Annotated in this window: 52 protein-coding genes, 5 tRNA genes and 1 other RNA gene (2 of these 58 only partly in view); 34 read left to right on the plus strand and 24 right to left on the minus strand. The window is 71.9% G+C overall.

Annotation, left to right across the window (positions count from 1 at the left end; genetic code table 11):
* Together ACZ7EC_RS13655 and ffs are read right to left on the minus strand one after the other, a co-directional pair.
* A protein-coding gene (locus tag ACZ7EC_RS13655; RefSeq protein WP_471062198.1) for a DNA polymerase III subunit gamma and tau crosses the window boundary here: on the minus strand, positions 1-1452 show its 5' portion. Its footprint begins 891 nt before the window's first position; 1452 of the gene's 2343 nt are visible here — the first part of the coding sequence; its start codon is at positions 1450-1452; its stop codon lies beyond the left edge, outside the window.
* A 55-nt stretch (positions 1453-1507) separates the two neighbouring features.
* An RNA gene (gene ffs, locus ACZ7EC_RS13660) (signal recognition particle sRNA small type) lies at positions 1508-1602 on the minus strand.
* Between the two features lie 73 nt (positions 1603-1675).
* Here ffs and ACZ7EC_RS13665 point away from each other — a divergent pair.
* Positions 1676-1763, plus strand: a tRNA-Ser gene (locus ACZ7EC_RS13665).
* A gap of 400 nt (positions 1764-2163) precedes the next feature.
* Positions 2164-3585, plus strand: a complete 1422-nt coding sequence (locus tag ACZ7EC_RS13670; protein WP_471062201.1) for an ATP-binding protein — start codon at positions 2164-2166, stop codon at positions 3583-3585.
* Positions 3586-3633: 48 nt separating this feature from the next.
* Here the strand turns inward: ACZ7EC_RS13670 and ACZ7EC_RS13675 are convergent, their stop codons facing one another.
* The 5 genes from ACZ7EC_RS13675 to ACZ7EC_RS13695 form a co-directional block, all read right to left on the minus strand.
* Positions 3634-4095 carry a GNAT family N-acetyltransferase gene (locus ACZ7EC_RS13675; protein ID WP_471062204.1) on the minus strand — a complete coding sequence of 154 codons (462 nt, stop codon included), beginning with the start codon at positions 4093-4095 and terminating at the stop codon, positions 3634-3636.
* A gap of 81 nt (positions 4096-4176) precedes the next feature.
* The gene (locus ACZ7EC_RS13680) at positions 4177-4938 is read right to left on the minus strand and encodes an SDR family NAD(P)-dependent oxidoreductase (RefSeq protein ID WP_471062206.1); all 762 of its coding nucleotides are present in this window, start codon (positions 4936-4938) and stop codon (positions 4177-4179) included.
* On the minus strand, positions 4935-5411 hold the full coding sequence (locus ACZ7EC_RS13685) for a cupin domain-containing protein (protein ID WP_471062208.1): 477 nt from the start codon (positions 5409-5411) through the stop codon (positions 4935-4937). The genes ACZ7EC_RS13680 and ACZ7EC_RS13685 overlap by 4 nt, the downstream gene beginning before the upstream one ends.
* A gap of 21 nt (positions 5412-5432) precedes the next feature.
* A complete protein-coding gene (locus ACZ7EC_RS13690) occupies positions 5433-6020 on the minus strand; it encodes a GNAT family N-acetyltransferase (protein WP_471062210.1) in 588 nt (195 codons plus the stop codon).
* The gene (locus ACZ7EC_RS13695; RefSeq protein WP_471062212.1) at positions 6010-8190 is read right to left on the minus strand and encodes a penicillin acylase family protein; all 2181 of its coding nucleotides are present in this window, start codon (positions 8188-8190) and stop codon (positions 6010-6012) included. Before ACZ7EC_RS13695 ends, ACZ7EC_RS13690 begins: the two co-directional genes overlap by 11 nt.
* Positions 8191-8283: 93 nt before the next feature.
* On the opposite strand from ACZ7EC_RS13695, the gene ACZ7EC_RS13700 reads away from it, so the two are divergent.
* Positions 8284-8877, plus strand: coding sequence for an HhH-GPD-type base excision DNA repair protein (locus tag ACZ7EC_RS13700; protein WP_471062214.1), 594 nt, complete (start codon positions 8284-8286; stop codon positions 8875-8877).
* A 77-nt stretch (positions 8878-8954) separates the two neighbouring features.
* A complete protein-coding gene (locus ACZ7EC_RS13705) occupies positions 8955-9650 on the plus strand; it encodes an HdeD family acid-resistance protein (protein ID WP_471062216.1) in 696 nt (231 codons plus the stop codon).
* A 68-nt stretch (positions 9651-9718) separates the two neighbouring features.
* On the opposite strand, the gene ACZ7EC_RS13710 is transcribed toward ACZ7EC_RS13705, so the two are convergent.
* The gene (locus tag ACZ7EC_RS13710) at positions 9719-11104 is read right to left on the minus strand and encodes a helicase HerA-like domain-containing protein (RefSeq protein ID WP_471062218.1); all 1386 of its coding nucleotides are present in this window, start codon (positions 11102-11104) and stop codon (positions 9719-9721) included.
* Positions 11105-11237: 133 nt separating this feature from the next.
* On the opposite strand from ACZ7EC_RS13710, the gene ACZ7EC_RS13715 reads away from it, so the two are divergent.
* On the plus strand, positions 11238-11534 hold the full coding sequence (locus ACZ7EC_RS13715) for a type II toxin-antitoxin system VapB family antitoxin (RefSeq protein ID WP_003986294.1): 297 nt from the start codon (positions 11238-11240) through the stop codon (positions 11532-11534).
* Positions 11535-11732: 198 nt separating this feature from the next.
* Positions 11733-12386 (plus strand): LytR C-terminal domain-containing protein, encoded by a 654-nt coding sequence (locus ACZ7EC_RS13720; RefSeq protein ID WP_471062220.1) that lies wholly within the window; start codon positions 11733-11735, stop codon positions 12384-12386.
* Between the two features lie 100 nt (positions 12387-12486).
* Here the strand turns inward: ACZ7EC_RS13720 and upp are convergent, their stop codons facing one another.
* The gene (upp, locus tag ACZ7EC_RS13725) at positions 12487-13122 is read right to left on the minus strand and encodes a uracil phosphoribosyltransferase (RefSeq protein WP_471062221.1); all 636 of its coding nucleotides are present in this window, start codon (positions 13120-13122) and stop codon (positions 12487-12489) included.
* 104 nt (positions 13123-13226) lie between these two features.
* Here upp and ACZ7EC_RS13730 point away from each other — a divergent pair, with 104 nt between their 5' ends.
* The 8 genes from ACZ7EC_RS13730 (at position 13227) to ACZ7EC_RS13765 (ending at position 17873) form a co-directional block, all read left to right on the plus strand.
* The gene (locus ACZ7EC_RS13730; protein WP_471062863.1) at positions 13227-13421 is read left to right on the plus strand and encodes a hypothetical protein; all 195 of its coding nucleotides are present in this window, start codon (positions 13227-13229) and stop codon (positions 13419-13421) included.
* A gap of 321 nt (positions 13422-13742) precedes the next feature.
* Positions 13743-14285, plus strand: coding sequence for a tRNA adenosine deaminase-associated protein (locus ACZ7EC_RS13735; RefSeq protein ID WP_471062865.1), 543 nt, complete (start codon positions 13743-13745; stop codon positions 14283-14285).
* 68 nt (positions 14286-14353) lie between these two features.
* Positions 14354-14785: a tRNA adenosine(34) deaminase TadA gene (tadA, locus tag ACZ7EC_RS13740; protein WP_471062867.1), complete on the plus strand. Its 432-nt coding sequence runs from the start codon at positions 14354-14356 to the stop codon at positions 14783-14785.
* A gap of 45 nt (positions 14786-14830) precedes the next feature.
* Positions 14831-14915 (plus strand) — tRNA-Ser (locus ACZ7EC_RS13745).
* Positions 14916-15070: 155 nt separating this feature from the next.
* Entirely contained in the window at positions 15071-15250 is a 180-nt protein-coding gene (locus ACZ7EC_RS13750) for a hypothetical protein (protein ID WP_037650636.1), read from the plus strand.
* A gap of 10 nt (positions 15251-15260) precedes the next feature.
* Entirely contained in the window at positions 15261-15554 is a 294-nt protein-coding gene (locus ACZ7EC_RS13755; RefSeq protein ID WP_471062223.1) for a Dabb family protein, read from the plus strand.
* A gap of 164 nt (positions 15555-15718) precedes the next feature.
* Entirely contained in the window at positions 15719-16573 is an 855-nt protein-coding gene (locus ACZ7EC_RS13760) for an RNA polymerase sigma factor SigF (protein ID WP_471062225.1), read from the plus strand.
* A gap of 385 nt (positions 16574-16958) precedes the next feature.
* Entirely contained in the window at positions 16959-17873 is a 915-nt protein-coding gene (locus ACZ7EC_RS13765; RefSeq protein ID WP_471062227.1) for an RNA polymerase sigma factor SigF, read from the plus strand.
* A 394-nt stretch (positions 17874-18267) separates the two neighbouring features.
* On the opposite strand, the gene ACZ7EC_RS13770 is transcribed toward ACZ7EC_RS13765, so the two are convergent.
* A complete protein-coding gene (locus tag ACZ7EC_RS13770; RefSeq protein WP_079175287.1) occupies positions 18268-18471 on the minus strand; it encodes a hypothetical protein in 204 nt (67 codons plus the stop codon).
* Between the two features lie 207 nt (positions 18472-18678).
* Here ACZ7EC_RS13770 and ACZ7EC_RS13775 point away from each other — a divergent pair, with 207 nt between their 5' ends.
* From ACZ7EC_RS13775 to ACZ7EC_RS13785, 3 genes are all read left to right on the plus strand, one after another.
* Complete coding sequence (locus ACZ7EC_RS13775) at positions 18679-19173, plus strand: MarR family winged helix-turn-helix transcriptional regulator (RefSeq protein ID WP_471062229.1); 495 nt, start codon at positions 18679-18681, stop codon at positions 19171-19173.
* 88 nt (positions 19174-19261) lie between these two features.
* Complete coding sequence (locus ACZ7EC_RS13780; protein ID WP_471062869.1) at positions 19262-21751, plus strand: MFS transporter; 2490 nt, start codon at positions 19262-19264, stop codon at positions 21749-21751.
* Positions 21752-21854: 103 nt separating this feature from the next.
* Positions 21855-22676, plus strand: coding sequence for a YceI family protein (locus tag ACZ7EC_RS13785; protein WP_471062231.1), 822 nt, complete (start codon positions 21855-21857; stop codon positions 22674-22676).
* Positions 22677-22729: 53 nt separating this feature from the next.
* Here ACZ7EC_RS13785 and ACZ7EC_RS13790 read toward each other — a convergent pair whose 3' ends face one another.
* Entirely contained in the window at positions 22730-23467 is a 738-nt protein-coding gene (locus ACZ7EC_RS13790; RefSeq protein WP_471062233.1) for a GAF and ANTAR domain-containing protein, read from the minus strand.
* 193 nt (positions 23468-23660) lie between these two features.
* Between ACZ7EC_RS13790 and ACZ7EC_RS13795 the strand changes: the two genes are divergently transcribed.
* Positions 23661-24131 (plus strand): PPOX class F420-dependent oxidoreductase, encoded by a 471-nt coding sequence (locus ACZ7EC_RS13795; protein WP_471062235.1) that lies wholly within the window; start codon positions 23661-23663, stop codon positions 24129-24131.
* Positions 24132-24282: 151 nt separating this feature from the next.
* On the opposite strand, the gene ACZ7EC_RS13800 is transcribed toward ACZ7EC_RS13795, so the two are convergent.
* A complete protein-coding gene (locus ACZ7EC_RS13800; protein WP_471062237.1) occupies positions 24283-25020 on the minus strand; it encodes a response regulator transcription factor in 738 nt (245 codons plus the stop codon).
* 101 nt (positions 25021-25121) lie between these two features.
* Positions 25122-25994 (minus strand): DUF2797 domain-containing protein, encoded by an 873-nt coding sequence (locus ACZ7EC_RS13805; protein ID WP_471062239.1) that lies wholly within the window; start codon positions 25992-25994, stop codon positions 25122-25124.
* Positions 25995-26331: 337 nt separating this feature from the next.
* Here ACZ7EC_RS13805 and ACZ7EC_RS13810 point away from each other — a divergent pair, with 337 nt between their 5' ends.
* The gene (locus tag ACZ7EC_RS13810) at positions 26332-26631 is read left to right on the plus strand and encodes a hypothetical protein (protein WP_471062241.1); all 300 of its coding nucleotides are present in this window, start codon (positions 26332-26334) and stop codon (positions 26629-26631) included.
* 97 nt (positions 26632-26728) lie between these two features.
* Here the strand turns inward: ACZ7EC_RS13810 and ACZ7EC_RS13815 are convergent, their stop codons facing one another.
* The gene (locus ACZ7EC_RS13815; protein ID WP_471062243.1) at positions 26729-27352 is read right to left on the minus strand and encodes a hypothetical protein; all 624 of its coding nucleotides are present in this window, start codon (positions 27350-27352) and stop codon (positions 26729-26731) included.
* Positions 27353-27698: 346 nt separating this feature from the next.
* Here ACZ7EC_RS13815 and ACZ7EC_RS13820 point away from each other — a divergent pair, with 346 nt between their 5' ends.
* The gene (locus ACZ7EC_RS13820; protein ID WP_471062245.1) at positions 27699-30287 is read left to right on the plus strand and encodes an ATP-binding protein; all 2589 of its coding nucleotides are present in this window, start codon (positions 27699-27701) and stop codon (positions 30285-30287) included.
* 474 nt (positions 30288-30761) lie between these two features.
* On the opposite strand, the gene ACZ7EC_RS13825 is transcribed toward ACZ7EC_RS13820, so the two are convergent.
* Positions 30762-30834: transfer RNA gene (locus ACZ7EC_RS13825), tRNA-Arg, on the minus strand.
* A gap of 204 nt (positions 30835-31038) precedes the next feature.
* Positions 31039-31129: transfer RNA gene (locus ACZ7EC_RS13830), tRNA-Ser, on the minus strand.
* A gap of 186 nt (positions 31130-31315) precedes the next feature.
* Between ACZ7EC_RS13830 and ACZ7EC_RS13835 the strand changes: the two genes are divergently transcribed.
* Both ACZ7EC_RS13835 and ACZ7EC_RS13840 read left to right on the plus strand, forming a co-directional pair.
* Positions 31316-31765 (plus strand): SSI family serine proteinase inhibitor, encoded by a 450-nt coding sequence (locus tag ACZ7EC_RS13835; RefSeq protein WP_471062247.1) that lies wholly within the window; start codon positions 31316-31318, stop codon positions 31763-31765.
* Between the two features lie 189 nt (positions 31766-31954).
* The gene (locus ACZ7EC_RS13840) at positions 31955-36292 is read left to right on the plus strand and encodes a PAS domain-containing protein (protein WP_471062249.1); all 4338 of its coding nucleotides are present in this window, start codon (positions 31955-31957) and stop codon (positions 36290-36292) included.
* A 58-nt stretch (positions 36293-36350) separates the two neighbouring features.
* Here ACZ7EC_RS13840 and ACZ7EC_RS13845 read toward each other — a convergent pair whose 3' ends face one another.
* The 3 genes from ACZ7EC_RS13845 to ACZ7EC_RS13855 all read right to left on the minus strand — a co-directional run bounded on the left by ACZ7EC_RS13845 (position 36351) and on the right by ACZ7EC_RS13855 (position 39592).
* Entirely contained in the window at positions 36351-38006 is a 1656-nt protein-coding gene (locus ACZ7EC_RS13845) for a long-chain fatty acid--CoA ligase (RefSeq protein WP_471062250.1), read from the minus strand.
* Positions 38007-38173: 167 nt separating this feature from the next.
* A complete protein-coding gene (locus ACZ7EC_RS13850; protein WP_471062251.1) occupies positions 38174-38716 on the minus strand; it encodes a SigE family RNA polymerase sigma factor in 543 nt (180 codons plus the stop codon).
* A 198-nt stretch (positions 38717-38914) separates the two neighbouring features.
* Positions 38915-39592, minus strand: coding sequence for a GAP family protein (locus ACZ7EC_RS13855; protein ID WP_471062253.1), 678 nt, complete (start codon positions 39590-39592; stop codon positions 38915-38917).
* A 338-nt stretch (positions 39593-39930) separates the two neighbouring features.
* On the opposite strand from ACZ7EC_RS13855, the gene ACZ7EC_RS13860 reads away from it, so the two are divergent.
* The 3 genes from ACZ7EC_RS13860 to ACZ7EC_RS13870 are packed head-to-tail and all read left to right on the plus strand — an operon-like array spanning position 39931 to position 41613.
* Positions 39931-40449: a hypothetical protein gene (locus ACZ7EC_RS13860; protein ID WP_471062255.1), complete on the plus strand. Its 519-nt coding sequence runs from the start codon at positions 39931-39933 to the stop codon at positions 40447-40449.
* Complete coding sequence (locus ACZ7EC_RS13865; protein WP_471062257.1) at positions 40407-41030, plus strand: hypothetical protein; 624 nt, start codon at positions 40407-40409, stop codon at positions 41028-41030. The genes ACZ7EC_RS13860 and ACZ7EC_RS13865 overlap by 43 nt, the downstream gene beginning before the upstream one ends.
* A gap of 13 nt (positions 41031-41043) precedes the next feature.
* A complete protein-coding gene (locus tag ACZ7EC_RS13870) occupies positions 41044-41613 on the plus strand; it encodes a hypothetical protein (protein WP_471062259.1) in 570 nt (189 codons plus the stop codon).
* Between the two features lie 90 nt (positions 41614-41703).
* Here ACZ7EC_RS13870 and ACZ7EC_RS13875 read toward each other — a convergent pair.
* Both ACZ7EC_RS13875 and ACZ7EC_RS13880 read right to left on the minus strand, forming a co-directional pair.
* A tRNA-Ser gene (locus tag ACZ7EC_RS13875) sits at positions 41704-41790 on the minus strand.
* 94 nt (positions 41791-41884) lie between these two features.
* Positions 41885-43444, minus strand: coding sequence for a S1C family serine protease (locus ACZ7EC_RS13880; protein WP_471062260.1), 1560 nt, complete (start codon positions 43442-43444; stop codon positions 41885-41887).
* A 322-nt stretch (positions 43445-43766) separates the two neighbouring features.
* Here ACZ7EC_RS13880 and ACZ7EC_RS13885 point away from each other — a divergent pair, with 322 nt between their 5' ends.
* The 3 genes from ACZ7EC_RS13885 (at position 43767) to ACZ7EC_RS13895 (ending at position 46841) form a co-directional block, all read left to right on the plus strand.
* Positions 43767-44597 carry a glycerophosphodiester phosphodiesterase gene (locus ACZ7EC_RS13885; RefSeq protein WP_471062262.1) on the plus strand — a complete coding sequence of 277 codons (831 nt, stop codon included), beginning with the start codon at positions 43767-43769 and terminating at the stop codon, positions 44595-44597.
* A 97-nt stretch (positions 44598-44694) separates the two neighbouring features.
* A complete protein-coding gene (locus tag ACZ7EC_RS13890; RefSeq protein ID WP_471062263.1) occupies positions 44695-45351 on the plus strand; it encodes an ATP-binding protein in 657 nt (218 codons plus the stop codon).
* Positions 45352-45866: 515 nt separating this feature from the next.
* Entirely contained in the window at positions 45867-46841 is a 975-nt protein-coding gene (locus tag ACZ7EC_RS13895) for a DUF5926 family protein (protein WP_471062265.1), read from the plus strand.
* Between the two features lie 246 nt (positions 46842-47087).
* Here ACZ7EC_RS13895 and ACZ7EC_RS13900 read toward each other — a convergent pair whose 3' ends face one another.
* Both ACZ7EC_RS13900 and ACZ7EC_RS13905 read right to left on the minus strand, forming a co-directional pair.
* Positions 47088-47618 (minus strand): hypothetical protein, encoded by a 531-nt coding sequence (locus ACZ7EC_RS13900; protein ID WP_471062871.1) that lies wholly within the window; start codon positions 47616-47618, stop codon positions 47088-47090.
* A 457-nt stretch (positions 47619-48075) separates the two neighbouring features.
* Entirely contained in the window at positions 48076-48744 is a 669-nt protein-coding gene (locus ACZ7EC_RS13905; protein WP_471062267.1) for a bifunctional DNA primase/polymerase, read from the minus strand.
* A gap of 608 nt (positions 48745-49352) precedes the next feature.
* Here ACZ7EC_RS13905 and ACZ7EC_RS13910 point away from each other — a divergent pair.
* Together ACZ7EC_RS13910 and ACZ7EC_RS13915 are read left to right on the plus strand one after the other, a co-directional pair.
* Positions 49353-50765, plus strand: a complete 1413-nt coding sequence (locus ACZ7EC_RS13910) for a PP2C family protein-serine/threonine phosphatase (protein ID WP_471062269.1) — start codon at positions 49353-49355, stop codon at positions 50763-50765.
* Between the two features lie 202 nt (positions 50766-50967).
* On the plus strand, positions 50968-52428 hold the full coding sequence (locus ACZ7EC_RS13915; protein ID WP_471062271.1) for an aminopeptidase P family protein: 1461 nt from the start codon (positions 50968-50970) through the stop codon (positions 52426-52428).
* Between the two features lie 85 nt (positions 52429-52513).
* Here ACZ7EC_RS13915 and ACZ7EC_RS13920 read toward each other — a convergent pair whose 3' ends face one another.
* Entirely contained in the window at positions 52514-52951 is a 438-nt protein-coding gene (locus ACZ7EC_RS13920; protein ID WP_471062272.1) for an ATP-binding protein, read from the minus strand.
* 213 nt (positions 52952-53164) lie between these two features.
* Between ACZ7EC_RS13920 and ACZ7EC_RS13925 the strand changes: the two genes are divergently transcribed.
* The 4 genes from ACZ7EC_RS13925 to ACZ7EC_RS13940 all read left to right on the plus strand — a co-directional run.
* Positions 53165-54022, plus strand: a complete 858-nt coding sequence (locus ACZ7EC_RS13925; protein ID WP_471062274.1) for a hypothetical protein — start codon at positions 53165-53167, stop codon at positions 54020-54022.
* 127 nt (positions 54023-54149) lie between these two features.
* On the plus strand, positions 54150-54920 hold the full coding sequence (locus ACZ7EC_RS13930; RefSeq protein ID WP_471062276.1) for a YcnI family copper-binding membrane protein: 771 nt from the start codon (positions 54150-54152) through the stop codon (positions 54918-54920).
* A 96-nt stretch (positions 54921-55016) separates the two neighbouring features.
* Entirely contained in the window at positions 55017-55676 is a 660-nt protein-coding gene (locus tag ACZ7EC_RS13935; protein WP_471062277.1) for an SCO family protein, read from the plus strand.
* Positions 55673-55925, plus strand: the 5' portion of a protein-coding gene (locus ACZ7EC_RS13940; protein WP_471062279.1) for a copper chaperone PCu(A)C. 206 nt of this gene lie beyond the right edge of the window; the window shows 253 of its 459 coding nt (coding positions 1-253); its start codon is at positions 55673-55675; the stop codon falls past the right edge of the window. Before ACZ7EC_RS13935 ends, ACZ7EC_RS13940 begins: the two co-directional genes overlap by 4 nt.

The following is a 55925-nucleotide window of genomic DNA, read 5'->3' on the forward strand; positions in this document are numbered from 1 at the left end:
GGGCGCCACCGGAGCGGCAGGCGCGGGGGCGGGCGTGGGCGCAGGTGTGGGTGCGGGGGCAGGCGTGGGTGCGGGCGCAGCCGGAGCCGTACCACCGCTCCCCGGACCAGCCCCCGGACCGGAAGCGGGACCGGAGCCGGGACCGGCTCCCCCCGGCCCGCCGGACCCCCGCACCGCCGCCCGTGCCGCCGCGGGGCCGCCGCCGGGCGGGACCGCCGGGGCCGGGGCGCCGCCGTGGGCCTCGGGACCGGGGACGTAGCCCATGGCGGGCGCGCCGGTACCCGCGCTGAAGTGGACGCCGCGCTCGATGCGGTCGAGGCGGGCCATGAGGGAGCGCTCGTCGCCGTAGGCGGCGGGGAGCAGGACGCGGGCGCAGATGAGTTCGAGTTGGAGGCGGGGCGAGGTGGCGCCGCGCATCTCGGTCAGACCCTCGTTGACCAGGTCGGCGGCGCGGCTCAGCTCGGCGGCACCGAAGATCGATGCCTGGGCCTGCATACGCTCCAGGACGTCGGCCGGGGCGTCGATGAGCCCCTTGTCGACGGCGTCCGGCACGGCCGCGAGGATCACCAGGTCCCGGAGGCGTTCGAGCAGGTCGGCGACGAAGCGGCGCGGGTCGTTGCCGCCCTCGATGACGCGGTCGACGACCTCGAAGGCGGCCGCGCCGTCACCGGTGGCGAAGGCCTCGACAACGGAATCGAGGAGGGAGCCGTCGGTGTAGCCGAGGAGGGCGGTGGCCATGGCGTACGTCACACCGTCCGCGCCCGCGCCGGCGAGGAGCTGGTCCATGACGGACATGGAGTCACGGACGGAGCCGGCGCCCGCGCGCACGACGAGCGGCAGCACGCCTTCCTCGACGGGGATGTCCTCCCGCTGGCACACCTCGCCGAGGTAGTCCCGCAGGGTGCCGGGCGGCACGAGCCGGAACGGGTAGTGGTGGGTCCGCGAGCGGATGGTGCCGATGACCTTCTCGGGCTCGGTCGTGGCGAAGATGAACTTGAGGTGCTCGGGCGGCTCCTCGACGACCTTCAGCAGGGCGTTGAAGCCGGCCGACGTGACCATGTGGGCCTCGTCGATGATGTAGATCTTGTACCGGCTGCCCGCGGGGCCGAAGAAGGCCTTCTCGCGCAGCTCGCGGGCGTCGTCCACACCGCCGTGGGAGGCGGCGTCGATCTCGATGACGTCGATCGAACCCGGCCCGTTGCGCGCGAGGTCGCGGCAGGACTGGCACTCGCCGCACGGGGTGGGGGTGGGACCCTGCTCACAGTTGAGGCAGCGGGCGAGGATGCGCGCGCTGGTGGTCTTCCCGCAGCCACGCGGTCCGCTGAACAGGTACGCGTGATTGACCCGGTTGTTCCGCAGCGCCTGCTGCAGCGGGTCGGTGACATGCTCCTGCCCGATGACCTCGGCGAAAGTCTCGGGACGGTAGCGGCGGTACAGCGCGAGAGACGACACGCTTACGAGGTTATAGGCGCCCACTGACAACCGGTCCCGCCGAAGCCCCGGCAACGCAGACGCCCCCCACGCACCCGCCAGAGCCGACCTACCCTTGCTGCCTTCCGGCCCTGGGGGAGTTCAGTCAGATAGCGCCGCGTGAGGGGCTACGCAGAGAGTACCCGATCCGGGCCTGCGGGAACGAGTTCGCGAGCACCCTCCTCGGTCATGTAATGTTCCGACCGGAGGATTCGCCTAGAGGCCTAGGGCGCACGCTTGGAAAGCGTGTTGGGGGCAACCCCTCACGAGTTCGAATCTCGTATCCTCCGCCAGTGCCTCACCGGGCACGATGTCGATGGGCCCCGCTGCTTGCAGCGGGGCCCATCGACGTTGAGGCTCGCAGTTGCCGCGACGACTCTCTGCGCGCCACAAGAAGCCGGTCTCGTTCTGCGCCCGCTCGAGCTCTCCTGGCAAGATCCACGCATCGGGGGTCTCTGGCCCGAAAGCGCCGTCCCCCGCGCCGCGGACAAGTGCGCCCCCGCCGATGCCGGCCTCCGCCTGCCGAGAGACCCGCCGCTCAAGGCCATGCCGAAGGCGCCCATCGTCGTCGGTCGCGACCGACCTTCCCCCACTGCGACACCCACAGCGGCATGAGCCTCATTGCCGAGCGAAGGCAAGTTGGTATCGGTCGCGATAGTATCGGTAGCGATACTATCTCTGGCAGGAGACTGCATGCGCCGTTTCATTGGTCGGGAGCGCGAACTCGGCGTGCTCGGCAACGCCCTGCAGACGGTTCGCGACGCCGCCGGGTCGGCGAAACCCGGTCAGTGCATCCTCATGCGCGGGCGGAGGCGGGTCGGCAAGTCCAGTCTCGTCGAGGAATTCATCCGGCGGACCGAGACGCCGTACCTCTTCTTCACCGCGGCGGGCGGTACGGCGGAGGACGAGCTGACGGAACTGCTCGACGCCGTCGCCAGATCCACCCTGCCTCAGCGGGAACTCTTCTCCGAGGAGACCCCGAATCAGTGGAATGCGGCGCTCAGGCTGCTTGCGGAGATCCTGCCCGACGACACTCCCAGCGTCGTCGTCATCGACGAGGTTCCGTATCTGATGGACCGCATCGACGCCTTCGAGGGGATGCTCCAGCGGGCATGGGACCGGCTGCTCAGCCGCAAGCCGGTGCTTCTCCTCCTGGTCGGGTCCGACCTGTCGATGATGGAGGCGCTGAACAGCTACGACCGGCCTTTTCACCAGCGGGGCCGGGAAATGATCGTGGGGCCTTTGAACCCGGCCGACATCGGCGAAATGCTCGGCCTGTCTCCGGCGGCCGCGTTCGATGCCGCTCTGATCACGGGGGGCCTGCCCCTGATCTGTGCAGAATGGCGGGCCGGAGCGGATCTCTGGGAGTTCCTCCGCGACTCGCTGGACAACCCGATCTCGGCGCTGCTGGTCTCCGCTGAACGGTCACTGGCCGCAGAGTTTCCACCGCAGGCGATGAGCAGGGAAGTCCTGCGGGCCATCGGATCCGGGGAGCGGACCTTCACCAACATCGCGCGCGCGGCGGGCGGCATCGCCCACACCACTCTCACCCGAGCCACTGACGTCCTGACCGAGAAGAGAGTCGTGGCCGCTGAGCTGCCGCTCTCGCTCAGGCCGTCGAAGGAACGCCGCTACCGGGTGGCCGACCCCTACCTGCGCTTCTGGCTGGCATTTCTGGATCCCCACATGGCGGAGATCGAGCGGATGCGAGGGGATCTCACTCTGAGCCGGATCAAGGAGCAGTGGACGAGCTGGCGGGGCCGCGCGATCGAGCCCCTGGTCCGGGAATCCCTCGCCCGGCTCCTGCCGGACGGCCTCCTGCCCGCCGCCCCGGCGATCGGCGGGTACTGGACCCGTAGCAATGACGTGGAAATCGACGTGGTGGGCGCCGATCGGCAGCCGGTGGCCGAGCAGTTGTTCTTCCTCGGCTCGGTCAAGTGGTTGGAGAACTCGGCGTTCGACAGCCACGACCTGGCAGCACTGCAGAAGCACCGGGCGGCGGTCACCGACCAGCCGGTACCGCTCGTGGCGGTCTCCCGCAGCGGGACCAGGTGTTCCGGTCTCCAGGCGGCCTACGGACCCGACGAACTGCTCGCCGCCTGGCGCAAGGTGTGAGCGGGGCCGGGTGTCGGGCGAGCAGGAGCGACGAGGCCGCCGCCCGTCTCACCCGGTCTCGTCGAGCACCAGCATGATGTGCTCGTCCGTGCCGTGCCGGATCGTCCCGGTGCGCCGGAAGCCGTGCTTCTCCAGCAGCCGCACCGAGCCGGTGTTCCCGCCGAACGGATCGGCGTACAGGGGGCGGGTCTTCTCGCGTTCCAGGAACTGCGTCAGCGCCCGCGTGCCGACGCCCCGCCCCCAGTACTGGCTGCCGAGCCAGTACCCGATGAAGCGCCGGTCCCCGTGCCACCACGCCACCACGTTGCCCGCGAGCCGCCCGTCGACGGTGACGGCCTGCACGAAGACGGTGGGGTCGCCGAGGACCCTCGTCCTCCAGTGGGTCATGAAGGCTTCCCGCTCCCGCGGCACGAACTTCGATCTCCGGGTGGCCTCGGGGTCGTGCTCCTGCGCGAGGAACTCCTCGAGATCGGCTTCTTCGACGTCTCTCAAACGCACCTGATCGCTCATGGCCGGAGTCTGCCACCGGCCACTGACAATGCCGGGGGGCCCGGAGGGGACGGCGGCGGCACCGTCGTGGTGGTCCTCTCCTCACCAACCGGGCCGCGCCGACACACCCCCGTCCACCACCAGGTCGTGCCCGGTGATCCAGGAGGCGAGGGGGGAGGCGAGGAAGACGCAGGCGTCGGCCACGTCCTCGGGGCGGCCCAGCCGGCCGGCGGGTGCGGCGGCGAGCCAGCGGCGGACGCCGTCCGGCCAGGCATCGGCCAGACCGGGGCGGTCGATCAGGCCCGGAGAGACCGTGTTGACCCGGATGCCGTCGGGGCCGTACTCCTGGGCGGCCGCGCGGGCGTGCGCCACGACCGCCGCCTTGGCCGCGCCGTAGTGGGCGTGGCCGGGGGCGGGGCGTCCCGCCTCGATGGAGGCGATGTGGGTGATGGTGCCGCCTCCGTGGCCCCGCAAGTGGGCCGCGGCGGCCTGGGTGCACGCGAAGACGCCGGTGAGGTCGGTGTCGAGCACCCCGCGCCACTGGGCGGCGGTCATGCCGGGCAGCGGCTGGACGGGCTGTACGGCCGCGTTGTTGACCAGCGCGGTGAGCCGGCCGCCGGACCACTCCAGGGTGTCGCGGACCAGGCGGTGGCAGGCGTCCTCGTCGGTGAGGTCGGCGCGCAGGACGACCGCCGCGCCGCCCTGTGCCCGGATCCGGTCGGCCGTCTCCCCGGCCGCGGTGAGCGCCGTACGGCAGTGCAGGGCGACCGCCGCGCCCTGCTCGGCGAAGCGCAGCGCGATGGCGCGGCCGATGCCGCCGCCCGCGCCGGTCACCAGGGCGGTCTGTCCGTCGAGGAGGCTCATGGGCGGCACAGTTCCCTGATCCGGGCGGCCTCGGCGGGGTAGCGCGCCGTGAGGTCGGCCGCATCCCCGTGTTCGTAGTCCGGGTAGGTGAAGCCGGGGGCGGTCGTGCAGCCGAAGAACGTCCAGGCGCCGCCCGCGACCACCCGCGCGCCCATCCAGGTACGGGCCGGGACGGTCAGCTGGAGCTGCTGTCCGGCGCGCAGCTCGGGGCCGAGGACGGCGGTGCGGGTGGTGCCGTCGGGGGCGAGGAGCAGCAGGTCCAGCGGGTCGCCGAGGTAGAAGTGCCAGATCTCGGCGTAGGGCAGGCGGTGCAGGGCGGAGTAGTCGCCGGCCGTGAGCAGGGCCACGATGGCGGCGCCCTCGGGGCGGCCGTCCGCCCGCTCGGGCCCCGCCCAGGTACGCCGGAACAGGCCGCCCTCGCGGGGGATCGGTTCGAGTCCGTAGTGCGCGATCAGCTCGTGCTCAGTCGTCACTCCCGGAAGGCTACCCCCGCTCTACCGCGCTTCCAGGAAGGCGAGTTGGGCGTGCTTCTCGGGCAGGTACACGTCCGGGAGGTCCACCTCGGGCAGGACGACGGCGGGTCCGGGCACGAAGCCCTGGCGGACGAAGCGGGCGATCGCCTTGGTGTTGCGGACGTCCGGGTCGACCACGAGCCGGCGCCCGCCGAGTGCGGTCAGCGCGTACGTCGTCAGGACCGTGAGCAGCGCGGACGACCAGCCGGGGCGGGCTCCGGCGGCGTCGGCGGGGGCGAGGAGGACGTGTACGCCGAGGTCGCCGGGGCGGACGTCGTAGCACTCGCCGACGCGGTCGGCGGCGGGCTGGTACGTCTGGAACAGTGCGGCCGGGGCGCCGTCCTTGGTGACCAGGTGGGCGTGGTGGGTGTCCAGGGTGGCCATGTGGGCGTAGATCCCGGCCACTTGGTCGCGGGTGAGGCCGGTCATGCCCCAGAAGGCGGCGCGTTCCTCGTTCACCCAGGCGTGGATCACATCCGCGTCGGCGGCGGGGTCCAGGGGGCGTACGCGGACGGTGCCGAAGCCGTCGACGTGCTGTTCGTACGGCGTCTCGTGCGCGTCAGTGGTCATGCGGGTGCTCCAGGGTGCGGTCGGGGGTGAGCCGGTTCCAGTCGGTGACGACGGGGGCGAGTTCCCCCCGCAGCCACAGGGGGAGTTGGTCGTGGTGGTGCGGGCTGCCGGGGACGCCGTCGGCGCCGAAGGGGACCACCCAGCGGCTGGCGTCCCGGTCGGCCAGGTCCCAGACCCAGCGCGCGGCGGGCCCGCGGGCGGCGTGGTCGGTGACGCCGGGCACGGCGGAGGTGCACAGCACGCAGTCGTGGTCGCCGGCCAGTCCAGGAGCGGCTGGGCCGTCCGGCAGGGCCTGCCAGGGGGCGAGGCGGTGGGTGTCGGACCAGGTACCGGCGGGCGGATCGGCGGCCACCGCCTCGACTGCCGTACGGATCAGGTTCGTTCGGTCGATGCCGTACAACTCCTGTGCACGCAGCAGGTGTTCGAGGGCGTATCCGATGCGCGGCACGAGTGCCAGCCACGGGCGCAACGCCTGCGGGTACGCCGGGGGCCGGGTGAGCGGCTCGAACACCGGCTCCGCGGCGAGGAGTCGTACGACGGCTGTGCGCAGCGCCGCGTAGGCCGCCGCGTCGGCGCTGTCGGCGTCCATGCGGCGGTTCCACGCGAGCAGGCGGTCGCGCAGGCCGGCCGCGGCCGGGGTGAGGCCGTCGAGCGCGGCGAGGCGGCCGAGGAGGGGGGCGGCGGAGGCGAGGTGGGTGTCGGTGTGGATCGCGGCCATGTCCCCGGCGCTCCAGCGGCGGCCGGCGTCGAGGAGGGCGCGGATGCGGTCGGCGCGGTGCGGCGGGGCGAACTCCACGCCGAGCGGGGCGGCCGGCCCGCGCTGGTTGGCCATCACGGCGATGCCGTCCGGGACGGGGGCGTACGGCAGTTCGTGCCAGCCCTGCCAGTCGTGGCCGGGGCGCCAGGCGGGCACGGGGTGGAGGCGGTTGGCGCGGGCGCGCAGCGGGACGCGCCCGGCGACGCGGTGCAGGGTGCCCCCGGCGGTGTCGGCCGCCTGGACCACGTTCACCGGCTCGCACCAGGCGTCCAGGGCCCGGTCGATGTCGGCGACGCGCCGCGCGCGCAGGAGCGGGAGCAGGGCGCTGAAGCCGAGGTCCTCCGTGACGCGCGGCGGGTACCGCAGGGCGAGCGCGGTGCCGTCGGCGGCCGGGCGCGTCCCGTCCGGTTCGCCCGTGCGGCTTTCGCCGCCGGGTGCGGGTGGCTCCTGCGCGGCGCCCCCGCCGTCGGCGTCCCGCGGGTCGTACGACGCCTCCGGTCCGCCCGCGATCACCGGCCCGCGCTCCGTCTCGATCACCTCGATCCCGACCGGCGCCTCCCCCGCGACCTCCAGCGTCTCGGTGTGCGCGTGCGCCGGGTGCCAGCGCCCGTCCGGGCCCAGCGCCTCGACCGAGGGGCCCGCGCGGCGCAGGCGTTCGCGGTAGAGGTCCTGGTAGTCGGCCATGGCGTTGGTGATGCCCCAGGCGACCGCGCCCGCGTGGCCGAAGTGGGGCAGGCCGGGGATGCCGGGGACGGCGAGGCCGAGGACGTCGAACTCGGGGCAGGCCAGACGGATCTGCTGGTAGACGCCGGGGTCCTCGATGAAGCGGTGGGGGTCGCCGGCCAGCAGCGGGCGGCCGGTGGCGGTGCGGGCGCCGGAGAGCAGCCAGCCGTTGCTGCCCGCCGTGCCGGGGCCGTCCGCGGCGAACAGGCCGACCGCGTCCGGGCCGAGGTGCCCGATCGCCTGCTCACGCCAGAGCTTGGCCGGGAAGCCCGCGAACAGCAGGTGGGTGGAGAGCCAGACGGCGAGCGGGGTCCAGGGCTCCCAGCGGCCGGGGATGAGCGCGGTGCGGGCGAACTCCGGGGCGCGGCGGGCCCCGGCCGGCAGTCCCTCGTTGACGCCGTCCGTGTACGACCGTACCCAGCGCGCCGTCTCCGGGTCCCGGCGCTCCAGCGCGGCGAAGCAGCGGCGGGCGGTGTCGGCCAGGCGCGCCCGGCGGGCGAGGACGTCCCAGGGGACCTCGCCGGAGCCGAGGAAGGACGCCGACGTGCCCTGGGCGCGGTGCCGTTCGACCTCCAGTTGCCAGGCCCGGTCGAGCGCGGTGACCCGGCCCTGGGCACGGGCCAGGGCGTGGACGTCCGCCGCGCGCAGATGGGGGATGCCGAAGGCGTCGCGGTAGATCTCGGCGGTCACCCCGAGCCCTCCAAATCTTAGGTAAGCCTTGCCTAATCTCTGTCGGGAATCGTACGCGACGCGCGATCACCCGCGGCGCGGGATCATCGACCCATGGACGTCACCCTGCACCTCGCCCAGGACCCGGCGGCCGACGCACTGCTCGGCCGCTCGCCCCTCGCCGCGCTCATCGGGATGCTGCTGGACCAGCAGGTCCCGATGGAGTGGGCGTTCAAGGGGCCCCGGACCATCGCCGACCGGCTCGGCGCCGAGGACCTGGACGCCCACGAGATCGCCGCGCGGGACCCGGAGGCGTTCGCCGCCCTGCTCTCCGGAAAACCGGCCGTGCACCGCTATCCGGGCTCCATGGCCAAGCGCATCCAGCAGCTGTGCCGGTACCTGGTGGAGCACTACGACGGGGACGCCGAGGCCGTCTGGCGCGGAGTGGACAGCGGAGCCGCGCTGCTCGAACGACTGGAGGACCTGCCGGGGTTCGGGCGGCAGAAGGCGCAGATCTTCCTCGCGCTGCTGGGCAAGCGGCTCGGCGTGGCACCGGCGGGCTGGCGCGAGGCCGCCGGCGCCTACGGCGAGCCGGGCTCCTACCGGTCCGTCGCCGACATCACCGGACCGGACTCGCTCGCCAAGGTGCGGGCCCACAAGCAGGAGATGAAGGCCGCGGCCAAGGCGGCGAAGGCGGCCCGGAAGTAGCCCGCGGACGGGCCCGGAAGTACGCCTGGTGGCCCACTCGGGTGGCGGAACGCGCGAAACCGTTCCGAGCATGGAACATGACCGAGGCATCGCGACACGGCCCGGAATGGGGCCGCGAGTACGACGACCAGCACGTCCACGGCGGCCACCCGCCGGGCGCCCCGCACGATCCGCAGACGCGCCGCGAGCGCCATGAGGCCGAACCGCCGGAGGAGGGCCCGCTGCACGCCCTGGCCAAGGCCGCCTGGCAGGTGGTCCTGGTCACCGGGATCGCCTCGCTGGTCCTGGGCATCCTGGTCCTGGTGTGGCCGCGCCACTCGCTGGCCGTGGCCGGCGTCCTCTTCGGGCTCTACCTGCTGGTCAGCGGCGTCTTCCAGCTGACCGCCGCCTTCGGCACCCACCAGGCGACCTCGCTGCGGGTGCTGGCGTTCATCAGCGGCGCGCTGTCGATCCTGCTCGGCCTGCTCTGCTTCCGCGGGCCCATGCAGTCGATCCTGCTGCTCGCGCTGTGGATCGGCATCGGCTGGCTGATCCGCGGGATCACCCACACCATGGCCGCGATCTCCGATCCCCGGATGCCCGCGCGCGGCTGGCAGATCGTGCTCGGCGTCCTGACCTTCGTCGCCGGGATCGTGCTGATCGACTCGCCCTTCCGGTCGGTGGCGGTGCTGACCCTCGTCGGCGGCATCTGGCTGGTCGTGGTCGGCATCGCCGAGATCATCACGGCGTTCGGCATCCGGCACCGGGCGAAACAGGTCCCGCAGACCGTCTGAACCGGACCGGCCGGCCCGGTCCGCACCGGCTCACCGCCCCCGGCGCGCCTCCCGCGCCCTCCCGGACCTCACCGCCTCCGGCGCGCCGTCCCGAACAGGGACCGGGTGATCTCGCGGCCCAGCTGCGTGCCGACCGAGCGGGCCAGGGACGTGAACATCCCGCTGCCCACGACCTGATCGACCAGCGAGGGCTCCTCCTTCGCCGGGCGCTCGCGCGGGGCGGCGGGCGCCGGTGCCGCCGCCGGAGCGGCGCTCAGCTTCTCGTACGCCGACTCGCGGTCCACAGCCTGTGCATAACGGCCGTGGAGCGGCGAGTTCCGTACCGCGTCGTCCAATGCGGCCGGATCCAGCGGGCCCATCAGGGACTCGGGGGCGCGCAGCCGGGTGGCGGCGACCGGGGTGGGCGCGCCGCTCTCGCCGAGCACGGTCACCACCGCCTCACCGGTGCCGAGCCCGGTGAGCAGCTCCTCCAGGTCGTACGACGATCTCGGGAAGGTCCGCACGGTCGCCCGCAGCGCCTTCTGGTCGTCCGGCGTGAAGGCCCGCAGCGCGTGCTGGACGCGGTTGCCGAGCTGCCCGAGGACGTCGGCGGGCACGTCCTTCGGGGTCTGGGTGACGAAGAAGACGCCGACGCCCTTGGAGCGGATCAGCCGTACGGTCTGCGTGATCGACTCCAGGAACGCCTTGGAGGCACCGTCGAACAGCAGATGCGCCTCGTCGAAGAAGAACACCAGCCTCGGCCGGTCGGTGCCGCCGATCTCGGGCAGGTCGTGGAACAGGTCGGCGAGCAGCCGCATCAGGAAGGTGGAGAACAGCCGCGGCCTGTCCTGTACGGCGGCCAGTTCGAGGACGGAGACGACGCCCCGCCCGTCGTCCGCCGTGCGCAGGAAGTGGGCCGTGTCGAACTCCGGCTCCCCGAAGAAGTCGATCAGCTCCAGGCCCTTGGTGTCGGCGTAGTGGAAGATCAGGCCGAGGGACTGCTCCTGGGTCTGGTTGAGCCCGAGCACCTTGGACAGCAGCACCGGGCCGAAACTCGTGACGGTGGCGCGCACCGGGATGCCGTGACCGATGCCGCCGAGCGCGTAGAACTCCGCCGGGAAGCCGGCCGGGGTCCAGCTCTGGCCGACCTCGCCGGACCGCTGCCGTACCCGGTCGCTCTCCTGGCCGGGGCGCGCGATGCCGGACAGGTCGCCCTTGACGTCCGCGAGGAACACCGGCACGCCCCGCGCCGACAGCTGTTCGGCGATCAGCTGGAGGGTCTTGGTCTTGCCGGTGCCGGTGGCGCCCGCGACCAGGCCGTGCCGGTTGAGCATGGCCAGCGGGACGCGGACCGGGGCGTCCGGGAGGCAGGCGCCGTCCCACAGGAGGCCGCCGAGGTCGGGGGCGGCCCCGGAGAAGGCGTATCCGGCGGCGATCCTCCGGACCGGGTCGGGGCCCGCGTCGCGGTCGCTCATCTGCTCCCCCTGTTCCTTCGTCAGAGCTCCTGCCACCGGAAAGCGGCATTTGTTCTTTTTGCGGAACCTTTTCAAGGGTCGCACTCGGGCGCCATGGCTGCGCCCGGAACGTCTGGGCCGGTAGGCTTTCCGTGTGATCTTCAAGCGCATCGGAAACGGCCGGCCGTACCCCGATCACGGCCGGGAAAGCACCCGGCAGTGGGCGGACGTCGCGCCGCGCCCGGTCCGCCTCGATCAGCTCGTGACGACCAAGCAGCAGCTCGACCTGGAGACCCTGCTCGCGGAGGACTCGACGTTCTACGGCGACCTCTTCGCGCATGTCGTGAAGTGGCAGGGCGATCTCTACCTGGAGGACGGCCTGCACCGCGCGGTGCGCGCGGCGCTCCAGCAGCGCCAGGTGCTGCACGCGCGAGTGCTCGAACTGGGCTGACCGCGCCGGCCGGGCCGGGCCACGCCCGTACGCCCTGCGGCAGCCGCCGACTCAGCCCTGCGGCACCCGCGGGTCAGCCCCGCGACACCCACCGGGTTAGCCCTGCGGCACCCGTCGATTGACCCTTTCGGGTTCCGCTGAGCGCCCTCGACTGATCATCCGATAGGCATCACCGCCCCGGCACACTACGCTGCGTTCATGAGCATGCTGACTCCCCCCGGCATGGGCGGCAAATACCGGATCACGGGGACGAAGTACCCCCGGATGCGCCGTCCCCGGCGGCGAGGCCGGGTGGTCGCGGCCGTCCTGGCCTCCGTGTGCACACTCGGCCTGATCGGCTGGGGCACGCTGGAGCTCATCGACGTCTTCAGCGGGGGCGGATCGACCGCCGAGGCCGCGAAGCGGTGCCCGGCCAAGGGCAAGGCCGACGCGACACGGACCGCGACCGCGCACGGCGGGAAGGTGCTGCCGCCGCCCGGCAGGATCACCGTGAACGTCTACAACGCCACGGCCCGCACCGGGCTCGCCAAGGACACCGCGGACCAGCTGAAGAAGCGCGGGTTCAAGATCGGTGACGTCGGCAACGCCAGTGCGCAGTACGACAAGAAGGTGAAGGGCGCGGGCCTGGTCCTCGGGCCGACGTCCGCGGTCGACACGTCCCTGCCGGTGCTCGGCGCGCAGGTCGCCGGCGCGCAGCAGCGGCCGGACGGGCGCAAGGGGGCCACCCTCGATCTCATCCTCGGGGACGGGTTCAAGGGGCTGGTGAAGGCGGCGGACGCGGACAAGGCGGTGACCGCTCTGACCGCGCCGGCGCCCGCGAACGCCGTCGGCTCTGCGAAGAAGGGCTGCTGAGGGTCCGTCGCCGGGTGCGGGTCCGGCGCGGCTGAGCGCGCCCCCGCCGCGGAGCCGCACAGCGATGCGGCCCCGCGCCGGTCCGGCGCCCGGAAGGCCCCTACTCCGCCGCCCCGTACAGCCTGTCCCCCGCGTCGCCCAGGCCCGGAATGATGTAGCCGTGCTCGTTGAGGTGGTCGTCGACCGCGGCCGTCACCACCGTCACCGGCGTGCCCGCCAGTTCGCGCTCCATCAGCTCGACGCCCTCGGGCGCGGCCAGCAGGACCACGGCCGTGACGTCGTCCGCGCCGCGCCGGATCAGCTCGCGGATGGCGGCGACCAGCGTGCCGCCCGTGGCCAGCATCGGGTCGAGGACGTAGACCTGGCGGCCCGAGAGGTCCTCCGGCATCCGGGTGGCGTACGTGGAGGCCGCCAGGGTCTCCTCGTTGCGGATCATGCCCAGGAAGCCCACCTCGGCGGTCGGCAGCAGCCGGACCATGCCGTCGAGCATGCCGAGACCGGCGCGCAGGATCGGCACGACGAGCGGGCGGGGGCGGGCGAGCTTGACGCCGGTGGTGCGGGCGACCGGCGTGTCGATGTCGACGATCTCGGTGCGCACGTCCCGCGTGGCCTCGTAGGCGAGCAGGGTGACCAGTTCGTCGGCGAGCCGCCGGAAGGTCGCGGAGTCGGTGCGCTGGTCGCGCAGCGTGGTGAGCTTGTGAGCGACCAGGGGGTGGTCGACGACGTGGAGACGCATGTCCATAACGGTACCTGCGCCCCCGCGCCGGTCGGCGCTGGCGTCAAACCGCTCGTCGGGGGCAGGGTGACAGGGACGGACTGGGGTGGTGTGACGTGTCTGACCTGCCTGACAAGCCCGACGACGCGGACGTGACCGGGACGAGGAATCCCGAGGCCGAGGCCGAGCGGCGCCGCCGCAGGGCCAGATTCCTGCGCGAGCTGGCCGAGGCCCGCGCCCTGCGCGCGCGGGTCCAGCCGCGACGCGCCAAGGCGGCCCGGCTGCGCCACGCGATGCGGATGCGCACCTTCCGCTGGTGAGGCCGGGGCCATGAGCTGGGACCCCTGGGCAAGAAGCGGGTGAGGAAGATCGCCGGCCGCGCCGACGTTTCCGCGGTGGGCGTGCGTGAGCCCCGGCCAAAGCCGCGTACGATCCGCAGGTGGCCGCAATGAGAGCGCTGGTGACTCTGTGACGATTCACGCTCGAAACCGCCAGACACAGGGAGCCGAAGACGTCCCCTGAACGCCTTGTTTCTGCCACGATTCCGAGTGGGTGGGGCTCGGAGCCCAGCTCTCTCCGCCCAAGAACCTCCGCCGGGGGGACCCCCAACCGGCACGCCTATGACCAGTGGGAGAGTCACGGTGTACTTCGCCGCACTGCTCGCGCGCACCGAAGACGGGTGGGAAGCGAGCGACACAGAGCTCGACGATGTGGAGACCCTGTCGGATCTGGCCGATCTGGCCCGTGAATCCTCTCCCGAGGAGGACACGGTGCTCGTCCTGATCGAGCAGGAGGACGCCTGGTTCGGCGTCGTCCGCGTGGACGGGGAGGAGGACCCCCGGATCTACGTCTCCGACGCGGCCGCCGCCGCCCGCAGCGCCTACGGCGAGCTGCTGCTCACCGATGAGCTGCTGGGCCGGGAACCCGGCGCGACCGACGGGCCGGACCTGGACGAACTCGATCTCGACGGCACCGAGGACGGCGAGTCCGAGGCAGCCGACGACGACGCGGACGAGCCGGTCGGCACGGGCGACGCGGTGCCGCACAGCCCGGTCGGCGACAGCGGGATCCTCGACGACCTGGGGATCAGCGAGAAGGAACTGCGCTCCCTGGACGCCGACGACGCGCTCGGTTCCATCGCCGAGGCCCTGGGCGCCTCGGAGGTGCTGGAGACCGTCCGCTGACCGCGGGACGACCGGTGACCGGCATCCGTGAGGCACCGGACCCGGTGCGCGACCCCTGGCGGGACGCGATGCGGCTCGCCCTGGCCGAGGCCGGGGCCGCCGCACGGGGCGGGGACGTCCCGGTCGGCGCCGTCGTGCTGTCCCCGGACGGTACGACGGTGCTCGCCACCGGCCACAACGAGCGCGAGGCCACCGGCGACCCCACGGCGCACGCGGAGGTCCTCGCGATCCGGCGGGCCGCCGCGCGCCTCGGCGAGTGGCGGCTGACCGGTTGCACGCTCGTGGTCACCCTGGAGCCGTGCACCATGTGCGCGGGCGCCCTGGTGCAGTCCCGCGTGGACCGGGTCGTCTACGGCGCCCGCGACGACAAGGCAGGTGCCGCCGGCTCGCTGTGGGACGTGCTGCGCGACCGGCGGCTCAACCACCGCCCGGAGGTCGTCGAGGGCGTCCTCGCAAAGGAGTGCGCCGCGCTCCTCACGGAGTTTTTCCGGGATCGCTGAACACCGATTTCGAACCATGCCCCGCCGTGCTGTAGGGTCTCCCTCGGTAGCGTGTCCGAGCGGCCGAAGGAGCTCGCCTCGAAAGCGAGTGTGGCGCAAGTCACCGAGGGTTCAAATCCCTCCGCTACCGCTTCCGAAAGGGCCCCGTCATACGGCGGGGCCCTTTCCGCATGCGTCCAAATCGCCTTGCGCGGCGGGCCGTTGGTCCCCGATAAAGGGGTGAACGTTACACTCGCCGCCGACGAGCAGGGGCCCAGCGGGTCATGGACACAGGGGAGGGCCGCGGTGGCGGTGAACGCCAAGAAGATCGTTCTGTACGCGCTCGTGGTCTTCGTGCTGTACGTGATCATCACGGACCCGGCCAAGGCGGCCAGCTATGTCCAGATAGGCTTCGAGGGCATATCGGACGCGGCCAGGGCCATCGGGGACTTCATGACCTGGGCCGCCAACGGAGGAAAGAACTGAGGTACTCCGCATGATCCGGCACCTGGTCCTGTTCAAGCTCGACGAAGGCGTCGAACGCGACGATCCGCGGGTCGAGGCGGGCGTGGCGGCCTTCCGGGCGCTGCCCGGCCAGATCGAGGAGCTGCGCTCCTGGGAGTGCGCCTGGAACATCACCGACCGCCCGATCGCCTACGACTTCGCGATCAACTCGTCGGTCGAGGACACCGCCGCGCTCCAGCGCTACCTGGACCATCCGGCCCATCAGGCGGGCGTCGCCCTGTGGCGCGAGTTCGCCACGTGGGTGATCGCGGACTACGAGTTCTAGCACCGGTTCGCCACGAGCCTCCCCGAAGCCTCCCGCCGCGCAGGCGGGGGGCTTTCACGCGTTTCAGGCCCCAACTTGTCAATGATTGAACACAACACGGCGTTATCCGGTGCTTGCACACAGTGCACATGTCTTGTGATGCTATGACCGCTTTTGACGGATGATTGACCGAAGAGGTGGCGTTGACCGTGCCGGCCAGTACTGCGCCGCCCCAGGAGGAGGCCCCCGTCCCCGCCTCTGTGCCCCCAGGGAAGCGCCGCGGCGCGGACACCCGTGCCCTGACCCAGGTCCTCTTCGCCGAACTGAAGGAGCTGGCGCCGGGCACCGCGGAGCACAACCGCGTGCGCGGGGCGCTGATCGAGGCGAACCTCCCGCTCGTGCGCTACGCCGCCGCCCGCTTCCGCTCCCGCAACGAGCCCATGGAGGACGTGATCCAGGTCGGCACCATCGGCCTGATCAACGCCATCGACCGCTTCGACCCGGACCGGGGCGTGCAGTTCCCGACCTTCGCCATGCCGACCGTCGTCGGAGAGATCAAGCGGTACTTCCGGGACAACGTCCGCACCGTGCACGTGCCGCGCCGGCTGCACGAGCTGTGGGTGCAGGTCAACAGCGCCACCGAGGACCTGACCACGCTGCACGGCCGCTCCCCCTCCACCGCCGAGATCGCCGAGCGGCTGCGGATCAGCGAGGAGGAGGTGCTCAGCTGCATCGAGGCGGGCCGCTCGTACCACGCCACCTCCCTGGAGGCCGCACAGGAGGGCGACGGGATGCCCGGACTGCTGGACCGCATCGGCTACGAGGACCCGGCCCTGGACGGTGTGGAACACCGCGACCTGATCCGCCACCTCCTGGTCCAACTCCCCGAGCGCGAACAGCGGATCCTGCTGCTGCGCTACTACAGCAACCTCACCCAGTCGCAGATCAGCGCGGAACTCGGCGTCTCCCAGATGCACGTCTCCCGGCTGCTCGCCCGCAGCTTCCAGCGGCTGCGCTCGGCGAACCGCATCGACGCGTAACCGGCGGCCACGGCCGCCCCACGAGACGCCCGCCGTATCACAGGGCGCGGGGCGCATACCGGACGATTCGGTGGTCGCATGGTGGGCGCACCGAAGCACACACCCGAACAGCTCTGCATCGCAAACCCGATCGAGCGCTCACCGCCGCGAGCGATTCGCTCACCAGGGCTGTTGCCGCTGAAGGCGACCCGAAAGCCCGTCAGACCCCTTTTATCCAGCGGTGATTCGCATCTCCCGTGTCGACATGTCACTACAGCGTGTTGCCGACATGTGACATTCTGCGGGAGATGCGTTTGCCGGGGCTCCGGCACCGGTATTCAGGTGAAGGCTGCGTTGGTCGTCCGACGGCGCGGCCGTGACCGTCCCGCGACCCGAAGGGGGTGGCATGTCCGCAGAACAGGGCAGCTCGAAAGTGCTGACGCCCGCGAAAAGCGAGGCGGCGCCCAAGGAGCTCGACGCACTCGATGTCCTCGACGGCATCGAGGGCGTCACGTCCCTCGACGCCGTGCCTGCCCCGGCCATCCCCGCCACGGGCGAGGCCATCGACACCCGCACCCTGTCCCGCTCCCTGTTCCTGCGCCTGGCCACGCTGGACGAGAACAGCCCCGAGCGCGCCTACGTCCGGGACACCCTGATCGAGCTGAACCTGCCGCTGGTCCGCTACGCGGCGGCGCGCTTCCGCTCGCGCAACGAGCCGATGGAGGACATCGTCCAGGTCGGCACCATCGGCCTGATCAAGGCGATCGACCGCTTCGACTGCGAACGGGGCGTGGAGTTCCCGACGTTCGCGATGCCGACGGTGGTCGGCGAGATCAAGCGCTTCTTCCGCGACACCTCCTGGTCGGTGCGTGTCCCGCGCCGCCTCCAGGAGCTGCGCCTGGCCCTCACCAAGGCCAGCGACGAGCTGTCGCAGAAGCTGGACCGCTCCCCGACGGTCACCGAACTGGCCGCCGTCCTCGGCGTCTCCGAGGAGGACGTGGTCGACGGCCTCGCGGTGGGCAACGCGTACACCGCCTCCTCGCTGGACTCCCCGGCACCGGAGGACGACGGCGGCGAGGGCTCCCTGGCCGACCGGCTGGGCTACGAGGACACGGCCCTGGAGGGCGTGGAGTACCGCGAGTCCCTCAAGCCGCTGCTGGCCAAACTCCCGCCGCGGGAGCGGCGGATCATCATGCTGCGCTTCTTCGCCAACATGACCCAGTCGCAGATCGGCGAGGAGGTCGGCATCTCCCAGATGCACGTCTCCCGGCTGCTCACCCGGACCCTGTCCCAGCTGCGCGAGGGTCTGATCTCGGACTGAGGCCCTTCCTGACGGGGCGCCAGCCACCATGGCCGGGCGCTCCGTCACGGGACGCTTCGTACGACGACATGACCACCCGGCCGCCGACGCGCCCGCACGGAAGCCTCGGCGGCCGTCGTGTGTCCCGGCTCGGCCACGGGGGCGTACGCCGGCTCGGGCGGCGGGGCCACTCCCCCGGACGCCACCGGCTCCCCGGCCGGCGCCACCGGCCCCCTGGGGCACCGCTTTCGCGCACGCCGGGATCGGCGCCGTACACGACACACCCGGCCTGCCCTCTCCGACCGGGACGGGCGGCGGCGCGGGTGTGAACACGGGGCGGGTGGCGGTCGTACGACCCCCGCCCCGCCCCACCGGTCCCGTCCCGGAAAAGGGGGCTCCCCTCCGGGTGCGCGGGTTACTTCAGCGCGAGCCAGGCGACGCCGGCCACGACCACGAGGGCCACGATGACGCCGATGATCACGCCGACGCGCGGACCGGAGGAGGAGGCGGCGGCCGCCTGCTGCTGACGCCCCTGCGGAGCCTCGTCGACGAACGCGCGGAACATCTGAGTGCTGCCGGCAGGGTCGTAATTGCCCTGGGGGCCCTGGGTGTTAGCCATGGCCCGAGACCTTAGCGAAGACGGGCCGGGGCACCCAAGTGGGGGGCCACCGGGACAGACGGGGACACCCTTCGCGGACCCACCTGCGTATTCACATCCGCAACGCTATGCCTTTGCCAAGGTTTTGCACAGGTTCCCGCCCACTTATTTGCCTGTAGCAACCAATGGAGCTTATGGTTGCCCCAAGCAACGAATACGGGAGGTGTGATGGCCGAGCATGCGCAGTTTGACGAGCTTGCGCGTCAGCTCAGCGCCGTCGGCGCCGTTAAACGGGATCTCGTGCGGGTACTGCCCCCCGAGTGTCCCGGAGGCTCGGCCGCCGTGCTGACGCTGCTCGGCCGGCACGGCGCCATGCGCATGAGCAAGCTCGCGGAGCTGCTGGCCGTCGATCTGTCGGTGACCAGCCGGCATGTCGCGCACGTCGCCGCACGCGGCTGGATCGAACGGCTCCCGGACCCGGCGGACAAGCGCTCGCGCATCCTGCACCTGACCGCCGCGGGCCAGGAGCAGCTGGACGAGCTGTCCCGGCGGACCTCGCAGCTGCTCGCGGAGCGGCTCGGTGACTGGACCGACGACGAGGTCGCCCAGCTCACCCGGCTGATGACCCGCCTGCGCTCGTCGTTCGGCGACTGCCGGCCCCCCTCGGCCCGGCCGTCCGCTCCCGTGATCGAAGAGACCACCCGTACACCCGCAAGCACGTAAGAAAAGGAAGCCCATGGCAACGACCACACCAGCCGGTGTGCGGGCCCACGCCAAGCACGGGGGAGGCTCCTCGGCGGGCGACGCCCCGATGACCCACCGGCAGATCATGGAGGCGCTCTCCGGTCTGCTGCTCGGCCTGTTCGCCGCCATCCTGTCGTCCACGATCGTCACCAACGCACTGCCGACGATCATCAAGGACCTCGGCGGCGGCCAGTCCGCGTACACCTGGGTCGTCACCGCGGCCCTGCTGGCGATGACCGCCTCCGTGCCCCTGTGGGGCAAGCTGTCCGACCTGATGAGCAAGAAGGCGCTCGTCCAGATATCCCTGGTCATCTACGTGGCCGGCTCGGTCATCGCCGGTCTCGCGCCGAACCCGGCGATGCTGATCACCGCCCGTGCGATCCAGGGTCTCGGCGCCGGCGGTCTGTCCGCCCTGGTGCAGGTCATCCTGGCCGCGATGATCTCCCCGCGCGAGCGCGGCCGGTACTCCGGCTACACCGGCGCCACCTTCGCCGTGGCCACCGTCGGCGGCCCGCTGCTCGGCGGTGTCATCACCGACACCAGCTGGCTCGGCTGGCGCTACTGCCTGTTCGTCGGCATCCCCTTCGCGCTGATCGCGCTGTTCGTGCTCCAGAAGACCCTGCACCTGCCGCTGGTCAAGCGCGAGGTCAAGGTCGACTGGCTCGGCGCCTTCTTCATCACCGCGGCCGCCTCGCTGCTGCTGATCTGGGTGACCTTCGCCAACGACAAGTACGACTGGCTGTCCTGGCAGACGTACGTGATGGTGGGCGGCACGATCCTGCTCGCGCTGGCCTTCGTCTTCACCGAGACCAAGGCGTCCGAGCCGATCATCCCGCTGCGCCTGTTCCGCAACCGCACGATCTCGCTGGCCTCGGTGGCCTCGCTGTTCGTCGGTGTCGGCATGTACGCGGGCACCGTCTTCTTCTCGCAGTACTTCCAGCTGGCGCGGGACAAGACCCCGACCATGTCCGGTGTGATGACCATCCCGATGATCGGTGGTCTGTTCGTCGCCTCCATGGTCTCCGGGCGGATCATCTCCAGCACCGGACGCTGGAAGAACTGGCTGGTCGCCGGCGGTCTGTTCCTCACGGCGGGCCTGTCCCTGCTGAGCCTGATGCGCTACGACACCCCCTACTGGCAGCTCTCCATCTACATGGCGCTGCTGGGTATCGGCGTCGGCATGATGATGCAGAACCTGGTGCTCTCCACGCAGAACCAGGTCGCCCCGAAGGACCTGGGCGCCGCCTCCTCCACGGTGAGCTTCTTCCGCTCCCTCGGCGGTGCGGTCGGCGTCGGCGTGCTCGGCTCGGTCATGTCGGACCGAATCAGCCACTACGCCAAGAACAGCATCGGCGAGCTGGGCCTCAAGGAGCGGATGGCCGCGGCCAAGGCCGTGGGCGGCGGCGAGCTGCCCGACATGAACAGCCTGCCGCTGCCGATCCGTCATTGGCTGGAAAGCGCCTACGGGCACGGCATCGCCGACGTCTTCCTCTACGCGGCACCCTGCGCCCTGGTCGCCTTCATCGTGGTGATGTTCATCAAGGAGGTCCCGCTGCGGACGACCGGCGCGCTGGCCCAGGCCGCGCAGGAGAAGGCGGGGACCGTACAGAACACGCTGGAGAGCACTGTGGAGAACACCATGCAGAACGTGCCGGGTGAGCCCGTCCAGGAGAAGGTGCCCAGCCTGACCGCGCCGGCCCCGGTGGTGGGCGCCTCCGAGGCGCTGGCCACCGCGACCGCCTCCGCCGCGCCGATGACGGCCGTGGCGACCATCGCCGAGCCCGGCTCGGGCGGCGACGGCACCCCGGTGCACGGCTTCGTCCGCGGCGCCGAGAGCGCCCCGGTGCCGGGGGCCGCGATCACCCTGATCTCGCTGGCCGGCCGCCAGCTCGGCCGCTCCGTCGCCCGGACCGACGGCTCCTACGCGCTGGCCGCCCCCGGCGCCGGCAGCTACGTCCTGATCGCCTCCTCCGACGGCTACCAGCCGCAGGCCTCCACCATCGTGGTGGGCGAGGAACCGCTGTCGTACGACATCCTGCTCAGCGGCACCAGCGGGCTGACCGGTGTGGTGCGGGCCAGCGGGAGCGCGCTGCCGGTCAAGGACGCCATGGTGATCGTCACCGATGTGCGCGGTGACCTGCTGGCCACCGCCGCCACCGGGGAGCAGGGCGAGTTCGCCTTCACCGACCTGGTGCCCGGACCGGTGACCGTCGCCGTCAACGCGGGTGGTTTCCGGCCGCGCGCCCTGCCCGTCGAGGTGGCCGTCACCGGTATCACCCGGATCGACGTCGACCTGGACGCCGGCGCCCGTCTCCAGGGTGTCGTCAGGGCCCCGCACGGCCCGCTGGCCGACGCACGGGTGACCCTGGTCGACCAGGCGGGCAACGTGGTCGGCAGCGCCACCACCGGTGCGGACGGCGCGTACGCCTTCACCGACCTGGACAGCGGCGAGTACACCGTCATCGCGACCGGCTACCCGCCGGTGGCGACCGCGCTGACCGTCACCGGCACCGGTGCCGACGGTCACGACATCCAACTCGCCCACCCCGGCGAGTAGTTCGGCCCGGCCCGTGGCAGGGCACGCTCCGAGCGGAGGTGCCCGGCGCCACGGGCCGGTTCTCTTACGACCGATTTGCAAGTCCTTGCAGGGAGAAAACGGGATGGGACTGACCGCGAAGATCCGTACGCGGGACGGGTGGGCCGTGTCGCACGCGGTCGTCACGGTGACCGACATGACCGGTACGCAGGTGCTGCGGGCCGAGGCGGACGCCGAGGGGGCCGTACGCGATGCCACCGAGCTGACTCCGGGGGCGTACACGGTGATCGTGACCGCCGTCGGGTACGCCCCGGCCGCGTCCAGCGCGATCGTCACCGCCAGCGGCCGGGCCGAGATCGGCACGGTGACCCTGGCCCGGCAGGGCGGCACCGAGCTGCCGCCGCCCGGCCCCTGGACGATCGATCCGGCGCATTCGTCCGTCGCCGCGGTCGCCCAGCACCTGGGGATCTCCAGCGTGCACGGCCGGTTCACGGAGTTCGGCGGCACGATCGAGATCGCCCCGGACGACATCGCCAAGTCGCGGGTGGAGGCGGTGATCAAGGCCGGGTCCATCGACACCGGCAACGGCATGCGCGACACGCACCTGCGCTCGGGTGACTTCCTCGACATCGAGAACCACCCGGAGATCACCTACCGCTCCACCGGGCTGACCCAGGCGGGCTCCGACCGCTGGACCGTGCACGGCGAACTGGCCCTGCACGGCGTGGTCCGCCCGGTCGACCTGGACCTCGCCTACCTCGGCACCGGCGCCGACCCGTGGGGCGGCACCCGCGCCGCCTTCCGGGCCACGGCGGAACTGCACCGCGAGGACTTCGCGATGAACTACAACCAGGTCCTCCAGGCCGGCATCGCGGCCATCGGCACCACGCTGCGGGTGCAGCTGGACATCCAGGCGGTGCAGGGCGAGAGCCTGCCGTCCGCCTGATCCACCGGTGAAGGGCCCGCCGACCGGATGCCGGTCGGCGGGCCCTTCGCGGTTCAGTTGTCCGTCGCGCCCACGATGCGGCGGGCCAGGTCGCGCAGCTTGACGTTCTCCCGCTGGGAGGCGCGCACCAGGCTTTCGAAGGCGGCCTGGGCGTCGATGTCCAGGCGTTCCATCAGAATGCCGGTGGCCTGCCCGATCAGGTCGCGGGTGTGCATGGCCGCGGTCAACTGCTCGCGCACGGTCACGGAGTTCAGGGCGAGGCTCACATGCGCCGTGAACAGCCGGCCGAGCCGGGCCGCCGTCTCGTCGAAGGCGCCGGGCTCGCGGGAGTAGGCCGTCAGCACGGTCAGCCGGCGCCGGTCGGCGCGCAGCCGCATGGACAGCACCGAGCGCAGCTCCTGCCGTTCGCCGTCCGCGCCGCCGCTGTCCGCCCGCACCACCGGCGCCTCCCACAGCCGCTCCCAGTGCGGCAGGTCGGAGGTGCCGGCGGCGCGCACGATGTCGTCGCTCCAGGCGACCGTGCGCAGGCTCTCCCCGCGCTCGATCTCGCAGACCCCGGCGTGTTCGGCGCCGGGCAGCAGATGCACCGCGAGCCGGACCGCGGTTTCGAGCGCGGCGCCGGGGGAGGCGCTCTCGTGCAGCTCACGGGCCGCCGCGGTCAGCGCCTCGGCCAGATCGAGGCCGCCCGGCGCACGGGTCGCCTCGGCAACGTCGTACGAGGGGAAGTCGTACGCAAAGGAGTCGGGCACAGGAAAGTCGGATGCGGCCACCACGAACCTCTCGGATGACATGACCGTACGGCCATGCGCAGGAGAGCTCCGCAGCACATTCCCGACTGCGAGCACAGGACAGAAGAACTCTAGCTGCTCCATTGCGGTGAAGTGACCTTGGACCGGCGTCTGGACGAAGCCCGGTCGCCGACGCGCGGTGCCTGTCCCCAGCAGGGTCAGGCGGGTGCCGGGGTCCGCGGCCTAGGCTGCCGGTATGGCACCGAACATCGCGACGAACACCCGCGTCTTGCTGGACGAGTTGCTGGACTTCGTACGGCCCCGCCACCGCGCGCTGCTGATCACCCGCCGCGCCGACGGCTCCCCGCAGGCCTCGCCGCTGACCTGCGGCGTGGACGACTCGGGCCGGATCGTGGTCTCGACCTACCCGGAGCGGGCCAAGACCCGCAACGCCAGGCGGGACCCGCGGGTGAGCCTGCTCGTGCTCAGCGACGACTGGAACGGCCCCTGGGTGCAGGTCGACGGCACCGCCGAGGTCATCGACAGCCCCGACTCGGTGGAGCCTCTGGTCGAGTACTACCGCAACATCGCCGGTGAGCACCCGGACTGGGACGAGTACCGGGCGGCCATGCGCAAGCAGGGCAAATCGATCATCCGGGTGACGCCCGAGCGGTGGGGCCCGGTGGCGACGGGCGGCTTCCCGGCACGGCTGGTCGGCGGAGAGTGAGCGAGCCCCGGCCGCGTTCTGCGAGCCGATGGCCGCGGCGCCCCGGCTGCACGAGGAGGCGTTCTTCTCCGGCAGCGCCGTGGCGGCCGAGCCGGCGTCCGCGCCGTCCAGCGGGCCGTCGTACCGGACGCGGCCGGGGCCGGCCCGGTCCTCACACGGCGGGCTTGATCAGGTAACCGGCGCCGCGCCGCGTGTGGATCATGGGCTCGCGGCCGGCGTCTATCTTCCGGCGCAGGTACGAGATGTACAGCTCGACCACATTGGCCTGGCCGCCGAAGTCGTACGACCAGACGCGGTCCAGGATCTGCGCCTTGCTGAGCACGCGCCGCGGGTTGCGCATCAGGAACCGCAGCAGCTCGAACTCGGTGGCGGTGAGGTGGATGGAGTCATCGCCCCGCGTCACCTCGTGGCTGTCCTCGTCCAGGGTGAGGTCGCCGACCACGAGCACGGACTCGGAGCGCCGGTCGGCCGTGCCGGACCTGCGGATCAGCCCGCGCAGCCGAGCGACGACCTCCTCCAGGCTGAACGGCTTGGTCACGTAGTCGTCGCCGCCCGCGGTGAGCCCGGCGATCCGGTCCTCCACCGCGTCCTTGGCGGTCAGGAACAGCACGGGCACGTCCGGCAGTTCACGGCGCAGCCGACCCAGGACGGCCAGCCCGTCCATGTCCGGGAGCACCATGTCGAGGACGACGGCGTCCGGGCGGAACTCGCGCGCCGTCTGCAGGGCCCCCTGACCGTCCGTCGCGCTTCTGATCTGCCAGCCCTCGTAGCGAAGGGCCATGCTCAGCAGTTCGGTGATCGACGTCTCGTCGTCGACCACCAGCACGCGGACGGCGCTCCCGTCCGGCCTCAGCAGTTCGGTACGCCCCTGGGGCGAGGTCGTGGTCATGGCGGTCACACTGTCGGGGCCCTCTGAGAAGAGTGTTGCACCAGTCTTGGTTTTTCCTGAGAAACACACAGCCACCACTCAGGCAACGCCTGGGTGGCCCCTCAGAACAGCCCGTCCTGCGGCCGGGTGAACTCGCGGACGGGCAGGGCGAGTTCATCATCGCCCCGCAGCGAGGGCACGAGCCCCCACCCCCGCATCAGCCGGGTGTCCAGCACGACGACCCCCCGGCCGCGCACCGCCAGGTGAAGATCGGGCCCGGCGGCCGCGACCAACTCCCCGCCGATGGCTCCACCGGGGACCAGCTCGGTGACCTCGCCGAAGGCGGCGGGTACACCGTCGATCCCGAAAGCCCGCACCTGATCGACCACTTCGCAGGGCTCGGCCCGCAGGGACTCCGGCCACTGGGCGAGCGCGACGGCCCGCCGGTGCAGCGCGCGCACCTCGGCCGCCCGCTCCGGCGCCGTCCCCGGCAGCCGCGCCCGCACCGCCCGCTTCTCGGTGTACGCGATCCGGTCCGGCACACCCAGCGCGGCGCGCAGCATCTCCTCGGTACGCCGGGCGGCCATCAGGGGCCCGGTCCCGAGCCAGCTGAAACAGACCGCGCCCTGCTCCAGCAGCCGCGCCGGCCCCCGCTCGACGGCCGTGATGCCGACCTTGAGCAGGCCGGGACCGAACCAGGCGAGATACACCCGGTACGGCCGGGGGTCGTCGGCGATCGTGTCGGCGGCCACGGAGTGCGCCCGGTCGAGCCGCGCGCACTGCTCGCACCGGGCGCCGGTGCCGCGTCCCGGCACGGCCGCCCGCACCGGGCACGCGTGCCCCCGCGCCCCCACGCAGACGCGCCCGCTCCCGTCCGGCACGGCGAACCCGACCCGCTTCCCCCATCCCAGCGCGCTGCCCCGGCCGCCCTCCCAGGCGAGCACGAGTCCGTCGCCGGTCCAGCGAAGCCCGGAGCATCTCCACATCTGTGCCATCACTGGTGAGGGTAGGGGGTGGGTGTGACAGGGTCCCCAGGGGACGCGGGCCCGCGCGGGGACGGCGCCGCCGGGGAATTCTGGGGCTGTACGGGGGAAAAGAAGGGCCCCGCAGCGCGCCTAGTAATCGTTCGGCGCCTTCCGTTGGCCATCCTTGCCGGTAAAGCACGGGATTCGGCACCAGAGACGACGGAAGGTCGGTCGATTGAAGCTCGCCAAGCGATTTGCCGCGATCAGTGTCGCCGTCACGGCGGCAATTCTCTTCAGCGCCGGCGGCGCCCAGGCTCAAAGCGGTGGGGGTCTGCTGTCCCTTCTGGGTGACATTCCGCTGCTGCGGATGCCCTTCTCGATGGGGACCGCGGGACTGGGTGGCAGCACCACCGGGACTCAGACCACCAATAACAACAACAATAACAACACGGGCGGCCCGAACAACAACAACAATAACAACGGAGGCGGCACGAATAACAACAACAATAACAACAACGGCGACAGCCAGGCTCAGGCCAGCGACACGGGAATCCTCTCACTGCTGGGCAAGTCACTCATCAACTTCCAGGTGTGTTACCCGAAGGGGCAGGAAGGATCGGGCAACACGTTCACCGGGAACCAGAACATCAACTGCCACCAGAACTGAGGCAGCGCCTCCGGCAGGAAGCGAGCCCTCACCGTCGGGGGCGGCGCAGAACAGCCGGCGACCGGGTGAGCCTTCACCGGTCGCCGGGCTGTGAAGTTCAGCCGTTGTTGTTGTTATTGTTGTTGTTCCCGCCCCCTCCATTGTTGTTGTTATTGTTGTTGTTTCCACCTCCGCCGTTGTTGTTGTTATTGTTGTTGTTGTTCGCGCCTCCGCCGTTGTTGTTGTTATTGTTGTTGTTGTTCGCGCCTCCGCCGTTGTTGTTGTTATTGTTGTTGTTGTTCCCACCTCGACCGTTGTTGTTATTATTGTTGTTGTTGTTTCCACCCCCACCGTTGTTGTTGTTATTGTTGTTGTTGTTGTTCGCGCCCCCACCGTTGTTGTTGTTGTTATTGTTGTTGTTCCCACCCCGACCGTTGTTGTTGTTATTGTTGTTGTTGTTCGCACCCCTGCCGTTGTTGTTGTTATTGTTGTTGTTGTTTCCGCCCCTCCTGCCGTTGTTGTTGTTATTGTTGTTGTTGTTGTGGTGACGCCCGCCTCGGCCGTTGTTGTTGTTGTTGTTGTTATTGTTGTTGTTCCCGCCTCCGTTGTCGTTCGGCGTCGTCACGTGAGCGACTGTCGGCGTCGGAGCCGCGAAGGCGGAGGAGGGGACCAGAGCACCCCCCGCGGCCAGGGCCGCCGAAGCGGTCAGCACTGCCGTACGCTTTGCGATCTTCTTGAGCATGGTGATCCCTTTTCGTTGAGACGGATCAGGCGGGTCGAAGCCCGATTCGATCCGAGGGGACGATCCGTTCGACTTCGGCGAATCGATCGCGTCGCGGCGATTCGCCCTGGGCCGGCTCCGCAATCCGGTGAGCGGCACAGACCGGGAAACCGGGAACCCAGGCGCGCAGCGCTTTCGCCAGCATGACTCTGCCGCGGTCGGACGCGCATCGGGCGGGCACCCCAAGTTCCACCTCGGCACACCCCATGTCCCAGTCCTCATTCCCCGCGCCCGCCCGCCTTCCGCGCTGCCTTGATCGGTCTGGATCTTTTGCACGGCTCCGACGGCAGAGGGAAACTGGCTGGTGATGGACCTGCTGGAGCGAGAGGCCGTAATCCAGGACCTCACCGGTCACCTGCGGGAGGCTGTGGTCGGTCCTGGCCGACTGGCCCTGGTGCGCGGCGAGGCGGGAATCGGCAAGACCAGTGTCGTCAACCGCCTCGCCCAACTCGCCGATCCCGGAATCCGGATACTGGCCGGAGCCTGTGATCCATTGGCCGCGCCCCGATCTCTGGGCCCGCTGCTGGATCTCGCCCCGCGGCTGGGACAGGCGGTGCGCGCGGCCCTGACCGGCGTGCTGGCCGGTACCTGCCGCCCCGACGAGCTGTTCGACTGCCTGCTCGCCGAACTGAGCGGCTACCCCAGCCTGCTGGTCCTGGAGGACGTCCACTGGGCCGACGAGGCCACGATGGACCTGCTGCGATACCTGGCCAGGCGGCTGCCGAGCCTTCCGACGCTGGTGGTGACCACCTACCGCGACGACGAGGTCGGCCGCACCCACAAGGTGACCTCTCTCCTCGGGACCCTGGCCGGCTACCCGTGGGTGTACCGCCATGACCTGACCCCGCTGAGCCGCCGGGCCGTGGCCCGACTGGCCCGTGGACACACCGTCGACGCCGATGAGCTGTACCAGGTCTCCGCAGGCAATCCGTTCATCGTCACCGAGGCCCTGGCCGCCCCCGCGGAGTCCATCCCCGCCACCGTGCGCGAGGCGGTCGCCGGCCGCCTCGCCGGCCTGTCGGCCGCCGCACGAAGGGTCGTCGACACACTGGCGGTCCTGGGACGCCGCGTCCCGCTGCTCCTCCTGGCCGATCTGCTGCCCGCCTCGGAGGAGGCCCTCGACGAGGCCGTGGCCAGCGGAATCGTGCGGACCGACGGGCAGCTGGCCGAGTTCCGTCATGGGTTGACCCGGCTGGCGGTGCTGGATTGCGTTCCCGCCGCCCACCGTCTGCGGATACACCGGCAAGTGCTGACGGCGGGGCGGTCGCGCCCGGTCACCGCGGACGATCTGGCGCTGCTGGCCGAGCACGCCGACGGCGCCGGCGACACAGCCGCCGTACTGGAGTACGCACCCGCCGCGGCCGCCCACGCGCTCGCGTCGGGCGCGCACCGGGAGGCAGCCGTTCAGTACGCCCGCGCCCTGCGGTACGCCGGCCCCCTGCCACTCGGCCGAAGGGCCTCCCTGCTGGAAGGCCATTCGCTGGCATGTCTCGCGTCCAGTCGGCTGGACGAAGGGATCGCCTCCCGCCGTACGGCGGTGGAGCTGCGCCATGCCCTGGGTGACCGGCTGCGCGAGGGCGACGACCTGCGTCGGCTGTCGTACTGGCTGTGGCCCCTCGGTCGGACCGTCGAGGCCGGACGGACCGGCCTGGAGGCGGTACGGGTGCTCGAAGGGCTGGGGCCGAGCCGGGAACTGGCCTGGGCGTACCTGAACCTCTGTCAGCTGTCCTGCCGCAGGCACGAAGGACCTGGGGTGACCGCCGCCCGTGCGGAGAAGGCGATCGCTCTGGGCGAGCGCTTCGGCGACGCGGGGGTCGTCGTCCAGGCCCGCTTCCACGCGGCGGCCGCGGACATGCTGGGCGGAGAGTCCGGCTGGGAGGAATGCGAACAGGCGGTGTCCAGCGCGATGGCGCAGGTTCCTCCGGAGGACGCCGGCTTCCTGGCATCCGTCATGTGCTGGTTCACCGCACTCCGGCGCGACACCGGACGGACGACCGCGGCCGTGGACCGCGCGGAGGCCCACTGCCTCGATCACGATCTGCTGCCCCACCTGCTGTGCACGAGGGCCTGGGGCAGCTGGGGGCTGCTCAACCGGGGCTTGTGGGCCCAGGCCGCCGACGCCGCGCAGGGGGTCCTCTCCCACCCCGGCTCACCACCCGCCGTCCGGGCGATGGCCTTGACCGTGCTGGGCCTGGTGCGGGCCCGCCAGGACAACGGCCCCGCATGGCCACTGCTGGAGCAGGCGGCGGGACTGGTCGACTCGGGCTGCCTGCTGGACACGGGCCTCGGGTGGGAGGCCCGAGTCGAGGCGGCCTGGCTCGGCGGCGATCCCGAACGGGTGCGGACGGAGGCCCGACGCGGTCTGGACGCCTCGGCGGATCGAAGCCATCCCTGGCTCTCCGGGCCGCTGGCCTGCTGGATCCGCCGCGCCGGAGGAACACCCCCGCGGGTGCCCGCGGCCGGACCCTACGCACGGGAACTGGCCGGTGACTGGGACGGCGCGGCCGCTCAGTGGGACAGCCTCGGCTGCCCGTACGAAGCCGCGCTGGTCCGTCTGTCCGGCGACGCGCCGGCGCTGCACCAGGCGCTGGCCGTCTTCGAGGCGCTCGGCGCCCGGCCGGCCGTGGCGCGCACCCGCGCCGTGATGCGTGGCCGGGGTGTCCGCCCTGTCAGGCGCGGCCCCCGGAGGGCCACCCTGGCCAATCCGTACGGGCTGACCACCCGCGAGATGGACGTGCTCAAGCTGCTGGACGAGAGTCTCACGGACGCCGAGATCGCCGCCCGCCTCTACATCACACCCAAGACCGCCGGGCACCACGTGGGCGCGGTGCTGGCCAAGCTCGGCGTCCATTCCCGGCAGGAGGCCGCGCGCAAACTCCACGACCCGAAACGCTGACGAGTGTCTCCGCGACCCGGAAGGGGTTGATGACGATGCGGAAGGCAACCTTGCTGGGCATCAGTCTCCTGGTCGCCGCCTCCTGTTGTACGGCGTTCTCCCCGGCACGGGGTTCGCAGGCCGAATCCACCGGGACGGCCCTTCGGTGCTACGCGACACAGCCCAGCCCGGACGCCACCACCTGCTACCGGAGTTCGTGGAAGGCCGAGTACCGGCACGGCGACGTGGTCTACGTGCCCATCCTCATCCAGGTACCCGTGCCCCCGCATCCACCGTCGGTGACGATCGTCGACAGCCTGGACGACGTCCACCCCTCGGGCCCCTGACACCGGGCCGTCCAGGGCACTTCCTTCAGATCATCTGATCGCTGGTGGATGCCGGATCAGGCCATCAGGGATTCGAGAGGCCGGTCAGCGATGGCGGGGGTCAAAACGACCAGAGGCCCCGGATCTCTCCGGGGCCTCTGCTTTGATGTGCACTCGGCAGGATTCGAACCTGCAACCTTCTGATCCGTAGTCAGATGCTCTATCCGTTAAGCTACGAGTGCTTATTTTTTTGTTCTTGTCTCCGTTTCCGTTCCTTTCGGCCCGTCCCGGCGACAGGAAGAACATTACATGACTGCCGCCGTCATGTGAAATCCGATCCGCACACCCCTTCTGACCTGCGGAAACGCCCAGGAGAGGGGTGAGGGGCGGAGTACGTCGGGGGAACGACGAAGCCCCGGTCCAGTGGACCGGGGCTTCGGTTGGGGCGGAGGCGGAGGGATTTGAACCCTCGATGGGTGTTAAGACCCAAACCGCATTAGCAGTGCGGCGCCATAGACCGGACTAGGCGACGCCTCCAGCACAACCGCTCACGCGAGCGCGCGAGTGGTGCGTGCAGATGATGACACAGCCGCAGGGCCCGTCACCAATCGAGCACCACGGTACTAGGCAGGCGGGCCGCAGGGCAAAGGGCTTCTTCGCCGGGGTGGCGCTTTCCGGGGGAACGCGGCGCAACGTCCGCCGGGGTCGGGCGTTGAGGAGGGCATGGACTCTCTTCTTCCGGTTGCCGCCGGGCGCGCCCGCCGCGGCGCCCTCGCCCTCGTCGCCACCGCCGCCGCCGTCGCCGTACCGCTGACCGCCGTGCCCGCCGGCGCCCTCCCCCAGGGGCGCGGGGATCACCTCACCGTCGTCGTACGGCATGCCGGGGCCGGGCGGGACGGGACGTACGAGCTGTTCTGTCATCCCTCCGGCGGGCATCACCCGGATGTGGAGGGTGCCTGTCGGCAGCTTGACGCGCAGACGCAGTGGGGGCGGGACCTCTTCGCGCCGGTGCCGCCCGGCACCATCTGCTCCATGATCTCCGGCGGGCCCGCCACCGCGCGGGTCACCGGCAGCTGGGCGGGACGGCCCGTCGATGCGTCGTACGACCGGCACAACGGGTGCGAGATCGACCGGTGGAACAAGATGGTGCCGCTGCTGCCGAAGATCGGGTAAGGCCGGGCAGAGCAGGGACGGAGGTCCGGTCGTCACCGCATCGGCGTCACTTCCCCGTGGGACCTCCCTCTCATCCGACGCCCCCGGCACAACACGTGCGCATAGACTCCCTCGCGTGACACGTCGCGGGCCGGTTGGCAAGATGGCCGGAGCGGTCGGCAAGGTGCGGTAACAGGGAGGAAGCGTCTCGTGAGCAGCAGGCCATCCCGAGGCGCTGCTCGCCTCGCAGCCATACTCGACGCTCTGCCGGACGCGTTGGTCCTGGTCAACGCCAACGGCACCGTCGTCAACGCCAACACCATCGCGCTGGAAGCCTTCGAGGCGCCCGGCACCGCGCTCGTCGGGCGCGGGCTGCTCGATCTGCTGCCCGAGTTCGACTCGCGGCTCATTCCGGGCTCCATGCGGCGCCCCGGCCAGCGGGACCCGCAGGGCAGGACCAAGCCGGCGCGGATGGTCGCCCGGCGCACCGACGGGCACGAGTTCCCGGTCGAGGTCACCAGCGCGAACCTGGAGAACGGGCAGCAGGCGTACGACGGTTACGGCTACACGGGCGACGAGCTGCTGATGATCGTCGTCCGGGACCTGTCCGGGACCGTCGACACCGAGGCCGAGCTGGCCCGCTCGCAGCGGCAGACCGAAATGATCCTGCGCGCCGCGTCCGAGGGCGTCGTCGGCACCGACACCGACGGGCGGATCGTGCTCGTCAACCCGGCCGCCGCGCAGATCCTCGGCTACCGGGCGGGCGAGCTGGGCGGCAAGGAGCTGCACAACCTCGTCCTGCACTCGCGCGCGGACGGCTCCCCCTTCCCGTACGCCGAGTCGCCGCTCGCCGACACCCTGCGCTCCGGGCGCAAGCACCGGGTGCGCGGGCAGGTGCTGTGGGCCAAGGGCGACCACCCGGTGCCGGTCGACCTGACCACCGCGCCGGTGCGCGACGGGGACCAGCTCGTCGGCGCCGTGATGACCTTCACCGACCGGCGGCCCTTCGACTCCCTGGTGGACGAGAAGGCCACGCTGGAGCAGGCGCACGCCGAGCAGCTGGAGAAGCTCTCCGAGGAGCACGCCGCCGCCCTCACCGCACTGCGCGGGCAGCACGCCACCGAGGTCGGGGAGCTGCGCGAGAAGTACGAGACCGAGCTGGCCGAGCTGCGCGAGCAGCACGCGGAGGAACTGGCGGCGGGCGAGGAGCGGTACGCCGCGCTCGGCGAGCGGGAGAAGGACCGGTACGAGGCGCTGGCCGGGCGGCACGAGCAGCTGCTCACCCTGCTCGGGCGGTCGCTGCGCGGCCCCCTGGACGAGCTGCGCCGCGAGCTGGCCGCGCTGGCCGCCGACGACGCCGGGCAGCTGTGGCCCGAGGCCAACCAGGTGCTGCACCACCTGTCCGCCGGGTACTCGCGGATCACCACCCTCATCGACAACGTCCTCGCCTACCAGCGGATCGACACCGGCAGCGAGGACATCACCCGTACGAAGGTGATGCTGGACGCCGTCGTCGCCGCCGGTGTGGACGGCGCGGTGGAGCTGATCGGTCCCGGCCGGGTGCAGTTCGCGGTGCACGCGCCACCCATCGAGGCCGAGGTCGACCCGCAGCGGCTCGCCACCGCTCTCGCCCACCTGGTGGCGGACGTCGCGGGCGTCGACGCGACCGGCAACGCGCCCGTCTCCACGGGCGGTTACCTCGACAACACGGTGGTGGTCGCGGCCGCGCAGCGCGGCTCGGTCGCCCGGATCGAGGTGCGCGGTCCGTACGCCGGCGGCGACCCGGTGCACGAGCCGATCGTGCGCGGGATCGTGCGCGCCCACGGCGGGGTGCTCCAGACGCACGAGGTGCCGGGCATGAGCGGCAACGCGTACGTCCTGGAGGTGCCGCTCGGCGGCGGCGCGGGCGCCGTCACGGCACCGCCCGTCCAGGCGGAGCCCGCCGAGACGGCGGACGAGACCTTCGACGGCGGGCGGCGGCGGGCCCGGCGGGGCTCCACGGACGCCTTCCTCGACGCCGATCCCTCCGGTTCGGGCACGCCGTCCGGTGACGGGGCCGTGCCCACCGGCCGCCGTCGCAGGCGCGCGGCAGGGCCCGCCGACGAGACGACCGAGGTTCCGGCCGAGGCCACGCAGGGTGGCTCCGGTGGTACCGGACGGCGTCGCGGGCGGCCCGCCGAGCTGGGTCCCGCCCGCGCCGACGCCGATGCCGACGGAGTGAGCGAGGGCGCCGTGGTGACCGCGGCCGAGCATGCCGCGGGAGCCGCCGCCTCCGGTACCGGACTCGGGGGCACCGTGCCGCCGGGAGGCGTGCCCGCGCCCGCCGGGCACCACGCCCGGCCCGGCGCCGAGCCGGTCGCCCAGGCCGCGCTGCCGGTGGGCCGGGGCGAGAGCGCCCAGGGCGCGCCGGGCGCCGAGGGTGCCGCCGAGGAGGGGCAGCCCACCGGGCGGCGGCGCCGTGCGCTGGCCGCCGCGGCCGAGCGGGCCGCCGCCCAGGAGGCGGGCGAGCGTACGGTCTTCGCCCTGCCGCCCGCCGCGGCCGACCGCGCCCCGCAGCCGACGGCACACGCCGCGGCGCCGGGGGCCGGGCCGGTTCCGGTGCCGCCGGCCGGTGCGGGCGCACCCGGTGAGGAGGGGCGGCACGACGCCGTACCGCTGAGCCAGGCCGATGATCACACTCCGCCGCAGCCGCATCCGACCACCGCGCCGACCGGCAGGCGCCGCCGCGCGGTGGCACCTCCCGCGCAGGCCCCCGCCCCGGCCGCGGATTCCGGTGCGGCGTCGGCGGCTCCGGCCCCGGCGGCTCCCGCGCACCCCGCTTCCGCGGAGCAGGGGGCCGACGGCCAGGCCGGCCGCCTCCAGTCCGGTCCCGCGATCACCGTGCCCGCGCAGGGGCCCCGCCCGGTGGCCCCGGCACAGGTCGGTACCCCCGGAACGGCCTTCCCGGCACAGGCCCAGGGCCCGAACGGGCAGGGCATCCCGCTCCAGACCGGGCCCGCGGTCGCCGTGCCCGCGTCGGCTCCGATGACCCTGGGCAGCCCGGCCGCCCCCGCTGCCCCTGCCGCTCCGGCGGCCACCGCGATGCCCGCCGCTCCGGCCACCGCGACCGCTCCTGTCGCTCCGGGCGTGCCCCAGGGCGCCCCGCCGTCCGCCGGTCGGCCCGCGCCCGCGCAGCCCGCGGGGCCGGCTGCGCAACCACCCACGGCCCAGCCCGCCGCCCCGGCCGCCGGGGCGCCCGCCGCGCAGCCCCTGCCGCTGCCCGCCGAGGCCACCGCACCGCGGCCCGCGCCGGCCCCCGGCCCCGCCGTGCCCCCGCAGACCGCGACCCCGGCCGCCGGGACCCCCGTACCGCCGCAGGCGACGCCCGCGGCCGGCACTCCGCTGCCCGCCGCGCAGCCGCGACGGGTCGCGCAGCCGTTGCCGCTGCCCGCCGAGGCCACCGGGGGCGGGCCCGCGTACGACCCCGACTCCACCCAGGGCCGGGCCATCAGCGTGCGCACGCTCGGGCAGGGCGTGCCGTTCGTACGGCAGGCCGGACAGGCGACGCCGCCGCCGCACGCGCCGGGTGGCTCCGGGCGGCGGCGCAAGCTCGGCACCCCGCCCGATCCGGCCACGCGGCAGGAGCCGACGGCCGAGGCGGCGCCCGCGCAGGCTTCGTCGCTGCCCGGCGCGTCGCGGCTCGCGCCGGGGACCGAGGGCGGCGGTCGGTCGTACGCCATCGGCGCGCCGGACGCCGACGCGGCCGAGGGGCCCGAGCCGCTGGACGGTCCCGGCGGGGCCGTCGAGGTGGCGGACACGCCGCGGCCGCAGCCGATGGACGACGAACTGCCGCCGGAGCCGCTGGACAATCCGCGCCGACTGCTGGTGTGGCCCGCGCCGGACGTGACCACGCAGGCGGCGCTGAGCGAGCGCGGCTACCGGCCGGTGGTCGTGCACTCGCGCGAGGAGGTCGACGCGCAGATCGCGGCCTTCCCCGCCGCGCTGTTCGTGGACCCGCTGACCGGCCCGATCACCCGCACCGCCCTCCAGTCGCTGCGCCAGGCCGCCGTCGCCGCCGAGGTGCCGGTACTGGTCACGGCCGGGCTCGGGCAGGCGACGCGGGAGGCGGCGTACGGCGCCGATCCCGCCGTCCTGCTGAAGGCGCTCGCCCCGCGCGACAGCGAGCAGCATCCGCCGCGGGTGCTGCTGATCGAGGAGCACGAGGAGATCGGGCTGGCCCTGACCGCGACGCTGGAGCGGCGCGGGATGCAGGTGGCACGGGCCACGAGCGACAGCGACGCGGTGGCGCTGGCGGGCCGGTTCCGGCCGAACCTCGTGGTGATGGACCTGATGCAGGTGCACCGGCGGCGGGCCGGGATCGTGGACTGGCTGCGCGCGAACGGGCAGCTCAACCGCACCCCGTTGGTCGTCTACACGGCGGCCGTCGAGCACGCGGACCTGCCCCGGCTGGCCTCGGGCGAGACGGTGCTGTTCCTCGCGGAGCGGTCCACCAGCACCGAGGTGCAGTCCCGGATCGTGGACCTGCTGTCCCGGATCGGCACCAACTAGCAGGAGTGGGCGGACACGTGGACGGGGCCGGGCGGATGTCCGGCCCCGTCCACGTGGCTCACAGGCGGGTGACGTCCAGGTCGCCGTCCGCATACCGCCTGCGCAGCATCTTCTTGTCGAACTTGCCCACGCTCGTCTTCGGCAGCGACTCCACGATCGTCCAGCGCTCGGGCAGCTGCCAGCGGGCGATGTGGGCCTCCTCGGCGAGGAAGGCACGCAGGGTCGGGAAGTCGGCGCCCGCCCCCTCCCGCAGGACGACCGTGGCCAGCGGCCGCTCGCCCCACTTGTCGTCCGGTACGGCGACCACCGCGGCCTCGGCGACGTCCGGGTGGGACATCAGCGCGTTCTCCAGCTCCACGGAGGAGATCCACTCGCCGCCGGACTTGATGACGTCCTTGGCGCGGTCGGTGAGGGTGAGGAAGCCGTCGGGGGAGATGACGCCGACGTCGCCGGTCTTCAGCCAGCCGTCCTCGCTGAACTTGTCGGCGGGGCGCAGGGGTTCGGCGTCGGGGCCGTTGTAGTAGGCGCCCGCGATCCAGGGGCCGCGCACCTCCAGCTCGCCGGCCGACTCGCCGTCCCAGGGCAGCCGTTCGCCGCCCGGACCGGTGAGGCGGGCCTCGACGGAGGCCGGGAAGCGGCCCTGGGTGAGGCGGTAGCCGAACTCCTCGTCCGTGCCGAGGGCGCCGGCCGGCGGACGGGCCACGGTGCCGAGCGGGGAGGTCTCCGTCATGCCCCAGGCGTGCACGACGGTCATGCCCAGTTCGTCGAAGGCCCGCATCAGGCCGGGCGGGCAGGCCGCGCCGCCGATGGTGACATGGGTGAGGGTGGAGACGTCACGGGGGTGGGCGAGCAGTTCGGCCAGCAGGCCCTGCCAGATGGTGGGCACGGCCGCCGCGTGGGTCGGCCGCTCCCGTTCGATCATCTCGGCGAGCGGCGCGGGCTGCAGGAAGCGGTCCGGCATCAGCATGTTGACGCCGGTCAGGAAGGTGGCGTGCGGCAGACCCCAGGCGTTGACGTGGAACTGGGGCACGACGACGAGCGTGGTGTCCCTGTCCGTCAGGCCCATCGACTGCGTGGTCTGCGCGTGCATGGAGTGCAGGTAGACCGAACGGTGGCTGTAGACCACGCCCTTGGGGTCGCCGGTGGTGCCGGAGGTGTAGCACATGGCGGCTGCCTGGCGTTCGTCCAGCTCGGGCCAGTCGAAGTGGGTCGGCCGGTCCGCGATCAGCTCCTCGTACTCGTGCACCTGGACGGCGGCGCCGGCCAGCGGGGCGCGGTCGCCGGGACCGGTGACCACGAGGTGCCGGACGGTCGTCAGCTGCGGCAGCAGCGGGGCGATCATCGGGATCAGGGAGCCGTTGACGATGATCACATGGTCGGCGGCGTGGTTGATGATCCACGCCAACTGCTCGGCGGGCAGCCGCAGGTTGAGGGTGTGCAGCACCGCGCCCATGGAGGGGATCGCGAAGTACGCCTCCACATGCTCGGCGTTGTTCCACATCAGGGTGGCCACGCGCTGGTCGCCGGTGACCCCGAGGGTGTCGCGCAGGGCGTGGGCCAGCTGGGCCGAGCGGGCGCCGACCTCGGCGAAGGAACGCCGCCGCGGCTCGGGCTCACCGGTCCAGGTGGCCACCTGCGAGGTCCCGTGGACCGTCGACCCGTGGGTCAGGATCCTGGAGATCAGCAGCGGTACGTCCTGCATGGTGCTCAGCACGGAGTCCTCCCGGCGACGGTGCCTACGCGGTAGTAGGGGGGCGTGCGCTGATTCTGCGCACATACCGTGCGGTATGTCACTAGGTGGAATGTCACTGGCGCCCGGCAGCGGAAGACCGCCGCTCCCCGGACCAGCGGCCCCGGCGGAAAGCCCGTACGGGGGCGCGTCTACCGCGCCGCCCCCAGTCCCAGCTCCGGGTCCTCGCGCAGCTTCCCGAGCGCCCGCGACACCGCGGACTTCACGGTGCCCACCGAGACGCCCAGCACCTCCGCGGTCTGGGCCTCGCTGAGGTCCTCGTAGTACCGCAGGACGACCATGGCCCGCTGCCGGGTGGGCAGCTTCATGACGGCCCGCCACATCGCGTCGTGCAGCGCCTGCCGCTCGGCCGGGTCGTCGTCGGACCGCGGCTCCGGCTCGGGCAGCTCGTCGCAGGCGAACTCGTCCACCCGGCGCTTGCGCCACTGCGAGGTCCGCGTGTTCAGCAGCGCGCGGCGCACATAGCCGTCGAGCGCCCGCTGGTTCTCGATCCGCTCCCAGGCGACGTAGGTCTTGGCCAGCGCGGTCTGCAACAGGTCCTCGGCGTCGCAGGGGTTCGCGGTCAGCGAGCGCGCGGCGCGCAGCAGGACGGGCCGGCGGGCCCGCACGTACGACGTGAACGACGGGTACGCAGGGGCCGCTGCCGAGGCGCTGGTGCAGACGGGTGTGGTCATGCCCCCACGCTATGAGCGGCCCGCGCGTGCGGGGATCGGCCGCAGGTGCCGAAGCGGGGTCCCCCTCAGGTTGTACGGGTGGGGACGGCACCACCTCCTGAAGGTGGAGCAGGAGTACGCCGGCCCCCTGGGGTCCTCCCCCGAGGGAACCGTCCGCCCACGGCCCGGAGCAGCGCGAACACCCTTCCGCCCCGCCTGTCAGGAGACGATGATCGCGATGCCGTCTCCGAGCAGCTTCAGCCCGAGGACGAAGAACAGGACGGCCATCACGGCGACATTGTGCTCAGCCGCCCAGTCCTTCCAGTTCCCGAGCGTCGTCCTGGCCCGTTCCCCTCCGAACAGGAAGACGCCGAGCGGGACCAGCAGGCCGAGCGTCGCGATCGCCACGAAGATCGCCAGCGACGCGATCTGCTGCCCGACCGGGAGGCCGGCCGAGCCGATGGCCGCCCCCGCGGCGATGGTCAGCGGCGCGTTCTTGGCGTTGAGCGCGGCCAGGGCCGTTCCGACCCCGAAGATCTTGACCGGCGTGAGGTGGTCGATCGCACCCATCCACTTCGGCAGCTTCGCCTGCGAGGGATCCTTCGGGCGCCGCCGCCACCGCCCGGCGCCGAAGAAAAGCAGGAGCAGACCGAGCGCGAGCTTGAGGGCCCCCACCCAGGTGGACGGGTGTTTGTGCGCCGAGGCGTGCGCCGGCGAGGCGACTGCCAGCATCACGGCACCCAGGACCGCCAGTCCGATGATCCAGCCGGCGGTGAAGAGGATTCCGTTGAGGCGCCCTCGGGGCGTGGCGAGGACGAGGATGACGGCGATGATCGGAAGCGGACTGACCGCCACGCCGGCCGCGAAACCCAGCACGTCACCGAGAACGGCACCCATGGCTGCCTCCAGCTGGGATCAGGGTGACGATCCGTGCTCAGCACGCACGGCCCGCTCCCATCTTCCTGCGCCCGGCGCGATCTGTCTCCAGCTGAACTCCATCCGAGTTGCGGCCCGCCGGCGCGATCCACAGGGTCTCACCATACGAGTGATTTCCCGACGGTGCGGCCTGCGATCTGACAGGAAGAGGGGAGCCATGGTTTCGACGCTGATGTCCGCACAGGAATCTGCCATGTCGTCCAGGAATGAAGGAAACCATGGAATCATCTGTTAATTATGCCGCCCCCTAGGAGGAAGAAGAAGGGGAGCCGGACGAGGTACTCGAAGAACCTATGAGCATGCGGGAGACGACGCCGAGCAAGGTGGAGGTGGAAATTCTCCAGAAGGAACTCCACAAGGTGGGCCTCACCTGCGAGCAGACTTCTGAAAAAACCTTGCAGCGCTATATCGACGAAATCAGGGGGCAACTGCCCACTGGCGGCACAGCAGAGGTTTTCTGCATCGCGGAACGAGTTCCCGCGGGATCCATTGCACCGGCGGCTGCCGCCTCGTTCATCGACGAAGTGTCGAGCTACAGCCTTGAGGGCGGCACCATCGACTCGGAGTTGATCTCAGGACATAATGGCCTGGACAGCTTCCTCGGTTTCATTCTGAATGATAATCCGGGGGGACAGGAGTTCGTCAGTCAGATCGCAGGAGCGAACTACGGAGATCGAGACTTCGGCCAGCAGTTCGCCGAGAACAATCCTGAGGGCGTGTATTTTCTCGCCACATTGGCTGAGCAGAACATTGTGCCCACCCTTCCGGTACCTGGGTGGTGGACGACCAGGCAGGGCGCAAGACCACGAGCGATCTGACGGAACTCGTGGTCGCCAAGCGCTGGGAAGCCCTGAACCAGAAGAAGCCGAAGATCGACAGGGCTACCTGCAAGAAGAGTGAACAGCCGGACAGGCGCTGGGGACAGACCGGATACAGGAAAGAGTCCTACAACCTTGAGGGCACGAGCGCCGATGCCATCAAGAAGAAGTACAGACAACTCGGGAGCAACATCTCGGCCGCCATTGTCGAAGGCATTTCCAGGGAAGGGATCGAGGCAACCCTGACCAACCAGATCAGCCCGCTGCAAGAGGAGAGCTTCAAGAGCAATGACTACGACACAAGAAAAGGTGGTGTCGATCGAGAAATTCTCGTCTGCCTGGTCAGGAACCCGAGCCGGAAAACGAACCAAGGCGTGGGCATCCTTTCCGTCACATGGCGACTCCAGATCAAAAATTACAAAAGCAAGAAGAGTGCTACGCGACACGACGCTTCTCTCGACTTCACCATGAGGTCGATTCTGTACCCGACTGTCTACAACAGCAGCGGTCCGGAAAAGAACATGACGACGGTCTACGACCAGACCCAGGACGACAAGAAGCTCTGTCCGATCACCAGCTAACCCAGGAGTCGCCGTGACACTCCCGCGGAACCTCACAGAGAGCGAAATTGAAGGCGAGCCGGACGAGATCGAAGAGTTCACCATCTTCGATGATCTCCCGCACGCCGGGAAGGACACGTTCGACAAGTCGGTCAGCATCATGTCCTCGACGAACGAGCGTCGCGCTGTCGTGTTCTACGCGCCGGATCTGAAAAGTCTCTGCTGCATCGACAACAGTGCAAGCGAGGCCGAGGCAACATATACCAAGTCCGTCACTGAGGGATTCACTCACAGTGAATCGTTGACGGTCTCCGCACAATACACGATCGAAGGATCGTTCGAAATCGCCAAGGCTTCGAAGACGTTCGGGTTCAGCTTTACTTTCAGTGCGGAGACAAGCAAGTCCACAACCGAGACCATTTCGTTCACGGTGCCGGCGGGAAAGAAAGCCTTTCTCTACCAAGGCTTCTTCAGGACAAAAATCCTGAAGCACTCCCCTGCCATCGGTGAGTACTCGTGGGTCGAGGGCAGCGAAGGACTCTACCTCTGCAGCGGAACGAAGACCACGACAAAGCCGCTGGTCGGTCCGGCAACGCTCATCTGAATCCGGTGTCGAGCCCTCAGAAGGCCCCGCCCAGAAGGGGTGTCTCTCAGGAGAGACACCCCTTCCAGCCTGCAAGGCTTGTGACCTGTGCGGAGGCGGTGGGATTTGAACCCACGGTGACATCGCTGCCACGACGGTTTTCAAGACCGTTCCCTTAGGCCGCTCGGGCACACCTCCCCGCGCCGCCCACCTGGGGCGGAGCGGGTACAGCGTACCGGCACGGGGGCGGTCGCGGGGGCGTTGGGGACGCCCCCCGGTGGCAGGGGGGTGGTCAGCTGTCGCCGACGCGGGCGCCGAGGGTCAGGTCGACCGTGTGCTCCTGGCCGCCGCGCTTGTAGGTGATCGTCACCTTGTCGCCGGGCTTGTGGGTCCAGATCTCGCCGATCAGGGTGGGGCCGCTGTCGATCACCGCGTCGTCGAGCTTGGTGATCACGTCGCCGGGCTTGAGGCCCGCCTTGGCCGCCGGGCCGTCCGCCTCGACCGCGGCGGCGCCGGCCGCGCCCTGGTCGGTGATCTTCGCGCCGTCCGAGGAGTCCTCCAGGGAGACGGACGCGCCGATCTTGGCGTACACCGGCTTGCCGGTCTTGATCAGCTGTTGGGCGACGTACTTGGCCTGGTTGATCGGGATGGCGAAGCCGAGGCCGATCGAACCGGACTGACCGCCGGAGCCGAAGCCGCCACCGCTGCCCGAGGACTGGATCGCCGAGTTGATGCCGATCACCGCGCCGGAGGCGTCCAGCAGCGGGCCGCCGGAGTTGCCCGGATTGATGGACGCGTCGGTCTGCAGCGCGTTCATGTACGACGCCTTGCTGGTGGCGCTGCCGTCGCTGGAGGCCACCGGGCGGTTCTTGGCGCTGATGATGCCGGTCGTCACCGTGTTCGACAGGCCGAAGGGGGCGCCGATGGCGATCGTCTCGTCGCCGACGGCCACCTTGTCGGAGTCGCCGAGCGGCAGCGGGCTGAGGTCGGAGGGCGGGTTCTTGAGCTTGATGACCGCCACGTCGTAGCCCTGCGCGTGACCGACGACCTCGGCGTCGTACTTACGGCCGTCCGGGAACGTGGCGGTCAGCTTGCCGCCGTCGAGGGCGTCCGCCACCACGTGGTTGTTGGTGATGATGTGGCCCTGCTTGTCGAAGACGAAGCCGGTGCCGGTGCCGCCGTCGCCGTTGGAGCCCTCGGCCTCGATGGTGACGGTGCTGGGCAGCGCCTTGGCCGCCACGTTGGCGATGGTGCCGGGGGCGCGCTTGACCTGCGCCGCGCCGTTGTCGGAGGCGGAGACGGTGGTGGAGCCGCCGTTGTCGTTGTTCCTGGCCAGGGTGTAGCCGAGGCCGCCGCCCAGACCGCCCGCGACCAGCGCGGCCACCAGGACCGCGGCGAGCAGTCCACCGCGTCCGCGCGGCCTGGGGGCGGGCTGCTGGTACGACGCTCCCCAGGCGGCACCGCCACCCGCGCCGCCCGCGCCGTCGGCGTAGGCCGGGGTGCCGGGCGGCGGGGGCGGCCAGGCGCCCTCGGGACCGGCGGCCGAAGGCTGCGGGGCGGTCCCCGGAACCGGCGGCAGGGGGGTGGTCGGCTCGGTGCCGCCCGGCGCGGCGGGGTAGCCCTGGCCCCCCTGAGGTGCGTGGTGCGGCTGCGGGGGCCGGCCCCCCTGGTGCGGCTGGGCGGCCTGCGGGGTCTGCCCCGGCTGCTGGTCGGCGGGGTGCTCCGGGCCCGCCGGCCCCTCGTTCCCCTCCGGCGCGGTGTGTGCCCGCGGGGACGCGTCGGGAGAGGCCACCGGCACGGGAGGTGCGGACGGGGCCGGGGGTACCGCGTTGCCCTCGTTCTCGGTGCTCACAGCTCTACTCCTCGATCCACGGCTGTTGGTCCTCGGTCGCGCTCGGTCACGTCCGTGCACGCTCGGCGGCGCGTGCGCGCTGGTCGTGGCCTGTCACGATGCGGCTGCGCATGGTCCTGCGTTCACTGTTCCAGTTTGCTGCAGTCAGCTTTTCCCACGGGCCGTCAGAGCACCATAAGCCGTGGCTGTGGGTCCAGGGCCAGCCCTTACCCAGGGCATTCATAGGAAAAGTTACATAAAACGGTATGTCGTGTGCCACCGTTCGCCGCTCGGACGCCTGAGTGCCGCCACGTGTGCCCCGCGGTGGTGGCACCATGACGCGGTGACCACGCACGCACGACAGCTCTCCGTCCAGGTCGTCGCCCACCGGGGAGCTTCCGAAGACGCACCGGAACACACCCTGGCCGCCTACCGCAAGGCGATCGAGGACGGCGCGGACGCCCTCGAGTGCGATGTGCGGCTGACCGCCGACGGCCACCTGGTCTGCGTCCACGACCGGCGGGTGAACCGCACCTCCAACGGCCGCGGCGCCGTCTCCACCCTGGAGCTCGCCGATCTCGCCGCGCTGGACTTCGGTTCGTGGAAGACCGGTGAGCCCTATCGCGGCCGGGTCGAGGAGCCCGACTGGGAGCACCGCCCGGAGGACCGCGAGGAGACCTCCGTCCTCACCCTGGAGCGGCTGCTCGAACTGGTCGCGGACGCCGGGCGGCGCGTCGAACTGGCCATCGAGACCAAGCACCCCACCCGCTGGGCGGGCCAGGTCGAGGAGAAGCTGCTCGGCCTGCTCGGACGGTTCAACCTGGCCGCGCCCGCCACAGCCGCCGAGTCGCCCGTGCGGATCATGAGCTTTTCGGCACGCTCGCTGCACCGGGTGCACGCGGCGGCGCCGACCCTGCCGACGGTCTACCTGGTGCAGTGGCTCTCACCCCGGCTGCGCGACGGACGGCTGCCGGCCGGGGTGGGCATCGCGGGGCCCTCGGTGCGCATCGTGCGCAACCACCCCGGATACGTGGAGCGGCTGAAGCGGGCCGGGCACCAGGTGCACGTGTGGACCGTGAACGAGCCCGAGGACGTCGAACTCTGCCTCGGGCTCGGCGTCGACGCGATCATCACCAACCGGCCGCGCGCGGTGCTGGACCAGCTCGGCCGCTGATCCTGCCTACCGACGCCCTGGCCGGACATCCCGGCCGGTCACCGGCGCCGTCATAGGGAGTGCTCCGGCGCGTTCAGAGCGTGTGCGCGTCCGGTGAATGCGTCACCGGAAGGGGATTGGCCGGTTTCCGGCACAGATCGCTGGGGCATCCACACCGTGGCGTGGGGCGAAGGAGGTCTCGGGGGTGGCGTTGGTGGTGGCACAGGAGGTGCCCACGTCGTCGTGCATGGCCGTACCCCATGGCCCTGCGGGCGTGGGGGACGCGAGGCGCCGGATGCGCGCGCAGCTGCGCGGCGGAGGCGTGGCGGAATCGGTGGTCGACGATGCCGTACTGATCCTTTCCGAACTGCTGAGCAATGCGTGCAAGCACGGCCGGCCGCTGGGTGGCAGCGGGGCGGGCAGCGGCGACGGACCCGACGGCGGTGACGTGCGGGCCGCGTGGCGGGTGGACACCGGCGGCCGGCTCATCGTGGAGGTCACGGACGGCGGGGGCCCGACCCGCCCGGCGCCGGCCACCCCCTCGGTGACCGCGCACGGCGGCCGGGGGCTGGCCATCATCACCGCGCTCGCCGACGACTGGGGAGTACGGGACGACGTCCGCGGCGAGGTGACGGTCTGGGTGGTGGTCCACGGGGACGTGCACGACCCGGATGCCCGCTGCCGCCGCGGCCATGTCACCGCCGCGCTCACCGCATCGGCACCGCCGGACCTGTCCGGTCTCGACCTCACGGAGGTATTCGAGGACTTGGCCTGAGCGGCGGTCCGGTCGGGGCGGCGGTGAGCCGGGGCGGTGCTGGGCTTCCGGGGAGCGGGACGCGGGTGTTGGGGATCCGGGGAACGGGACGAGGGGGGCGGGTGCTGAGGCTCTGGGACGGGTGCTGAGGCTCCGGGGCGGGTGCTGGTGCTCTGCGGCGGCCCGCTGGCGTCCGGGGCGAAGTGCCAAGCTTCGGGGACTGGCCGCTGGGGCCCACGGCAGGCGCCGCTGGCCAAAGGTGGCGGATCGACGCTCACGGCAGGACATGGTCCGGGCCGGCCCCAAGTCCGGGGAGAGCCCCCGAGGTCCGAGGACGGGTCGCGGTGCACGACGGGCGGCAGGCGGCAGGCGGCAGGCGGCGGACGCGACATCACACCGCCGGCCTCTCCACGCACCGCGCCCCCGCTCACCCAACGCTCCCCTCGGCCCCCGTTATCCACAGGTTCCCGTCGGGGATGGCGTGAGCGGCTAGGCTCCCGCCGTACGAGAAGCGCCGTAACCGGGAGACATCCACGATGGCCAAGAAGCGACCCCAGACGAAGGCCAAGAGCCCGCAGCCGACCGGCGGGGCGGACGGCGCCATTCCGGTGGTCGGCGGCCGCGAGCCCTGCCCCTGCGGCAGCGGCCGGCGCTACAAGGCGTGCCACGGCCGGGCCGCCGCCCACGCGGTGACCGAGCTGGTGCACCGTCCGTTCGAGGGGCTGCCCGGCGAGTGCGACTGGGTGGCGCTGCGCGAACTGGTCCCGGCCGCCACGGCCGAGCTGACCCTCGCGGCCGGCCTGCCCGAGGGCGTCCCCTCGGTCACGCTCGCCACGGTGCTGCCCATGGCCTGGCCCGCCCTGCGCCGCGACGACGGCTCGATCCTGATCGGTCTTCAGAACGACACGTCCTCCGGCGACATCAGCCGCGACCTGGCCGACACCCTCCAGCGCGCGCTGGAAGCGGAGCCCGGCACCCCGGTGCAGGGCCGGCGCGCCCCCGCCGAGGGCCCCCGCCTCCAGGACCTGCTGGCGGCGGACGCCCCGTTCGAGCCGGTCGTGCACAGCGGCTTCGAGTTCTGGGTCCCGGACGCGGAGAACGCCACCCCGGAGGTCGCCGCCTCCCTGGAGCGGGCCAACGCGGCGGCGATCCCGACCGTGCGGCTGACCGGCGTGGACGCGGCGTACTGGTGCGAGACCCCCGAGAAGAACCACCTGCGCTGGGTGATGCCCCACCCGGAGGAGCGGCTTCTGGACGCTCTCGCGCGCCTGCACGCCCAGGGCCGCTCCAGCCTCGGCGAGGGCACCCGGCTGGTCGGCTCCTTCCGTGCTCACGGCCTCACCGTGCCGGTCTGGGACCTGCCGAGCGAGGTCCGCGCGGAGGACGTGGAGAAGCCGGCCGCCGAGTTCGCCGAGCGCCTGACCGCCGCCCTCGCCGTCGAGGAACCGCTCACTCCGGAGGAGCGCCGGGCCCGCGGCGGACTGACCAACCGGCAGGTCACGCTCAGCTGACGGCACCCGCACCGGTGTCATGACTGACCGGTCGGTCAGTCATGACACCGGGTCGCCGACGGGTGAATCCGGTCACAACTCCCCGCTCCGACACGGGAATCGGTGGGAATTCGATGGCCGAATGCCTGAGTCGGAATTTGCGAACGGCCGATCTCTTGTTACCGTTCCAGTAGCCCGGTTGCTGGTGCATCCCCCGTCGCCAGCAACCGGGTCTTTTCATGCCCGCGTCCGGCACTCGGCGCGGCGTCAAGCGCCGTCCGGATCACCGGAGTTGCTGCCCGAGCGCAGCAGCAGCGCCCCGCGCGGCCCGCCCTCGGCGAACTCCGCGACGGCCGTGTACGCGTCCGCCCCGCCCCGGCTGTGCTCGCGGGGGGTCTCACAGGTGGCGGGTTCGTCGTCGGTCCCCGTGTCGCAGCGCGTACGCGTGGTACGGCCGCCGGGCCCCATGAGGCTCAGCTCGGCGTCCAGCGACTTCCCGGTGGTGTTGCGGTAGTAGGTGCGCGCCCAGGTGTCGGCGCCCTGGATCAGCACGCAGGTCTGCGCCTCGATGCCCTCGGGGGAGCTGAGCTGGGGGCCGCAGCGGGCGGCGGTGGCGAGGCCCAGGCCCAGCAGTCCGGGCGAGTGGCCGGGCGCGGCCGAGGGGTCCTTGCCGTCACCGTGCCGCGGCGCGCCCGGCACCAGGACGTCGCTCACGTCCCGGACCTGCCCGGCGGACGCCACGGTCAGCGGCAGCACCACGGCGGCCGTCACCACGCACGCGAGCCCGACGAGATGCACCCGCCGCGGATCGGCCTTTCCGTACCGCGCCCGCCGGAACCCGCCCTTCGGCCGCGGGTCGGCTCCGTCACCGGACACGCCGCGGGACTCCGACGAACCGCCTTCTGTGCACGGCGAGTTGGCCTCGCCTCCGGTTGCGGCCCAAAGGCCGGTCCCGACCTCGGCCGGCACCCGGTCACGCGCACCGCCATCCACCGGCACCCGGTCACGCGCACCACCGTCCGCCGCCGGCTCCCGGTCGCGCACACCGCCGTCCGCCGCCGGCTCCCGGTCGCGCACACCGCCGTCCCCCACCGGCATCCGATCCGCTCCGCCGTCGTACCCCGGCCCTGTGCCGTCCGGGCGCCGGCGTCCGCCGTCGCGCGGCCGGCGCGTTCCATGGCCCCCAAAAATTCGCAGCATGGGCGGAACATAACGAGCGGGGCACGCCCACCCGCACCGTGCGCGCCGGAGAGGCCTACAACTCGGGCGCGCTCACACCCGTACGAGTGAGGGCCTCGACCACGGCGTCCACGACCGCCTCGACGTCCGGCACCCAGGGCGCGGCGGAACCCGGCAGCGGCGCCCGTTCCCAGCGCACCGCGCCCGCGCCGGTCTCGGACGGGGGCAGCGCGATATAGCCGCCCTCGCCGTGGAAGCGCAGCGAGCCGGGGACGTGGTCCTTGGCGTAGAGCAGCTCGCCCAACTGCTCCATGGAGTACGGCTCGACGAGCAGCGCCCAGCGGGTGGGCGAGGCGACGACCGGGCCGAGGCGCATGCCTCGCGCGTCGAGCAGGGCGAGGGCGCGGGACGCCGCGAGCGCGGGCAGGCTGACCGCGCAGGGCGCCTTTCCGCCGGTCGCGAGGATGACGGGCGCGCTCGGCCGGTTGGTCCACCACCAGCGCACCATGCAGGCGTCGGTCGTGGCCGCGAGCAGGCCGGGGTCGAAGGGGTGGGCGCCGGGGACCGTGCACTCCGGGTCGGGGCAGCCGCAGCGGGCCCGGCCCTCCGGGTCCGGGGCCACGCCCGGTAGTACGGGCCACTGCCACTCCGTCGCGAAGGTCAGGGCCGCGCCGATCGGCTCAGGCGTCCCGTCGTTCCGTCGCTTGGACAGGAGCCTGCGTCGCCTTCCGAGGATCTCGCGCATGAGCGCTCGTTCCTTTCCGTTGCACCGCTGGCAACACCGTGGTCCACATCACAACATGAGTCGATCACTGCACTGTGCGTACCTGGTGGCGCATCACATCCCCGCGTACGGCGGGGGATCCCCAGGGGTTCGAGCGTCGTTCGCGACCGCGTCCACGGCAGTCAAGGCAGGCACGGTCGCGGCGCGGGGGTGGCGAAGCATGGCGTTTGCCGTCGCGCGTCGTTCTCTCCGCCTCCGCCACGGGAGGATGGGGCTCGGCCGTCGGTGGCTATGACGCCCGGGTCCGTCGCCAGGTTCCGGGTGGCCCCCGACCACCCCTGGCCTTCTCCGAGTACGTACCCATCACGACCGCTGTGACGCTCCGTGGAGCGAGCCCAGTCGACCGCAGTGGACCGTTCCCCCAGGCAGTTTTGAGCCAACTTGCCAGTAAGGCAAGGGGTTCCCGGAAATCACCCACCAGTCCCGTGGACACCAGGAAACCCCGCAGGACAATGCTGGACATCCCCTCACGAGTGCGTGTACATGTGGAGACACTGCTAGCGGCGCAGAATCACCTGGGGGTTTGCGATGCTTTTGAGCACTGTGCACCAGTCTGAAGGCCGCGCGCCATGAGCGCCCCTCACCCCCCGAAAGTGGCCGGAATCGATCCCACCCTTCCCACGCCCGCCCACACTGTCGCGCCCGCCTCTCCCGCCCCGGAGGCCACCGCGGGCACCATCGCGGACCCCGTCCCCGCCGTCCCCGCGCCGCACCCCCCGGTCCCCGCCCCCGGCACCCTCCTCCAGGACCGGCTCGCCGGCTGGGTCTCCGACCTCACCACGCTGCACGAACTGACCGAACGGCTCGTTCGCACCAGCGCGTTGGAGCCCGCTCTCGACGAATTGCTGGGCGCCACGGCCGCCCTCGTCGGCGCCCGCCGCGGCCTCGTCGTGCTGGACCCCGGTGACGGCGGCCCCCGCACCACGCGCGGCCTCGGCCTCGGTCACGCCGACCTCGGCCACCTGGAGACCGTGCCGCGCGGCGCGCTGCCGTACGACACCGCGGGCACCGCCGAGATCGTCCACGCCGACCTGTTCGCCGAGGACGACCTCGACCCCCGGCACCGCGAGGTCGCCGCCCGCCTCGGCTACGCCGCCAGCTACGCCCTGCCGCTCGCCACCGACGGTGCCGGCCGGCTCGGCACCGCCGTCTGGCTCTACGACGAACCCGCCGAACCCCGTGAGCGGCAGCGCCATCTCGCGGGCCTGTACATCCGGCACGCCACCGAACACCTGGCCAGGCTGCGGGAGGTGGAGCGCACCCGCGCCTGCGTGGCCACCCTCACCGAGGAGCTGCTGCCCTCCCGGCTGCCCCGCGTGCCCGGCGTCCAGCTCGCCGCCCGGCACCGCACCGGACCGCGCGGCGGCGGCGACTGGTACGACGCGCTGCCGCTGCCGGACGCGGCGCTCGGCCTGTCGGTCGGCTCGGTCAGCGGTTCGGGGCCGAGCGCGGTGGCCGCCATGGGCCGGCTGCGCGCCTCGCTGCGCGCGTACGCCGTGATGGAGGGCGAGGATCCGGTCGCCGTCCTGTCCGACCTGGAGCTGCTGCTGCGGCTGACCGAGCCCGCCCGCTCGGCCACCGCCCTGTTCGCCTACTGCGAGCCCGCGCTGCGCCGGGTCACCCTGGCGGGTGCCGGGCACAGCCCGCCGCTGCTGATCGGGGAGCGGCGCACCGAGTTCGCCGAGACCTCGGTCTCCGCGCCGCTCAACATGCTCTCGTGCTGGGAGGCGCCCAGCACGGAGATCGAGGCCGAGGCGGGCGAGACGGTGCTGCTCTACACCGACGGGCTGCTGCACCGTACCGGCGACCCGATGGACCGTGCCTTCGCCCGGCTGCACTCGGCCGCCGCGAGCGTCCCGCGGGCGCTGCGGCAGGACCCCGGAGCCATCGCCGACCATGTCCTGGACATGGTGCTGCCGGACGGCCCGGAGACCGCGGGCAGCAGGGAGGACGTGGTGCTGCTGGCGGCCCGCTTCGACTGAGGCAGGCGGCGCGCGGGGGCCCCGGACCGGCGTGAGCGCCCGGTGACCGGCCGGCCGCCGGCATGGCCGGACAACCGCCCCTGGCCCGTCCCGGTACGACCGTACGATGATGGAGGTCCCCGGCTCGGACACAGTGACCCCATCGTGGCGAGCCGCACGGACCGCTCCGGGGGAGATCACACGCCGTACCGAGGAGGAACACGTGGCCGACGAACTCATTCCGGCGACCCCGGAAACCGAGTCCGAGGAGCCCATCAAGCAGCGGAAGAACGGCCTGTACCCAGGTGTCTCCGACGAGCTGGCCGAGAGCATGCAGTCCGGCTGGGCCGACACCGAGCTGCGTGACCTGAAGCCCATCGAGCAGGCCGCCGAGACCGCGCGCCGCCGCGCCGCGCTCTCCGCGCGCTTTCCGGGCGAGCGCCTGGTGATCCCGGCGGGCAACCTGAAGACCCGCTCGAACGACACGGACTACGCCTTCCGCTCCTCCGTCGAGTACGCGTACCTCACCGGCAACCAGACGGAGGACGGCGTCCTCGTGCTGGAGCCCGCGGGCGAGGGCCACCAGGCGACGATCTACCTGCTGCCCCGCTCCAACCGCGCGAACGGCGAGTTCTGGCTCGACGGCCAGGGCGAGCTGTGGGTCGGCCGCCGCAACTCCCTCGCCGAGTCCGAGGCGCTGTACGGCATCCCCGCCGCCGATGTGCGCGAGCTGGCCGGCACGCTGCGCGAGGCCACCGGCCCGGTGCGCGTCGTGCGCGGCTACGACGCCGGCATCGAGGCGGCCCTGACCGACAAGGTCACCGCCGAGCGCGACGAGGAACTGCGCGTCTTCCTCTCCGAGATGCGGCTGATCAAGGACGACTTCGAGGTCCGGGAGCTGCAGAAGGCCGTCGACTCCACGGTGCGCGGCTTCGAGGACGTGGTGAAGGTCCTCGACAAGGCCGAGGCCACCAGCGAGCGCTACATCGAGGGCACCTTCTTCCTGCGCGCCCGCGTCGAGGGCAACGACATCGGCTACGGCTCGATCTGCGCCGCCGGACCGCACGCCTGCACCCTGCACTGGGTCCGCAACGACGGCCCGGTCCGCTCCGGCGACCTGCTGCTGCTCGACGCCGGCGTGGAGACGCACACCCTTTACACCGCCGACGTCACGCGCACGCTGCCCATCAACGGCACGTACAGCGAGCTCCAGAAGAAGGTGTACGACGCGGTGTACGAGGCCCAGGAGGCCGGCATCGCGGCGGTGAAGCCGGGCGCCAAGTACCGCGACTTCCACGACGCGTCCCAGCGGGTGCTGGCCGAGAAGCTGGTCGAGTGGGGCCTGGTCGAGGGCCCGGTCGAGCGCGTCCTGGAGCTGGGCCTCCAGCGCCGCTGGACCCTGCACGGCACCGGTCACATGCTCGGCATGGACGTCCACGACTGCGCGGTCGCGCGCACCGAGACGTACGTGAACGGCGTGCTGGAGCCGGGCATGGTGCTCACCGTCGAGCCCGGCCTGTACTTCCAGGCCGACGACCTCACCGTGCCCGAGGAGTACCGGGGCATCGGCGTCCGGATCGAGGACGACATCCTGGTGACCGAGGACGGCAACCGGAACCTCTCGGCCGCCCTGCCGCGACGCTCCGCGGACGTCGAGGCGTGGATGGCCGCGCTGAAGGGCTGACCTCCGCAGGTGGACGGCCGGGCACCGCGGGGTGCCCGGCCGTCGTCGTCCGCGGGTCCGGCGGGCGCGCCGCGCCCCCTCGGGCTCACACCGCCAGCAGCGGGGCGTCGTCGCGCCACTTGAGGATCTTGTCGAAGCTGACCACCGTGCCGCGGCGGCCGGGCTTGGGGCCGATGTGGACGTGGTCGGCGAGTTCGCGGATCAGGCACAGGCCGCGGCCGTGCTCGGCGTCGGGGCGGGCCGGGCGCAGCTCGCGGGTGTGCTGGAAGCCGGGGCCGGAGTCGGCCACCTCGATCCGGCACTTCTCGCCGTCGAGGTACGCGGTCACCCGGTACACCGGCGCAGTGCCGTCGCCGCCGCCGTGCTCGACGGCATTCGCGCAGGCCTCGCTGAGGGCGACGGAGAGGTCGTAGGAGATCTCCGGGTCCACCCCGGCCGTCTCCATGGTGCCGATCAGGAGCCGCCGCGCGAGCGGCACGCTCGCGGCCTCGCGCCGCAGATGGAGTGACCACCAGATGCTCATGCTCCAGCCTCCAGGCCGCGGCTCGACATACCGATACCTATTGCCGCCCATAGATGGCCGTAAGCACCCCGTTGACGTGACTGCGCCCATACAGCCGATGCGTCCTGGGAGGAATCGGTGTATGTGGGGGCATACCTCTCGCGTCGGCCAGGGGAGGTGTTGACCGGACCTGGCGTAGGGCGGCGCGGCGCGCGGTGGGATGATGAGGCCGCCATGTCTGCCCTTCACGCGCGCACGGCGCGTCCCGGAGCCGGACTCCGGATGCTGCGGGCCGCGGTCTTCGCCGCGGTCTGCGTCGTGCTGGCCGCGGCCGGGCACGCCCTGGCCTCCTGCGCGAGCGTGCCGCTGTGGACGCTCGGCGCGGGCTTCCTCGGCTCCCTGCTGCTCGTGGTCCCGCTCGCCGGGCGGGCCCGCTCGCTGCCGGGCATCGCCGCGTTCCTCGCCCTCGGCCAGACCGCGCTGCACACGCTGTTCGGACTGGGCCAGCACGGAGCGGGCATGGCCATGGGCGGGATGCCGATGGGGCAGAGCGCTCCGGGCGGGACCGCGCTCGGCGACGCCGCGCTGGTCGAACAGGCCTCCCGGCTGCTGTGCGGGGCGAACGCCACCGCGCTCTCCCCCGGCCACGCCTTCCACCTGCTGCTCGCCGCCCGCCTCATCGACCGCTCGGGCCGCCCCGTGGCCGGGACCCCCGTGCCCCTGCCGCACACGGCCGGCGCCACCGGTACCTGGGCGGCGCTGCTGCCCTCGCTGCCGATGCTGCTCGGGCACCTGCTCGCGGCCGTCGCGGTCGGCTGGCTGCTGCGCCGCGGCGACCTGGCCGTGCTGCGGCTGCTCGAACTGTCGGCGCACTCGGCCCACGAAGCCGCCGAGGCGGCGCTCGTACGATCCCTGCGCGCGGCGCTCGCCTTCGTGGGCGCCCTGTGCGCCGGGCTGCTGACCCCGGCCGAGCCCGCGCCGGCCGCCCGGCGGGGCGACCGGGACGAGCCGCCCGCCCCCGCCACCCTCGCACTCCAGCACTCGGTGATCCGGCGCGGTCCGCCCGCCGCCGCACTGCGACTCGCCGCCTGACGCGACGCGCCCGCCCCATGCCCTGAGACAGCTCCGGGACCCGAGGAGGCGGCCGCCGTCGCGCGGCCCGCGCGCGCCCGCGCGCCTTTCTTCCTCACCGGACCTCTCACCATGGAGTGCTCCTGCCATGCAGGTTTCCCAGCTCGTTCCCAGCGTCGCCGCCGGCCGTGGCGCCACCCGCCGCACGGCCGCCCGTCTCGCCGCCGGTGCCGCCGTCGCCGGTACCGCGGTGCTCGCCCTGTCCGCTCCCGCCTTCGCGCATGTGACCGTGCAGCCCGAGGGCGCCGCGGCCAAGGGCAGCTACGCGGTCGTCGACTTCAAGGTCCCCAACGAGCGCGACAACGCCTCGACCACCAAGGTCGAGGTGAACCTCCCCGCCGACCATCCGCTGGCCTCCGTCATGGCCCAGCCCATTCCGGGCTGGAGTGTGCAACTCACCAAGTCCAAGCTCGCCAAGCCGCTGACCGTGCACGGCGAGACGATCGACCAGGCCGTCACCAAGGTCACCTGGACCGCCGACGGCAAGGGCATCGAGCCCGGCTACTTCCAGAAGTTCCCGCTCTCCGTCGGCGCGCTGCCCGACAACACCGACCAGCTCGTGTTCAAGGCGCTCCAGACGTACTCGGACGACGCCGTCGTGCGCTGGATCGAGGTGCCGCAGGCGGGCCAGGACGAGCCGCAGAACCCGGCCCCGGTGCTCCAGCTGACCGCCGCGGCCGACGAGCACGGCGCGGCGAGTGCCCAGAACGCCTCCGACGACAAGAAGGAGAACACCGCCGCCCCGGACTCCGGGGGCGGCAGTGACACCACCGCACGGGTGCTCGGCGTCGCCGGGATCGTCGTCGGCGCCGCGGGCGTGGCCTACGGCGTCCTCGCCGGGCGCCGCCGCACCGCCTAGACCCGCCGTTCCGCAGCGCGCGCCGGGGCCGTGCCAGGCTTGGCCCACGTACGACCCCGGCGCGCGCCGGAGTTCTCACATCTGGGACATTTCTCTATGCGCAAGAAGACGTTCGCCGCGGCCGCGCTGCTCGCCGCCGCCACCCTGACCCTCTCCGCCTGCGGCAGCCAGGACAGCGCCGACAGCCAGTCGCCCATCTCCTCGGTCTCCCAGGAGTCCGGGCAGCGCGGCCCCGCCATCGTGTTCGACCAGCCCTGGGCCAAGCCCGATCTGGTCCTCACCGACACCCACGGCAAGAAGTACGACCTCCGCAAGGAGACCCAGGGCCACCCGACCCTGCTCTACTTCGGCTACACGCACTGCCCCGACATCTGCCCGACGACCATGAGCAACATCGCCGTCGCCGCCCAGAAGTCGCTGACCCCGGCCCAGCGCGACGACCTGCGGGTCGTGTTCGTGACCACCGACCCCGGCCGCGACACCCCGGCCACGCTCCGCAGCTGGCTCAAGGGCATCGACCCGCGGTTCGTCGGCCTGACCGGTGACTTCAAGTCCGTCCAGGCCGCCGCCCGGTCCCTCGGCATCTCCGTCGAGCCGACGACGAAGAAGGACGGCAAGCTCGTCTCCGTGCACGGCACCCAGGTGATGGCCTTCTCGCCGAAGACCAACGGCGGGTACGTCATGATCAACGACAGTGCCACGGTCGACGACTACATCAAGGACCTGCCCAAGCTCGTCAAGGGAGCCAAGCCGTGAACCGCCGACCCCTCGTCCTGGCCACGGCACTCGCGGGCGCGCTGGCCCTCGCGGGCTGCTCGGGCTCCCCGGCCACCACCAAGGCCGAACTCTCGGTCAGCGGCAGCTACATGCCGCAGCCCGTCTCCGCCGACATGGCCGCCGGCTTCCTGACGATCACCAACAAGGGCGGCACGAAGGACGAGCTGACCAAGGTGACCAGCGACGCGGCCGGTCAGGTCACCATGCACAGCACCATGGGCGGCGAGA

Source organism: Streptomyces sp. NPDC037203, from assembly GCF_055605065.1.

Bases quoted from the DNA above. Each gene is read 5' to 3' on its own strand.
- ACZ7EC_RS13670 (WP_471062201.1), top strand. From the start codon at position 2,164: ATGCGCCGTTTCATTGGTCGGGAGCGCGAACTCGGCGTGCTCGGCAAC.
- ACZ7EC_RS13675 (WP_471062204.1), bottom strand. From the start codon at position 4,095: ATGAGCGATCAGGTGCGTTTGAGAGACGTCGAAGAAGCCGATCTCGAG.
- ACZ7EC_RS13680 (WP_471062206.1), bottom strand. From the start codon at position 4,938: ATGAGCCTCCTCGACGGACAGACCGCCCTGGTGACCGGCGCGGGCGGC.
- ACZ7EC_RS13690 (WP_471062210.1), bottom strand. From the start codon at position 6,020: ATGACCACTGACGCGCACGAGACGCCGTACGAACAGCACGTCGACGGC.
- ACZ7EC_RS13700 (WP_471062214.1), top strand. From the start codon at position 8,284: ATGGACGTCACCCTGCACCTCGCCCAGGACCCGGCGGCCGACGCACTG.
- ACZ7EC_RS13705 (WP_471062216.1), top strand. From the start codon at position 8,955: ATGACCGAGGCATCGCGACACGGCCCGGAATGGGGCCGCGAGTACGAC.
- ACZ7EC_RS13710 (WP_471062218.1), bottom strand. From the start codon at position 11,104: ATGAGCGACCGCGACGCGGGCCCCGACCCGGTCCGGAGGATCGCCGCC.
- ACZ7EC_RS13720 (WP_471062220.1), top strand. From the start codon at position 11,733: ATGAGCATGCTGACTCCCCCCGGCATGGGCGGCAAATACCGGATCACG.
- upp (WP_471062221.1), bottom strand. From the start codon at position 13,122: ATGCGTCTCCACGTCGTCGACCACCCCCTGGTCGCTCACAAGCTCACC.
- tadA (WP_471062867.1), top strand. From the start codon at position 14,354: ATGCGGCTCGCCCTGGCCGAGGCCGGGGCCGCCGCACGGGGCGGGGAC.
- ACZ7EC_RS13755 (WP_471062223.1), top strand. From the start codon at position 15,261: ATGATCCGGCACCTGGTCCTGTTCAAGCTCGACGAAGGCGTCGAACGC.
- ACZ7EC_RS13765 (WP_471062227.1), top strand. From the start codon at position 16,959: ATGTCCGCAGAACAGGGCAGCTCGAAAGTGCTGACGCCCGCGAAAAGC.
- ACZ7EC_RS13770 (WP_079175287.1), bottom strand. From the start codon at position 18,471: ATGGCTAACACCCAGGGCCCCCAGGGCAATTACGACCCTGCCGGCAGC.
- ACZ7EC_RS13775 (WP_471062229.1), top strand. From the start codon at position 18,679: ATGGCCGAGCATGCGCAGTTTGACGAGCTTGCGCGTCAGCTCAGCGCC.
- ACZ7EC_RS13780 (WP_471062869.1), top strand. From the start codon at position 19,262: ATGACCCACCGGCAGATCATGGAGGCGCTCTCCGGTCTGCTGCTCGGC.
- ACZ7EC_RS13785 (WP_471062231.1), top strand. From the start codon at position 21,855: ATGGGACTGACCGCGAAGATCCGTACGCGGGACGGGTGGGCCGTGTCG.
- ACZ7EC_RS13790 (WP_471062233.1), bottom strand. From the start codon at position 23,467: ATGTCATCCGAGAGGTTCGTGGTGGCCGCATCCGACTTTCCTGTGCCC.
- ACZ7EC_RS13795 (WP_471062235.1), top strand. From the start codon at position 23,661: ATGGCACCGAACATCGCGACGAACACCCGCGTCTTGCTGGACGAGTTG.
- ACZ7EC_RS13800 (WP_471062237.1), bottom strand. From the start codon at position 25,020: ATGACCACGACCTCGCCCCAGGGGCGTACCGAACTGCTGAGGCCGGAC.
- ACZ7EC_RS13805 (WP_471062239.1), bottom strand. From the start codon at position 25,994: ATGGCACAGATGTGGAGATGCTCCGGGCTTCGCTGGACCGGCGACGGA.
- ACZ7EC_RS13810 (WP_471062241.1), top strand. From the start codon at position 26,332: ATGCCCTTCTCGATGGGGACCGCGGGACTGGGTGGCAGCACCACCGGG.
- ACZ7EC_RS13815 (WP_471062243.1), bottom strand. From the start codon at position 27,352: ATGCTCAAGAAGATCGCAAAGCGTACGGCAGTGCTGACCGCTTCGGCG.
- ACZ7EC_RS13820 (WP_471062245.1), top strand. From the start codon at position 27,699: ATGGACCTGCTGGAGCGAGAGGCCGTAATCCAGGACCTCACCGGTCAC.
- ACZ7EC_RS13835 (WP_471062247.1), top strand. From the start codon at position 31,316: ATGGACTCTCTTCTTCCGGTTGCCGCCGGGCGCGCCCGCCGCGGCGCC.
- ACZ7EC_RS13850 (WP_471062251.1), bottom strand. From the start codon at position 38,716: ATGACCACACCCGTCTGCACCAGCGCCTCGGCAGCGGCCCCTGCGTAC.
- ACZ7EC_RS13855 (WP_471062253.1), bottom strand. From the start codon at position 39,592: ATGGGTGCCGTTCTCGGTGACGTGCTGGGTTTCGCGGCCGGCGTGGCG.
- ACZ7EC_RS13860 (WP_471062255.1), top strand. From the start codon at position 39,931: ATGCGGGAGACGACGCCGAGCAAGGTGGAGGTGGAAATTCTCCAGAAG.
- ACZ7EC_RS13890 (WP_471062263.1), top strand. From the start codon at position 44,695: ATGCGTCACCGGAAGGGGATTGGCCGGTTTCCGGCACAGATCGCTGGG.
- ACZ7EC_RS13895 (WP_471062265.1), top strand. From the start codon at position 45,867: ATGGCCAAGAAGCGACCCCAGACGAAGGCCAAGAGCCCGCAGCCGACC.
- ACZ7EC_RS13905 (WP_471062267.1), bottom strand. From the start codon at position 48,744: ATGCGCGAGATCCTCGGAAGGCGACGCAGGCTCCTGTCCAAGCGACGG.
- ACZ7EC_RS13910 (WP_471062269.1), top strand. From the start codon at position 49,353: ATGAGCGCCCCTCACCCCCCGAAAGTGGCCGGAATCGATCCCACCCTT.
- ACZ7EC_RS13920 (WP_471062272.1), bottom strand. From the start codon at position 52,951: ATGAGCATCTGGTGGTCACTCCATCTGCGGCGCGAGGCCGCGAGCGTG.
- ACZ7EC_RS13925 (WP_471062274.1), top strand. From the start codon at position 53,165: ATGTCTGCCCTTCACGCGCGCACGGCGCGTCCCGGAGCCGGACTCCGG.
- ACZ7EC_RS13930 (WP_471062276.1), top strand. From the start codon at position 54,150: ATGCAGGTTTCCCAGCTCGTTCCCAGCGTCGCCGCCGGCCGTGGCGCC.
- ACZ7EC_RS13935 (WP_471062277.1), top strand. From the start codon at position 55,017: ATGCGCAAGAAGACGTTCGCCGCGGCCGCGCTGCTCGCCGCCGCCACC.